Below are 57671 nucleotides of genomic sequence, written 5' to 3' on the forward strand. Positions count from 1 at the left end.
TTTGCGGGTAGGATTGGCAATGACCGGGAGACGACTCATGAGCTGGGTGATGCTTCGGGTAGGTCTAGCCTAAAACCGGATTTAGAGCTGCCAAGTCGGCTTTAGCTTCTCTTTATAAATTAGCTCTGAGTTAGCAATCATTTTTAATCTCTTTTCGCTCGATCTTTTCCTCATCAACGCTTTTTCAGGCAATTTCTGGCGATTCAATCCCGTTTCACCCTCTGCACAATCAACGTTCGATCGATGTGCAATTAACTGCTATTGATGTGCAATTAACTGCTATTAACGTTCACTCAGCGTTCAATCAGCGCTCAATCCGCACTCAATCAACGTTCAATCCACCTTCAAGACAACGCCCAATTAAGCCTTTTTCAGCATGAAGGAACTCCAACGCTTGGCGATCGACCCGGCCCAATGGCATGAGGGCCAAATTCAGTTCACCGCCGACCAAGATCGCTATCTGCGGCGGGTGTTGCGGTTGGAACCGGGCGATCGACTGGTGGCCCTGCTGCCGGAGCCGATCGGGGAAAGCCGTTGGTGGTTGGTTGGTCTCGAACCCACGGGAGCCACCGCCCTGAAACCCCTGCCGGAGCCGATCGAACCCATCCAAACCCTCACGCTGTTGGCGGCTTTGCCCAAGGGATCGGGGTTTGATGAGGTGGTGCGGCAGGCGACGGAGTTGGGCGTAACGGAGATTGTGCCGGTGCTGAGCGATCGCACCCTGATGCAACCCAATGGCAACCGGCTGGAGCGGTGGCGACGCATTGCCCGAGAGGCCGCCGAGCAATCCGAGCGAGCCGCAATCCCGACGGTGACCGAGCCGCTGGCTTGGCCCGCCGCGATCGCCCAGATGGTCGAACACGACGGGCGGTTTCTTTGCGTGGCCCGGCGATCGGCTCCCCACCTTTGGCAGGCTTTGCAATTGCTGGCTGATTCTGTGCCCAACCCAACTTCAGCCCCCACTTCAGCGCAATCCCAATCTCCACGGGCGATCGCCCTGGCAGTGGGGCCAGAGGGAGGCTGGACTCCAGCGGAGGTAGACCAGGCCTTAGCGGCCGGTTGGCAGGTGGTTTCTTTGGGTGGGCGGGTTTTGCGGGCCGTGACGGCTCCGTTGGCGGCTCTGGCGATTGTGAATGCTTGGGGCGAAACGATCGCCCATGAGCTGGCCCCCTCAGAAGTTGATTAACCCCTGATCATTCCCCGCTGGGCCGCTCACTTCATATGATTGCGGGATATCTAGAATTGGGTGGAAATTTGCCATGTGTGCTGCTGCGATCGACCGAGGCCATTTGCTGACGGAACAGGCTAACCCCAACAGCGAGGCACTGGATCAACTGTCTTCCTTGGAGCTGGTGGATTTGTTTAACCAGGAAGATGCCAAAACCCTGGCAGCGATCGCCCAAGCGCGGGAACCCCTGGCCCGGGCGATCGACCTCGCGGCAGCGGCCTTGGCCCAGGGCGGGCGACTGTTTTATATCGGCGCAGGCACCAGCGGCCGGCTGGGGGTGCTGGATGCGTCGGAATGTCCACCCACCTTTTGCACGGATCCCGAACTGGTGCAGGGCATCATTGCCGGGGGGCCGCCGGCCCTATTGCGCAGTTCCGAAGCCTTGGAAGATCGGGCAGAAGATGGGGCCGCAGCCATGGCCGAGCGATCGGTGGGCGATCGGGATCTGGTGGTGGGAATCACGGCCGGCGGCACAACCCCCTACGTCCAAGGCGCGTTGATCGAAGCGGCCCGCCGGGGAGCGAAAACGGTCTTTTTGGCCTGCGTCCCGATCGACCAAGTGCCGCCGCCCAGTGGCTCGGTGGATGTGGATTTGCGATTGCTGGTGGGGCCAGAAATCTTGGCCGGTTCCACCCGGCTGAAGTCAGGAACCGTGACCAAAATGGCCCTGAATATCCTGTCCACCGGGGCCATGGTCAAGCTGGGCAAGGTCTATGGCAATCGGATGGTGGATGTGTCAGTCACCAACAGTAAGCTCCGCGATCGGGCGGTGCGCATGGTGCGCGACTTGGCTAGCCTGAACCGTGCCGAGGCGGAAGATCTGCTGGATCGATCGGGCAACCGCGTCAAAACCGCCCTGTTGATGCATTGGGCCGGAGTCGATCGACCCCAAGCAGAACAGTTCCTTACCCAAGGGGGCGGCCAACTGCGGCAGGCCGTGACCTTAGCTCAAAGCGCCAGCAGCCCCGCGTAACGGTTCGGCAATCCCGATCCGCCCCGGCCAAGCAACTGCGATAGGATGGGGCGTACTGCATTCCTGAACTGAGACCGGAAACCGCCATGCCCCTTGCCTCCGAAAATTTGGCAACCAGCGCGATCGCCCTCGCCGCCCTTGTCATTCTCGGCTGGGGGTTTTACCGGGCCCGCCCCTTCGGCAAGCTGGGCATTCTGGCTTGGCTGCAATCGGTGGCGCTGATGTTGCCCTGGTTGGCCTTCTTTGCGCTGTTTGCGGCCGGCGTTTATCTCAACCTGGCGGGCATTTTGTTGGTGTTGGCCCTGTCCACGGGGTTGTATATCTTCCTGGGCAACCGACTGCGGGCCGCAGCGAAGGAGTTACCGCCCCCAAACCTCTCGGCCTTGGCCCATCCGGAAACCACCCCCGATGCGGAATCGGCCGCGATCGAAGGGGCCGCCGCCCCCAAACCGCCCACGCCACCCCTGCCCGGAATGCCGGAGGTGGTTCCCATCCCCGCTGAAGACCTAAAAACCATTCAAGGCATCTTTGGCATTGACACATTTTTCATCACCGAAACCGTGCCCTACCAGGAAGGTGCAATCCTGAAGGGCAACCTACGCGGGGAACCGGCGAAAGTTCATGCCCACTTAAGCCAAAAGCTGGCAGAACGCCTGGGCGATCGCTACCGGCTGTTTTTGGTGGAAGGGCCCGACGAGCGGCCAACCTTTGTGGTGTTGCCCAGCAGCACGGATCCCAAACCCGCTTCCTTGGGACAAAAGCTGTTTGCGGTGGCCCTGATGATCGCCACGATCGCCACCTGTCTGGAGTCGGCCGGGTTGCTGCAAGGGTTTGACCTGTTCTCCACGCCCGATCGGGTGATGGATAGCCTCCCGATCGCCCTGGGGCTGCTGTCAATTTTGGGCGTTCATGAACTGGGTCACCAAATCCTGGCTCGCAAACTGAACGTCAAACTCAGCTTGCCCTACTTCCTCCCCGTTTGGCAGATCGGCTCCTTTGGGGCCTTTAACCGGTTTGAATCTTTGCTGCCCAACCGCCAAAGCCTTTGTGATATTGCCTTGGCGGGGCCGGTGGCGGGTGGAACCCTGTCCCTGTTGCTGTTGTTGGTGGGGTTGGAGCTGTCGGGGCCGGGCAGCCCCTTCCAAATTTCCTCGGAATTTTTCCAAGGCTCCATTTTGGTGGGAACCCTGGCCAAGCTGGTGCTGGGGGCCAAGCTCCAGGACTCCTTGGTGGATATTCACCCCCTCGTGGCGATCGGGTGGTTAGGGTTGGTGATTACGGCCATTAACCTCATGCCCGCTGGTCAATTGGATGGGGGGCGCATTGTCCAAGCGATCTATGGCCGCAAAACCGCCCGCCGCACCACGATCGGGACAGTGGTGGTGTTGGCTTTAGCTTCGCTGGCCACGCCGTTGGCGCTCTATTGGGCCTTGGTGATTGCCTTTTTGGTGCGCGACTTGGAGCGGCCCGCCTTGGAAGAACTGTCGGAGCCGGACGATGCCCGCGCTGCGTTGGGACTGTTGATGTTGTTTTTGATGGTGGCGACCCTGTTGCCCCTCACCCCCAGCCTGGCCGGGCGGTTGGGCATTGGCGGCTAGAGTCAATCTCAAGACTTCCCAATCTCAAGACTTCATGGGTTCGAGCAATTCACAAGCACTTCATTGATTGATGATTGATTGATTGATGATTGCTGATGTGGGTTGCCGCTCTTGAAATGCTTCTCCAGAAGATCCATTCACAGGAGACCCCCCTATGACCCTGTTGCAACGACTGGAACGCTACACCCAAGGGCGATCGACCGAAGTTTGGATTGTCCATGCGATCGTGGATGGCGAGCCGGATCAGGTGATGGTGTTTAAGGGCTTTTCTAGCTCCCTAATGCGCCCCACGGCTTTTGATCCGGATGTGCCGGTTTTGCCGCCTGATGCCACGATTACAGCGGTCGATCGGGCCATGGCCCCTTTCAAGCCCACGGAACCGCGCTATCTTGACCAGGGCCTCTCGATCGATCATGTGGATGCGCTGCTGGCGGCGGCCGATTGCTAGTTGTTCGGCCAGCCAACGGTTAGCTGCCGGTTTTGGAAATTACTGGTTTTGGAAATTACTGGTTTTGGAAATTCAGAGTCTAATCGTGGCGCTTTGACAGTGAGACTGGTTTTCAGACTCCCCACCAGCCCAAGGTAACCAGCAGCGGCGGCACCAACAACACCACTCCCACCAACACCGCCACGATCGCCGCCATCAACACGGCCGCCGCTGCACAGTCCTTGGCGACCTTGGCCAAGTCGTGGTAGTTCTTGCCCACGGTCAGATCCACCACCGACTCGATCGCCGTATTTAACAACTCCAGCGCCAACACCAGCCCGATCGTTAAACCCACCAAGGCCAGCTCAACCGGGGGCCGCTGCAACCCCACTCCCAGCCCGATCGCCACCACCGCCACCACCGTATGGAGACGGAAATTGCGTTGGGTCAAAAACGTATGCACCAACCCCGCACCGGCATAGCGAAAGCTAATCAGCAGATTGGGGGCAATTTTCCAAGCTTGGTCGCGGCGGGTGGCGGATGGTGAAGGTTTTTGGGGTTTCTGTGAATCGTTCATCAAGGCTGACGACGGATGACGGGGAAACCGACGGGCACGCGACGGAACATCCAAGGCGGCGCGACGGAAAACAGACAGCAGGAGTCGGCGGAATCTCAACAAGATCAAAAATTAACAGGAGCAACCGGTCGGCGAGCCACCCATCAGCCAGTCCAGGGGCGGAATTTGCCCGGAACCTGGCCCATGGATTGTTATCCGGCCAATAGCTTGGCGCGATCAACCTGCGGGGTCAATCCAACCGCTTGGAGCAGGGCCGTTTGCCGATCGAGCATTTGGTTGAGTTCCGGCTCCGTGGGGTGATCCCAACCCAACAGGTGCAAGAATCCATGGGCCGCCAACCAGGCTAACTCCGTGGTTAGGTCATGGCCCGCTTCGGTGGCTTGGCGTTGGGCCGTTTCCACGGAAATCACCACATCGCCCAGCTCGATCGCCCAGTCCCCCAACTCTGCATCGTCCACCTCTTCGAGGTCGGCAAAATCCACCTCGGGCGCTTCCCACTCCAAGGCCGCAAAGGCCAGCACATCCGTGGGTCGATCGACCTGGCGAAACTCCGAATTCAGTTGATGGATTTCCCGATCGCCCGTTAATCGCAGGCTCAGTTCCAGCGACGGCAGTTGACCCGCCTCATCCGCCTGATCCGCCAAATAGGGCATGTCCTGGGGCGATCGGGCATCCAACTGAGCCAACCAGGTTTCAAACCAACTTTGCCAAGTGCTGTCCGCGATCGTCACGGTTAGGGGACTGTAGCCCGTTGGCTCATCCTGCACACAGACATAAATCGGTGCGTCGTCGTCCACTTCCGCCAGCTCCATTTCAAATTCACGCATGGTTTTGGGCCTCGGGAGAGCGAATCCTAGCGGGTGAGATAAGCCAAGCCCACCAACGCCCCCAACAGGACGATCGTGGTGAGGGCAAAGTGCTGGAGGGATTTGCCCCCCTTGCGCACCATGTTCCGCATGGCTAACTTCACGTAGCTAGGCGGTGGTTCCGAGGGGGAAAGGTTGGGGGGCGTTTCGGTTTCGGGAGCCATGGAAAAACTCTGGAAAAGCTTGCGGATTGGGAAGAGATTGAATCGAGTGGCGTTGCGGGTGGCCCTGGGGTCACCGCCCCGCTCGATCGTCAATGGTACAGGAGCAAGATTGGCCGCGACCGATCGACCTCCCCTAAATCCATCCCCGATCGCGCCCAAATTGCATCACCAATTGATCGCCCGCCTTCAGGGACTTCACGAGCCAATCCAGTTGCAATTGGGCCTGGGCTGCCGCATCCAGGGCCCAATCAGGGCGATCGGCCCGCAACCGGGTGGTCAGGTCATAGAGGCACAGGGCCACACTCACGGAAATGTTGAAGCTTTCGCTGAAGCCAAACATCGGAATCACCGCGTAGTGATCCGCCAGTTCCAAGGCTTCCGGCGTGAGGCCCGTCAGCTCTGTGCCAAACAAAATGGCCAAGGGACGATCGATGGGCACAGCCTGAATGGTGGTGCTGCGTTCGTGGGGCGTGGTGGCCACCAGCGTATAGCCCTTGGCTTTGAGATCTTGCAAACAGCGGGCCGTGTTCGAGGGGCCAGGGGCCGACGCGGCTTCTCGGTAGTGCCGCAGGGTTAACCAGCGATCGGCCCCAATGCTCACCCCCCGGTTCGGTGCAAACTGATTGCGCGTTTCAATCACATGCACATCTTGAATGCCGAAGCCATCGCAACTGCGCAGCACAGCACTGGCGTTGTGAGGTTGATAAAGATCCTCCAGCACCACGGTGATTTGGCGGGTGCGCTGGGCAATGACCGACTGAATTCGCCCCCAGCGATCGGGCGTGACAAAGGTGCAGAGATGATCGATCAAAGCCTGGCGATCGGTCGGGGTCAAACGGTCAAGGTCAATGGCAGCAGCGGGCATGGGCAAGCGATCGGCAGAACCTGCCCATCATAAGGCGATCGCCCCCGGCTTCGCCCCTCGCTAAAATGAAGTCAATCTGTGCCTATCTCCCAGAGGTTGCCATCAGCATGGTTATCAGCACTGAGGTTTCCCAGGCTTCCTCCGCTCATCGGCCGGGCGATCGTCCAGATCCAGCCTTCAACCCAAGCCCCGCCGAGCACCGAGCGATCGAACGGCAGTACCCTTCCTGTGATGGACAGCCCATGGCTGAGAACACTGAGCATTTTGACTGGATTGCCAAGTTCAAAGCCAACCTAGAGCTGCTGTTTGCGCAAGATCCACAGGTGTTTGTGGCCGGCGACTTGCTTTGGTATCCCGTGGAGGGCGACCCCAAACAGCGGCAAGCCCCCGACACCATGGTTGTGTTTGGGCGGCCCAAGGGCCCGCGCAGTTCCTATTTGCAATGGCGAGAAGCGGGAATTGCGCCGCAAGTGGTGGTGGAAATTCTGTCGCCGGGCAATCGGTTTGGCGAAATGCTCAAGAAATTTCAGTTTTATGATCGCTTTGGCGTTGAGGAATATTACCTCTACGACTATGGGCGCAATGAGTTAACCGTTTGGGTGCGATCGCCCGAAACCAGCCAACTGTCAGAAGTGGAGTTTGGGCAAACCTGGACAAGTCCCCGCACAGCGGTGCAATTCCACCTAAGCGCCGACCGGTTGGCTTTGATTCGACCCGATGGCCGGCCATTTTTAAGTTTTGTGGAACTCGACCAGGAGCGTCAGGCGGCGGTGGACTTGGCCAGCCAAGAACGCCAACGGGCAGAGCAGGAACGCCAACGGGCCGATCGCCTGGCGGCCCTGCTTCGAGCCCAAGGAATCAACCCCGACCAGCTTTAACGTACTCTCCGTAATCAACGGGCATTTTCAAAGGATGTATGGGCCGATGGTGATACCATCGGACAGCCTTCTTTGCCCCTTGTTTGCTATGCCCTTGAAGGATTTTGAGCAAGACTCAGCCGGCCGTCACTTCAACTCCTCGCCGGCCACCCTCACCACCGAGGCAGACTCCTCGATCGCCCGGGAATGGTGGGTGGAGCGTTGGCTAGATCTGCTCAATGGCTATCGCTTCAAGAAGCGGCTGGAACGGGCCCGGGACTATGCTCGCCAAGGCCATGTGCTCAGTATTGATTTTAAAAATGCCAAGGTGATTGCCCGCGTTCAGGGCACGGAACCGGAACCCTATCGTGTGTCCCTGTCGATCGACCCGTTCACCGATGAGGATTGGGCGGCGGTGGCGGAAACCCTGGCCCAACAGGCGGGTTTTGCGGCCAAGCTGTTGGCGGGTGAAATGCCCCAGTCGATCGAGCGGGCCTTTGCCACCAACGGTCTGTCCCTGTTTCCCTTTGCCTTGGGCGACATTCACAGCCAATGCACCTGTCCGGACAAGGCGAACCCCTGCAAACACATCGGCGCGGTGTATTACCTGCTGGGCGATCGGTTCAGTGATGATCCCTTTGTGTTGTTTCAACTGCGGGGCCGCACTCAGCAACAGTTGCTCAAAGCATTGCGGGAGGTGCGATCGCGCCTGGTGGCGGAACTGCCTGAGCCCGTTGTCGCCAGTGAGCCGATCGCCCTGGAGCCGATCGACCCACAAACCCCGATCGCCCCGGCCACCGTCCCCGTGAACCTCCAGCAGTTTTGGGACTATGACCAACCCTTAGAACCGTCCCTGGTGGTCATTACGCCGCCGGCCGATGGTGACACCCCCCTCAGCCTCTTGGGGCCCTTACCCTTACCGACGGACGGCACCACGGACAATCGATCGACCCAAAAAGTGGTGACCCAATACCTGGAAGATGTATATCGAACGGCAGGCCAGGCGGCCACCGTGGCGGCCCTGTCCTAACCCTCCGCCCTCACCGTCTGTCCTCGCGCTGGTTCTATCGTTCTGGAGGCAATGCCATGACCACCCCCCTGAATGGTTCGGTGCGCGGTGAACGCCCGATCGGGCCGCCCGCGCCCGTGCAGGTGGTGGGCATTGGCTTGGACGGGGCCGCCGGTCTGAGTGAGCAGGCCCGATCGCTCATTGCGGAAGCCACCTTACTAGTGGGCAGCGCCCGGCAATTGGCCCTGTTTCCGCAAGCCACCGCCGAAACCGTTGTGCTGGGAGATTTGGATGATGTGGTGGCCGTCATTCGGGCCCACATGATCACCCAAGCAACGGAATCGGAGCCTCGGTTAGTGGTGGTTTTGGCTTCCGGCGATCCGCTCTTTTTCGGGATTGGTCGATTTCTGTTGGAAAAACTGCCGGCCCACTGGCTGGACTTCACCCCCCACCCCAGTTCCGTGCAGCTCGCATTTGCCCGGGTCAAGCTCCCCTGGCAAGATGCGGTGGTGTTCAGTGCCCATGGCCGATCGCTCGATGGGGCCGTGCGCCTGTTGCGTCAGGGCGTGGAAAAACTGGCGGTTTTGACCGATGGGGTCAGTCATCCAGGGGCGATCGCCCGATTGGTGCTGAGTTTGCGGCTGCCCGTGCGCTATCGGCTTTGGGTTTGTGAAAATCTGGGAGCGCCCGAAGAACGCACCCAGTCATGGGTTCTGGACGAAGCGGCCCTCACGGAAATTAGCGGCGAGTTGTTTGCCAACCTCAACGTGGTGATTTTGGAGCGAATCCCCAACGCCGAGGGGATCGATCGCGCCGCCCTACCCCTCTTGGGCATTGCCGACGGCGACTTTTGCAGCTTTCCCGATCGCCCCGGACTGATGACCAAGCGAGAAGTGCGGGTGCAAATTTTGGCGGAATTGGCCCTGCAACCGAACCAAACCGTTTGGGACATCGGCGCGGGAACCGGTTCCGTGTCGATCGAAATGGCGCGGCTTTGCCCCCACTCCCGCATCTACGCGATCGAGCAAACCCCCGCTGGCATCAGCCTCATTGAGCGCAACATTGAACGGTTCCAAACCAGCAACCTCACCGCCATCAAAGGCAAAGCCCCGGAAGCCCTGCGGCCCCTGCCCGCCCCCGATCGGGTCTTCATCGGTGGCAGCGACGGCCGCCTTGGTTCAATTCTCGACTGGTGTGCTCCCCGCATGGCCGTTAACGGGCGCATGGTGGTGGCCCTGGCCACCCTCGACAACCAAGCCACCCTCCTCGACTGGGTGTCGCACCAAACCGGTTGGCAAGTGCGCTGGCTTCAGGTCAGCCTCGCCCAAGCCGTCCCGATCGGGCCGCTCTGTCGCTGGTCGCCCCTCAACCCAGTGATCTTGGCCACCATTACGCTGCGCTAGATCGAGTCGCGTAAAGCAAATAAACCTGAGACCCTTTCAGGATATCCATCTGGTCACAATCAACATGCGCAAACCCCTGGGATGTGAGGTGGTTGCGCAGTCGGTCTAGTCGCCCGTCCAAATCATGCACCTCCACCACAACCTGTTGAATCACACTCCAAAGTTGCTCCAACCCCTGAAAAATCATTTCCTCTGACTTTTCCGCATTAATTTTGAGGAGGTCAATCCTAGGAATGGACTGCATTGAAGGAATTTGATCTAGGCGATAGACAGGACAGCTTAAGCGCTCATGACGAAAATGCTTCTTCAGGGTTTGGTCTAGCAAAAAGCCCCGCAGAAACCGAGGAATTTTGCTGAGCGCCTGCAATCGCTCCGGCACATCGGGGCCACTGGAATTGCGAATCAAGGTTTCCCGAAAGTCAATATATTCCCGATCGGTTTCATCGGGAAAAGCACTGGACAGCATGGGCGTTTCGGGATGAAAAGCAAACTCCGCTGTTCCCGTCGTATTCCCCAAAGCGCAGTTATAAATCTGCACATCAGCCGGCTCCAACTGAGCCATATTTTGTGTCAGCAATGAGGCAAGCTGTGGGATGGGTTCAAACACATAGGCAGTCATTTTGCGCTGACAAAGTTCAGCAGCCATGCTCGTAAAAATGCCCACATGCGCACCAACATCCACCACTGTTGCGCCCGGCTCCAGCTTAATACCATGCTTGAAGTACCATTGGCAATCTTCATAAATTGCCAGGGCTTCTGCCGCATTTGGACATTGCAACTGCACCTGATTCGGAAGGGTAGCCGTCGCGATTTTCATCACTGCTGTCATGGCTGGTTGATCAACGGATTATCGACAATTTATGAAGACCTTAGGGATTTGGGCCAATGCTTCACATCTTCATAGATACTCCGCGTCTTGCTTGGACAGAACTAGATCGATTTGTCCCGTGAGTCGATGCCCCCGAATTGCGCCATGGATTCGCTGGGGACGGGCCACTCGATCGGGATTTAAAAACCGCCAAGGCCCATAGTTATTGTGGATGTGATACGGGTAAAAGCCCCGCTCCAAGAAAGGACTCAACACCTGTTCATGGGTCATTTTTGCAGCGCGATCGCCCTCTGGCCACAGCAACGGTGTTAACTCAATTAGAATCAAAACATCGTCACGAAGTTGATCCAAAATTGGCACCATCCCCCGCAGCGCTGCGGCCTCCGCACCTTCCACATCAATCTTGATCATTCGGGCAGTTCTGAGTTCTTCCGCAGTCAGCAATGTTGACAACGGCTCCCCAGAAATCACGCACTCTTCACTCAGCGAGCGATGGGGAATCGTGCTAGACCAACCTTCAATTCCCTCCGCGCCTAAATAGAGAGGAATCAGCCCTTGTGTTTCCGTCACAGCCACATTCAGCGCACGGATATTGCTGCTTTTGGGGTTGAGTTTTAGGTTTTCTTGAAGTTTGAGAAATGTTCTCGGTGATGCTTCAATGGCTACCACACGACCTTCAGCGCCAACCATTTCGCAAGCCAACAGGGCGTGATAGCCCACGTGACACCCCACATCAATAAATGTTTCTGTGGGTGCCATTTCAGACACAATAAATGCAGAAATATCTGGCTCCCAAATGCCATACAGGAAAATACAAGCCTGAATGGAATCGGGAAAATGGCACAGCATCTTACTGCCGTATCGGGTGACGACGGGTAGGGCAAGGTTGGTTTTCAGGGCAGCCGCTAAACGAATTCCACCATACAAAACAAGCTGAAGGGGAAACACCAGCAGACAATACAGGGGATGGAGCCATGGAAAGAGACCCTGAGCTGTCGTTTGCAGAAATTGGGCTATTTTCTGGATGTAACCGAGCAATCCAAGAGTCCAATCTTGATCTTGGGTCTGGTCATCTTGAGAAAAGGATTCTTGTTCCGACAGACTCATGACATTTTCCTGAAGGAAGAGAAGGAGTAATGAACTAGCCCCTTGATTATTTGAGCGATGATTTGAGCGCCAATGAGCACCCACTAACGCCAAGCATGGAGGTTATAGATGTTGGATCCAGCAAGGCCCGGCTCTTGTTCAATTTCAATGTTTTGAAACTGATTTTGGGTGAGCAATTCCTGAATGGTTTGTAGTCGATGATCAATATCGTGAACTTCAATCACCAAACGCTGCACTTTTGCTAGATCTTCGGGAGTGAAACCCAGTAACACATCCAATTCAGCCTTTTCCACGTCGATCTTGAGCAAGTCAATCTTCGAAATTTGTTGCGATTCGATGATTTCGCTAGCGGTTTTAATCTGGCATTCAATGAGTTGATATTCAAAGAAGCGATCGAGCACTGGCTTAAAAGCTTCTAGTTGATCGGGAGGCAGATTTTGTCCAATGGTGGTCTGAAGCTCCAGCCGCTCTTCGGGCGTGTAGGGATATCCCGTGGACATGGCGGTTGCATGGGGATGATAGGCGAAGGAAACGGTTTTTGCTTCACGCCCCAACCCAAAGGGAAAACATTGAATATTGGTTGAGTCAATATTAGGAAGGTTTTGTTGTAATGCTTGAAAAAGGATTGGAACCGGCTCGAAGGAATAAATTTGAACGCCGGGATAGGTTTGTTGCATCCAAAAGGCAAACAAGCCAACATTTGCACCCACATCCCAAACCACGGCTCCCGGTTCTAGGGCCAGATTGTAGCTGAAGTATTGTTGAACCTGACTGTAGACAATGGGAACTTCTTCGGGGTTAACACAATAGAAGGTTTTATTGTCTAGTTCAGCGGTTTGGAGGGTGAAACCTGGGCTAGACTCTGACAATTGATCGCTGGGCATAAATTGTAGAACTGACTGAGATCACCTAAAGGTCAAAACACAAGCAACTGATCAACACAGACCCTGTCCATTCTCTATGGTCACATTCCATGAGCGTGATTCATGGAAACATTGGATGAGTCCGTTACCAATCGAAGTCAGGATCGCTAGTGGGGGTAAAGTCCAAATCTAAACTCAATTCAAAATCTAAATTGAGCTAAATTTGAATCCAGCTCTGAATTTTAAATTCAAAATTCAGATTTAGACTCGATCTTTAGTACAAATTCAGATCAGAATTTAAGTCAAGATTTTAATTAAGATCCTGATTAATCAAATAGATTTGACAATGACAGTAAAAGTATACGCAATATTTGAAAAATTGTGGGCAGAAATTAGATTAATTTTGTTTGAGAGTATTCTGAAATGATTGATCTACAAATTTCATCAAATGTTATGTTTGATACTTTAAAAATTCAGATCCCAAAGTTGTTTCTGAGGTTCAAGCAATGATCGCAACCAGGAGTAATTTTCAGGCGATCGCCTATCCTTGGAATGGGATTTGAAATCGATAATTCCGTGTCCTGTTTTTGGATGCTTTGGTTGCCAGCGTTGCCAGATTCAATCAATCCCAGTCCCTACCTCCATCACCCCATGGCGATCGGGCGATCGGGAGGTAGGCAACTTGCGAGTTAAGTGTTAATTTCCGGCTCCATGGATGACGAGCATTTGGGTTTGTTTTTCAGGGTTGGCGTTGGAAGATTGATGGTAAGAGATTGATGCCGGAGGATGGGTGCTTCAGCCGGATTTTGGCAGCGCGGTTTCCGCAAAACCCGTGGCGATCGAGCGGTGGCCGAGCAGGGTCTTGAGCTGATTAGCCACCGATTGCCCAGCCGCACCCGCGAGCAACCCGAAATGATCGCTCGCAATGTCGTGGGTGGTGATGGAGGTTTGGAGCAGGGTTTGCCAGGTGGCGGGGGAGTCGGTCAGGTCTACCTGAATGGCCGGCAGGGCAAGGGGATTATCGGCCGCTGTGAAGCCCAAGGTGCTGCGAAACAGGGTGACCCGAGCACGACAAGCAAAGGGTTCAGGGTGATAGGCACTGAGGAGGCGATCGTGCCGAGCGGCCAACCGCAGATTTTTATCCAAGAGTCGCCGCAGTTGCTCTGGGCGCAGGGGAGAACAGGCCGCCAGGTGATCGGTCATGAGGTTGGTGTAGTCCGCTGGGGCGACGGTTTGGAAATCGTCGAGACTCAGGGGGCGAGAACCACGCCAGCGGTGAACCAGCAGGTTGGTGATCAACAGGGGAGCGAAGGCCGGATCGACGATCGCGGGGTGCTCCTTGATCGATCGCAAGTCTTCGGAACCGGGCGCATAGGTATCCAGCAGGATCAGATTGGTAACAGACTGGCCCCGCTGCTCCAGCAGGCGACACATTTCCACGGCCACCGTTCCACCGAATGAGTATCCCCCCAAGCGATAGTCGATCGCGGGGTGAAAGGTTTCAATCAGCGACAGGTAATGTGCGGCCATCGCCGTGATGCTCTCTTGGGGCACGGATTCATTGGCTTCAATGCCCATCAGGGGGAAATCTGGCCCCAGGGATTGGCTGAGGGACTGGAGCCAGTTGGTATCTCCCGGCGCACCGTGGATCCAGAAGGAAGCGGGCTGGGATCCTTGGTCGTGGAACACCATTAGGGGGCTGGCTCCGACGGGCGCGGCGGGCGCAGGCGGGGAGCCAAGGGCCGCTTGCAGTTGCGCCAGGGTGGAGTGCGCCAAGAACAAATTGGCGGGCAGCGATCGCCCCCATAGCCGTTCGAGGGATCGCCGCAAATCCGCTTGCACCAAGGAATCGACCCCCACAGTGCTCAGATCGGTATCTTCGGTGAGCAACGCCGGATCCAGGCCCAGGGTCTGGCTGAGAAGCGATCGAAGGGTGGCCATGGCAGTGGGAGCAGGCGTGGCCAAACCAGCGGGGGTCACCAGGCCAGCGGAAACGGCCGTGGAAACCGCTGCCGAGACCACCTCTGAAACTGCCTCCGCAACCGCCTCAGCCCCCGTTGCTGCAACCGCACTGGGCGATCGGGGAATCCAATGGCGGGTTTGGCTAAAGGGGTAGCCGGGTAGGGAGACTTTTTGGGGAGGAATGGGGCGATCGCTGGCCTGGGCGATCGCGCTGAGTTCCGCCTGAACGGCTTGCCAGGCTTGGGCCAATTGCGCGAGGGGCGATGTTTCAATCAGCTCCCCGATCGGCCATTGCCCCTGTGCCAGCCAGGTTTGCATCTGCTCAAACAGGGTCGGGTAATCGGAGGCCACAAAGGCAACCCGCTGGGCCAAGGCCTCCCGGCCGGTTTGCAGCGTATGGGCAACATCCGCCAACGCATAGCGCTCGCCTTCGGTTTGCAAGGCATCGCGCAGGGCCACCACCGCAGTGCGGAGGGCTTGGGGCGTTTTGGCAGACAGGGGAATCACTTCCGGCTGCGGCTTGGCCACGGCCGGTGCGGGGGTGGCCGCCGAATCCAAGACGCGCTCTAGCAACAGATGGCAATTTGCACCACCAAAGCCAAAGCTACTGACCCCAGCCCGCAACACGGCTTGCCCGGAGGGGTCGATCGCCGGTTCCCAGGGCTGCGGGGCGGTCGGGATTTGGAACCCGCCGCGCTCCAGATGCAGCAACGGATTCAGGGATTGTTGATGGAGCGTGGGCGGAATTTGGCGGTGTTGCATCGCCAGCACCACCTTCAGCAGCCCCGCAATGCCGGAAGCCGGTTCCAGGTGGCCGATATTGGTCTTGACCGATCCCAACCAACGGCGGGGAACTGGTCGATCGGCTCCCTCGGGCGTGGCCGGGCCCCTTAGCCGACCAAAGGCCTCCGTGAGGGCATCCACCTCGATCGGGTCTCCAAGGGCCGTACCCGTGCCGTGGGTTTCAATCAAGGTAATGGAAGCCGGATCCACCGCCGCTTGCTGATACACCTGGGCGATCAAGTCAGCCTGGGCCTGAGGGTTCGGAGCCGTCAGGGACATGCCATGGCCACCATGGTTCACCCCAGAAGCCCGAATTACGCCGTAGATATGATCGCGATCGGCCCGGGCTTGGGCTAATGATTTGAGGCAGACCACGCCCACGCCTTCGCCCTTCACATAGCCATTGGCCCGCGCATCAAAGGTGTAGCAGCGTCCCTCCGGCGACAAAACCCCCATCCGCGCCGCCATTATCACGGCCGTGGGAGACAGGAGCAAATGCACACCCCCCGCGATCGCCAAGGGGGCCTCGCCGGAGCGGATGGCCTGCACCGCCCGATGCACGGCCACCAGGGAGCTAGAGCAAGCGGTGTCAATAATTTCGCTGGGGCCGCGCAGATCCAGCAGGTAGGACAGTCGGTTGGCAATCATGGCGTGGGCGTTACCCGTGGCCACCTGGGGGCCCGCATCGGGGCCAAACCGCTCCACGTACTCATTCATCTGCACCCCCACAAACACGGCGGTGCGGCTGCCGGCCAAGGAGGAGGGCCGAATGCCCGCATCTTCCAAGGCGTGCCAGGCCTGCTGCAAAAACAGCCGATGTTGGGGATCCATCTGCTCCGCTTCCCGAGGAGAAATCCCGAAAAATAGCGGGTCAAAGGTGGCCACCTCCGTCAGGAACCCACCCCAGCGAGCAGCCTCTTCCCGGCCAGTCCCGGTCAGTTGGGCAGCGCAGTCCCGCCAATCCCAACGCTCCGGCGGGGTTTCCACAATCAGATCCTTGCCCGCTGCCAGGTTTTGCCAAAAGTCCTGCAAGCTGGGAGAACCGGGAAACAGGCCGCTGATGCCAATGATGGCCACGCCGGAGTCTTGATCGGGCAAGGCCGGCGCGCCGGGCCCGGCGGGCGCTGGGGGCCTGGCGACCACGGCATTTTCATTATTTCGCTCCGCCCCATTACCCTCGGGGGGAACCAAAACCGCCGCGATCGCGCTGGCATAGTCCGTTTGCAGATGTTCAGCCAGGGCGGCCAAGGTTCCCACCCGGAAGAAGAGGGAAGGACTCAGATCGATCGCGTAGCGCCGGTTAATGCGCGTGGCAAATTCCCGCAGCAACATCGAATCAAACCCGTATTGACTGAAGGGAGTCTGGGGCTGGAGTTTGTGGGGGGCGATCGCCAAAACAGCTCCCGCCATCTCAGCCAATTCTTGGGTTAATTGCTCGGTGATTAATGGGTTGGTGGTTAATGGGTCGGTGGTTAATGAATCGGTTAAATCACGGGTGACCCGAGCAGCCGTGGGTGGGGCGATCACCGGGGCCTTCTGCTCGGGGATCGTTGCCGCGATCGGGGGTGGTGTGATCACCGCAGAAGTCGCCCCGGGCAACCAAGGACGCAACAACCGCTCCAGGGCAGGCGGCTCCCCATCGCAAATCACCACTCGGGCATGTTCCGAGGCCAATAACCCCGCCAAGACTTGCAGGGCGTCGGATGTTTGCAGGAGCCGCAGCCCCGTGGCCGCGAGATAGAGATCTTGGGACTGGGGATCGAGGGTCATGCCGCCTTCGGCCCACAGGGGCCAGGCGATCGCCACGCCGCCGTTTGCTTCCGCGATTGCATCGAGATAGCGATTGGCGCAGGCATAGTTACAACTGCCCAAGTCCCCCGCCACCGCCGCCAGGGATGAAAACAGAATCCGCAACGAGAGCGACGACCAATCCAGAACGGTTTGGAGCACCTGAGCGCCCAGGATTTTGGGACGCAACACCGCCGCAAACTCCGGCCAACTGAGGGATCCCAAGGCCGCCTGCCCCTGAAGACCCGCACAGTGAACCAGGCCCTCGATCGCCCCCCATTCAGTGGTCACATGGGCCACCATCACTTCCATGCTGATCAGATCCGTGAGATCCACCGCGTAGTAGCGTGCTTCACCGCCGGCCCGACGAATGGCGGCCAACTGCGCCTCGATCGCCGGAGACAGGGGCGATCGCCCGGTCAACACCAGCCGCGCTTGATGGTGTCTGGCTAAATACAGCGCCACCTGAGATCCCAGGGCCCCGGCCCCGCCGGTCACCAGAATGACGCTACGAGGGCGCAAGGTCACCGCAGGCGCAGTGGCAGCCTCCCAGGCCACCCAGTCTTCGCCGTAGCGTTTCCCCAGACGATAGAGAATATCCGCATCCACCCAAGGAGTCCGCACCTCATCGGTCAGGATCCCGGGCCAAGTCTTGGCCTCCGCTTCCACGCGAATGGTGCGCAACCGCAGGCGAGCACAGGCGGCCGTGAGCGATCGCCGGAAGCCACCCACCGCCACACGGCCCGGCACATCGCCCCCCGCCCCGGAAAACACATAGTGAATATCCAGGGGTTTAGATTGGGTTTGCAGCAGGGCTTGACTGAGCAAAAACATGCGATGCAAAGGCGTTTGCTGTAAATCCCGGCTCGATCGGGAGTCCGCAGCCAACTCCGTGAGATCCCAGGCTTGGATCAGGCATTGCACGGGCGGACAGGCCGCCAACAGCCGGGTATAGTGCTCGGCCGCATGGGGATCGATCCGAAAATCCATGGGCAAGGGATCGGCAGCCAACGGCTCAAAGGGCCCTGACCCTGGCAACACCCCAATCACCACCCGGGGAGCCAGGCGATCGCGCACCGCCTGCAACACCTCTGCATTGGGGGCAAAGAACAGCACCGCCGACGACGAGGCGCAACGCTCCAGGGGAGCCGATCGCCAAATGGGATAGAACCGGTGGGGCGGTGAGGGCGAGGGCGCGGGGGTTGGCTCCGACGGGAGGGCCAGCCAGTGCCGCTCCGGCTCAAAGGAATAACCCGGCAGGGGCACAGGATTCCCCGATCCCTCCCAAGGGGGCAGCGGGCCACCCGCCAACCAAGCTTGGGCCGCGGCGGGAAGGGCATTGGCCAGCGCACCGATCGACCATCGTTTCAGGGCTTGGATTGCCGCTGGCACCGAATCGGCCATGACCGCCGCCCGGCACTCCATGGGCACACGGCCCCGGTGGAGTGTGGCCGCCACATCCGCCAAGGCCAGCGTTGCGCCATGGGTTTCCAGATACTGGGCCAGGTTCCGCACTTGCCGTTCCAAGGCGGCAGGATGACGGGCCGACAGGGGCAACAGCAAGGGAACCTGGGGCTGATCGCCCGAGGCAGGAGCCACGGTGGCGGGGGTTGGCTCATAGCTGGCCAAAATCACATGCACATTCGTGCCCCCCGCCCCAAAGGAACTGATGCCCGCCCGACGCTCACCCACCCAGGGAGATCGCGCCGTTTGCAACACAAAGGGGCTGTGGCTGAAGTCCAGGACTGGGTTAGGCGGTGTGCAATGGAGCGTGGGCACGAGGGTTTGGTGGCGCATCTGAAGCACCACCTTGATTACCCCCGCCACCCCCGCAGCGGCTTCCAAATGGCCAATGTTGGACTTCACCGATCCCAACGCACAGAAGTGCGATTGATCCGTGTAGCGGCGAAAGGCCTTGTCTAGCCCCCGCAATTCCAAAGGATCCCCCACGGTCGTTCCCGTGCCATGGGCTTCCAAATAGCTCAAGGTAGCCGGAGAAATGCCCGCATCCTGTAGGGCCAGCTCAATCAGTTCCGCTTGGGCCTCGGGATTGGGAACCGTGTAGCCCGTGGTCAGGCCATCTTGATTCATGGCGCTACCGAGGATCACCGCCTCAATTCGATCGCCGTCGGCCTCCGCCAACGACAGGGGCTTCAGCAACACCGCTCCCACCCCTTCACCGGGCACAAACCCATTGGCCCCCTGGCCAAAGCTATGGCAGCGACCATCGGCCGCCAAGAAGCCCAAACCGCTCAGGGCAATGTATTTAGAAGGATGCAACAGCAGGTTCACCCCTCCGGCGATCGCGACGGCACATTCACCCCGCCGCAAGGACTGGACAGCCAAGTGAATGGCCGCCAAGGACGAGGAGCAGGCCGTATCCACCGCCAAACTGGGGCCCTTGCAATCCAAAAACCAGGACACCCGGTTGGCCACGGACCAATAGGAGGAGGATCCGAGAATTTGGTTACTGCGCAACCATTCCTGGGCCGAGAGCAACTGATAACTGCCCCAGGTGATGCCCACAAAAACGCCCACCCGACGCGGGGAGCCATCGGCCGCCTGACGCAGGCGATCGGGGGTGTAGCCCGCATTTTCGAGAGTATGCCAGGCGGTTTGCAGAAACAGCCGCTCTTGGGGATCCATGGAAACCGCTTCTCGGGGAGAAATCCGGAAAAACAGGGGATCGAATTGATCAACCCCATCCAGAAATCCACCCCAACGGCAGACGCATTGGCTGGCGTATTGGTCAGGATTCCAGCGGCTGGCGGGCACTTCGGTAATGCAATCTGCGCCCGCCGCCAGGTTGGTCCAAAAGTCCTCCAGGGTGTTGGCTCCGGGGAAGCGTCCGGCCATGCCAATGATGGCGATCGGTTCCTGGGGATTGAAGTGGCGAGATCGGGGGGTTTGGGCTAAATCTCCCGGGCGATCGGGAATGGGTGGGGCGCAGGTTGGTTCCACCACCGAGACTTCAACCCCGGGGAATTGCCCCCCAGGAGCCTCCACCAACCCCAAGGGGGACACCGAAGAATCGGTTGGTTTCGGTATCGGTTCCGGTGTCGGTTTGGATGCGGGTTCTGTTGGTTCCGCCGATCGGCTCGATCGCAAATACGGGGTCAGGGCGGCCACGGTGGGATTTTCAAACAGCAGGGCTGAATTAAAAACCCGGTCTGAGGGCTGTCTTTGAATGGCTTCACTCAGGCGCGCCAATTGCAGCGAATCAAACCCCAATTCTCCCAGTCGGGCTTGGGGGTCAATTTCTTCGGGCCGCAAACCCAGCAGGTCAGAAATGATCGATCGCAAAACGGGCAGGGTATCCGGAGCCGCGGACTGAGTAGCCTGGGGAGCCGCAGGCATCGGATTGGCGGCCAGGGGCCGAGCCACCTGAACGGGTGTTGCGGAGGGGGCTGGGGAGCCGCTTTGGCAGCGGCCCTGAAGAAACGCTTGGAATTTTTCCGGCTCCCCCGGGGCGATCGCCACTTGGGGATGGGGTTGGCGGATGGCCCAATGGATCAGTTCCAGGCCCTGGGTGGGGGTTAGGGGTTGCAGTCCCGCCATGTCCGCCATCCAAGCCTGGGAAACCTCCGTCAAGGCCATACCACCCCCTTGCCAGAAGGGCAGATTGAGGGTGCGGCTCACGCCCGATCGCTGTTGCCGTTGCCGCTGGGTTTCCCGTTGCTGAATCCAAGCATCCAAGAAGGCGTTGGCGGCGGCATAATCGCCCTGGCCCGGGGCCCCCATCAGGGCACTGAGGGAAGACAGGCACAGGAAAAAGTCCAGCGGATCCTGGCGCGTGAGGGAATCGAGATAGACGGTTCCTTGCACCTTGGGTCGCAAGACTCGCCCGAAGGTGGGCCGATCTTTGTGGATCAGAAGCGCGTCTTCAATCAGGCCGGCGGCATGGATTACGCCGCGCAGGGGCCGGCCCGTTTGGCGGGCGGCATTGACCACGGCGATCGCCCCGTCCCAGTCGCCCACATCGGCCGCCACATAGGTGATTTGGGCCCCTTGGGCCCGCCAAGCTTCCAGGCGCGCGGTTTTGCGATCATCTAGGGGCGATCGGCCCACCAGCACCAACGACACCGGAGCAGAGCCGATCGCGTCTTCAACCAACTGTTGGCCAATGGCCCCCAAGCCGCCGGTGAGGATATAGCAGCCGCCCGTTTGCCAGAGACCGGACGGGGCCGGGTTCCCTGGCGCGATCGCGGGATCCAACAACTGCCAGGTGCGCACCCGAGACCCCGTTGATTGGAACTGAAGATGGTTCAGTTCTGGACGCTGCCACAGCAGGGCGATCGCTCGCAGCAGGTCTCGGGAAGGATGGTTCAGCTCCGTCACCCCCGACAGCACCGCCGGCCGCAATCGGGTGCTTTCCTGGCCCACGGCGGCACAAAAGGCCGCCGCCGCCGCCGTCCAGGGAGCAGCCGGATCATCTCCCAAATAAATCCAGGACACCGGACTAGGAATGGTTTCGGGCGATCGCAACAGGGCCCGAAATCCGTAGAACAGGGGGTAGAGCGTTTGGGTTAGGCCCTGGCGGATCGCCTGCGGGGGCGCATCGCCCGGGGCCGCCGTTGCCCCCCCCCGGAAAAGCACATGGGTGGGCGTGAGGCCCTGATGGGCCAAATGAGCTAGCAGTTCGCCAAAGTCCGACTCCCGCGAGCTGTTCAATCGGTAGCGATCGCCCGGTAGCGGTTCAAAGGCCAGGCCCGGAAGCACCTGAATCACCCGCTGGAACCGGCAGCAATCGGGATGGGCCCGCACCGCTGCGGCCATGGCCGCTCCCTCGGCCTCGGGGCCAATCCAGAGGAGCACTTCACCCACCACGGGATCGGCCACAGTTCCCGGAACGGCTTCCGGGGCGATCGCCCGCCAATCGGGAATCAAAACCCCTATCGCTCCTTGGGGCAAGGGCGACTTTTTTTCCGAGGGTAAATCAGGAGAACTGGCTGGGGAACTCGCCGGGAGCGGCTCCGCTCGGTCGGTGTTGAGCGCAGCAGTCACGGGTTGGGCCGGCCGGGGAAACCAACAGGGGCGCAACTCAAACGGATAGGGCGGCAGGGTGACGCGGCGGGGTTTGGGCCCCAGCCACAGGGCGGCCCAATCCACCTCGGCCCCTTGAACCCAGGCGGTGGCCAGGGCAAGGGGGGAATCGGGCCGAGTGCGAATCACTCGATCGTCTGGCCCACAACGCCCCACCAATCCTTGGGCGATCGGCCCGTCGGCCAAAAAGGCTTCCCATTGGCTCAACAGGTCTTTGAGATTTTTGGCCACCACGGCCAAGCGATAGGGCAGGGCAACACGCCCGGTTTGCAGCGTCCAAACCAGCGCCACCCAATCGATCGGGGCTTCCGTTGCCAAGAGTCCTGGGTTAGGGGTGGGGTCTGGCTGGGGGGAGTTTTGGGGGTGAATCAGCGCCGATCGTAGTTGGCGCACCCAAGCTTCGAGTCGTTCCCGATCGAGGGCCGAAACCGGCACCACATATTCCTCCTCCGACACCCTCAGGCCGCCCGCAGTGGACGGGGCCGTTGCCACCGGATCAAACACAGGGCGATCAAAGCCGTTACGTTCAGCCCCCAAGTGATTCCAGCCCCCTGAGACGGATCCATTACGATCCCACGGGGTTTGGGCCCTGGCCGGGTCGGGATTCGATCCCGATCGCCCCGACTCCGATCGATATTCCTCCACAATCAGGTGCGCATTCACCCCACCGGCCCCAAAGGAGCTGATACCCGCCCGCCGAGGCAGGCCGGGCCAAGCTTGCCAGGGCGTGGCCTGGGTTTGCACCCGCACCGGGGCTTGGTCAAAGGCAATATGGGGATTCGGATCGGTGGCATACAACGAGGGAGCCAACTGGCCATGGCGCATCTGGAGCAGCACTTTGGTGAGTCCCGCAATGCCCGCCGCCGCCTCTAGGTGGCCAATGTTGGCCTTCAACGACCCGATCGCGCAGTAGGGCTGGTCATGGGTCCCGAGGGCTTCGGTTAGCCCCGCCACCTCGATCGGGTCTCCCAACGTCGTGCCCGTGCCGTGGGCTTCGATGTAGGACAAGCTGTGCGGATCCACCATTGCATCCTGGAGTGCCGATCGAATCACCGCCGCCTGGGCCGTGGGGTTGGGCACAGTGTAGCCAGACACCTTGCCGCCACTGTTGACCGCCGAACCGCGAATGACCCCCCAAATCCGATCGCCATCCCGCTCTGCGTCGGCTAAGGGTTTGAGCACCACCACGCCCACCCCTTCACCGGGAACCATGCCCGATGCTCCGGCCCCAAAGGGACGGCAAACCCCATCGTTCGCCAACATCTTCATTCGATGCAGGGTCAGCAAATGCCGAGGATGCAAAATCAGATTCACCCCACCGGCCAAGGCCGCCCGGCATTCTCCCCGCCGCAGACTTTGCACCGCCAGATGAATGGCCACCAGAGAGGAGGAGCAGGCCGTATCCACGGCCAAGCTGGGGCCTTGAAAATTGCAAAAGTAGGAAAAGCGATTGGCGATCGAGGAAGGCGAAGCACTCGTCAGCACACAATCGCCCTGCAGCGAAGCCTCAGCAGCCAAGAGCTGATATTCACCGTACATCACCCCCGCAAACACCCCAACGGCTCGCTTGGCGGCCGGATCGGGCGATTGCACCAGGGTATCTGGGGTTAAACCCGCATCTTCCAGCGCGGCCCAGGCCACTTCCATAAACAGCCGCTCTTGGGGATCAATCCCCGCCGCTTCCACAGGCGAAATGCCAAAAAAGCGTGGGTCAAAGGTATCGATCACCCCTAGCCAGCCCGCCCGCCGCGCCGTGGGATGCTCGGCCAATTCAAATTCAGGCGACCCAAATTCACGACCGGGCGGCGGTTCACTAATCACATCGCGCCCGGTGATCAGGGTTTCCCAAAAGGCCGCCAAGTCCGCGCCGCCTGGGTAGCGACCCGCCATCCCCACAATGGCGATCGCCCCATCGGCCACCGCCAGGTTGGTCGAGGCCATCGATCGATCTTGGCTGGGGCCCTGGCTCGATCGGCCCATGGGCCCCGGGGCGATCGGCTCCGCAACCGGCTGACCACCGCCCGCCAATTCCGGTGCGAGCGTTGCGGGGGTAAGCGATGTTGTTGAGGCTGAGGTTATTGAGGAGGTTATTGAGGCTGAGGCTGAAGTGGTCGATCGGGGCGCAGATGTCAACGGTGATAAGGATAAGGATGCGGGTAGCGGTGCGGGAACCGGTGCGGGCGACAACCCTGGAGAGGGCAAAGGGGGAGACAGTTCCCCAGAAGACGCAGGAGCAGCCACAACCGACGGAGCCGCCGGCCGAGCCGCCGCCACCAAAGCAGCGATCGCCTCAGGCTTATTCGCCTCAAGCCATTGGGTCAACGCATCCAGCGAAGGGCATTGGAACAGCAGCGTTTGGGGCAGCAGGCCAAAGGTTTGCTCTAAGGCGCGAATCAATTCCAGGGTCACCAACGAGTCCACCCCATAGGTCTCGAAGTTGGCTTGGCGCGATAGGGTTGTGCCCTCCAGGCGCAACACTTGCCCAAACACCTGCCGTAAATGAGCCAAAACCACCGTTCGGGAATCCCCTTCGGCCAGGGTGGGAGCCGACGGCGATGAGGGTGCAGCGGACGGAGCCGATGGCGGAACCGGGCGATCGGGAACCATGGGGGCCCCTTGGGGAGCCGCCGCCACCGTGGGGCACTCAATCCAACCATCGCTCGCCCCCAGAAGAATCGTCTCGATCGGCAATCCCGCATCGGGCCGGGCAGGACTCGCCAGGTGAATGGATTGGAACCCGGCCGCCCGTAACAGGGCTTCCCACTGGGCGGGACTCAGGAGCGGCGCATGGGGCAAGCGCCAATCGCCATCCCCAAACAGCCACCATCCCTCCGTGAGTCCAAAGGTCAGGGTGGCAAAGTCTTGAACCCGGGTTCCTTCATTGAGCACCAGCAGGCCATGGCGCTTCAGCAGCCGTTTCGCCTCGCGCACGGAAGCGGTCACACTCTCCGTGGCATGGAGCACATTGGCCGCCAGCACCAGGTCATAGCTACCGGGAACCAAGGACTGGGCCGCCACATCTTGGGCAATATTTAACACCCGAAATTCACAGAAGGAGCGGCCTTGAGCCAAGGTCTGCTGTGCTTGATGTACTAGAGCGGGCGAAATATCGGTGAAGGTGTAATGAACACTGGTTGCATAGGGATCCAAGGCTTTCAGCACCGCAAAACTGGTTCCCCCAGTGCCGCCACCAATCTCTAAAATTCGGAAGGGCTGTTGGGGCGTGGGTTGAGCGGCCGCCACCGTGGCCGCGGCGGTGGCGGCGGTCAAGTCGTTGTAGTAATCCATCAGGGGATTGCCGCGATAGATCCCTTCCACCTGGGCAGCGGATCCCCGAGGGAAGAGAATCTCGAGGGGATCGCAGGCCCCACGCAAAATGTCGCCATAACGTTCTAAGCAGCGATCGAGCAGGGTCAGACAAGGATCAATGCCCACGTAGCGCGATCGCAGTCGATCGGCCTCGGCGGGGCTGTTGGCAATCCGGCGATCCATTTCCGGTGTGAGGCACAGGGGCGTTAACCCCAACCCATCGCCCTGTTCCGCCAAAAATCCAGCCCGGGTGAGCAAATCGCCCAAGGCCCAGAGCAGGCGTTCATAGCGGGGCTGCACTGCCAGTTGCGTCATCACCGATCGCACGGACCAGCGATCGGCCGCCGATCGCAGCAACCCCAGTTGGCGCAAGGTGGCCAGCAGTCGCCCGTGGGCATAGGCTTCAAGCTGTTGGAAGGCCTCGATCGGCTCAGGTGCGATCGGGCGTTCTTGCACAAACCGGGCCATGGCCTGGGCCGCCGCCGGGAGCACGGGCGGGGCAATCGCCCTTGCCGGTTCCGTAGTCCAGCCCGTCAGTTCCAACTGGGCCAAAATTTCCGGGGCGACCAGCATGGGCAAGCATTGACGCACTTCCCAACGCAACAGCCGCGCCAGGGTTTCCACCCCCTCAGCGGTGTTGATGCCCAAAATGCCCTGCTTTTCAATTCGTCGGCTATAGAACTCGGTGGCCACAATGCCCGTTTCGCGCCAGTAGCCCCAGTTAATGATCTGGATTCGAGGCCCCGTGGGAGGCAGCGCCAAGGCGAAGGCATCCTGGAAGGTGCAACCGGCCGCATAGTTACTTTGCCCCGCATTCCCCATCAAGGCATTGGCCGACGAGAAGAAGATCAGAAAATCCAGGGGTTGCTGGCGGGTCAGTTCCACCAGCAGCCAACTGCCCGCCACCTTGGGAGCCAGGGCCGCTTGCAGGGCCGCCAGGGTCATGGTGCGCAGGCTGGCATCTTGCAACACCAGGGCGGAATGAATCACCCCTCGCAGGGGCCCCCAGGTTTGCTGAATCTCTTGGATCAGACCGGCCATGGCGACGGGATCCGTCACATCGACCGATCGGTATTGAGCGATCGCCCCCAAAGCCGTGAGTTCCCGCAGTTGGCCGGCTCGCACTTCGGTGAGGGGACGGCGACCCGTCAAAATCAACTTGACCCCAGCGATCGCCGCCAGACATTTGGCCGCTTCGTAGCCAATGCCGGTCATGCCACCCACGATCAGGTAGCAGCCGCCGGGATGAATCGGCAAGGGACGCGAATCCGGCGGCAAGGCCATGGGCTGAATGGCCCGCAGCAACCGACGCGTTCCCCGATAGGCCAACTCCAGCCCCGGTTCCGCCGCTGGTTCCGTGGCAATTCGGCGGGCCAGGTGGGCGAATGGGTTCGTTCGATTCGTTTGATTCGTTAGATCAGTGCGATCGATTGGCTCAACCAGTTCCAGATCCACCCGGCTGAGATCCAAGCAGGTCACTGCCAAATCCGTGAATTCCCGGGACAGGGCCTTGGTGAAGCCAATCACCGTGGCTTGCCAGGGCTGAATCGGCCCGACTCCCACGGCTTGGGCATCTTGGGTGATGACCCGCAGCCGCGCTCCCGATCGCCACAGTCGATGCCGATCGAGGCCTTGGATCAGATGAAACAGGCTGACCACCCCTTGATCTTGCAGCGCCGTCAGTTCCGCAAGGCTGGCGGGCGCGATTCGGCTCCCCGCCGCCAGGAAATAGATGGTTTCCAAGGGGGGGAGTTGCGGCCAAATCGGCTCCCAATCGCTGGCCCCAGCGCCCACTTGCCAATGGTTCGGGCCCAGGGATTGGCGGGATCCCGCAAGCTGCACTTGATAGATCGGAGCCGAGGGGTGCTGTGCTTGCAAGGCCGCTGCCAAGGGCCGATCGCCCGGTGCATAAACCATTAATACCGCCCCGGATCCGGGGGCGATCGGCTCTGGCCAAGGGGTTTCTCGCCAAACGGGCCGGTAGCAGGGCACGGCTTCAACGGCAATGGCTGGGGCCGCCGCCGGGGAACCGGCCGGGGCGATCGGCCCCTCTGAACCCAAGGCCACAGGTGCGCCGTTGTGGGCAGGAACCGGCCCAGTCCCAGCGGGCAGCCCCGATCGGGACAGGCCCTGACCATAGCCCCCCGGAACCAAGGGCGGAATTCCAGAATGGCCATTGGGCGACCCGCCCAGCAAGCTGCCTGCCGTGCGCAAGGGACGGAGGGTAAAGGTGTTGATGCGAATCAAGTCCTCGCCCGCCAGGTTCGTGATCCGTAAATCAAAGGAATATTCCGAGATGGGCGCTTGCGAAGGCCGCACATAAACCCAGCAATCCTCCGTGAGGGGTTGCAGGATCTGCAAGGTGGCGATCGAGGCCGGCAGCAGCAGGGGCAAATCGGCCGCCCGAGGAGCCAACAGGCCCATCACGCATTGCAACGCCCCATCCAGCAACGAGGGGTGCAGCGCCATCCGAGGCAGCCAGGCCAATTCTGAGGCGGGCGCTTTCAGCTTGCCCAGGGCCTCAAAGGGGCCGGCCCACAATTGCTCAACGGTGCGATACAGCGGGCCATGAACCACGTCACGACCATCCACCAGGTCGTAGAACGCCTTTTGCGTCCAGGTGCTGCCACAACGTCGTTGCACGGCATCGGGATCGAGTCTGGGCGCTTCCGAGGGCGATGGGGTGCTAGGGGTAGAAACCCAAACGGCGGTGGCACAGGGACGATCGGGCGATGCCGTGACCCCGCTGGGATCCGGCTCCATGCTGGCTTGCAATTGCAGCACCAACCGCGAATCCTGGGTTTGCCATTGGGGAACCAACGCCATGCCCGTCTGCACCGGGTGCAACCAACCGATATCCCGCAGTTCCCCGATCGGGTGGCCCGCCGCCTGGCCAGCTTCCAGCATCTGTTGCAAAATCGCCGCGCCGGGTAAGACGGCGGTGCCCTGCACATGATGCTGACTCATCCAAAAGGTGAGGTCTCGGGCGGGGGTTGGGGTTGGGGATAGGGCTGAGGGGGTGGGCTGGGGCGATCGTTGCACCCAATAGCGGGTGCGATCAAACGGATAGCGCGGCAAATCCACCAACCGGCCCGGCTGCGGGTAAAGCGCCGTCAGATCCGACAGGGTTCCCGCCACAAAATCCGCCGCCAAAGACAACAGGAAGGGGCGATCGCTCCGGCCGCTTTGGAGCAGTTGAGCCACCTGATCCCGCTGGGTGTCGCTCAGTGCGCCATCGGGCGTGAGGATCGGATCGTCCGATCGGGTGATCAACCAGGACTGAGCAGGCGTGAATTCCGGGGCGATCGCCCGAGGCGTAACCGCCAACAGGGCCTGGTGGATCTGTCGCAGGTTGGCCAGTTGTTCATCCCAACTGCTGGCCACCCAAGCCGCCCGCACCGCTAAATGGCTGCGTTTGGTGGCCAGGGTCACGGCCAAATCAGCCAGGGGCAGCGGATCTTGGCTGGTCAGGTGCTGGAGCAAATCCGCCACCCGTTGTCGCAACTGGCCCCGATCGCGCGCCGACAGCACCAACAGATATTCCGGGCGGGCGGGCAGGGCAGGAGCAGCCACCTCGGGAGCCGCCGCCAGAACCATGTGGCAGTTCGCCCCATTCGCCCCAAAGGAACTGATGGCAGCCAGGCGCGGGGTCTGAGTCCAAGGACTGCCGTAGGGATCCAGACGCAGGGGGCTGGCATCCAGTTGGATATGGCCATTCAGACCGGTGGGCAGGGGGCAAGGGGGCAGCGATCGATGCTTCAGGGCCAACACCACCTTCAACAGGGACGCAATCCCGGCGGCGGTCAAGGAATGACCAATCACCCCTTTCACGGAGCCGATCGGGATGGAAGCGGGGGGCAGAGCAGCGGCGCGGAGGGCATCGCTCAGGGCATGAAGTTCGATCGGATCGCCCAAGGGCGTGCCCGTGCCATGGGTTTCCACATAGCCGATCGATCGGGGATCCAGGCCAAACCGCTGATAGACCTCCTGAATGAGGGTGGTTTGGGCCGGGCCGCTGGGGGCCGTGAGGCTGCTGGTTTTACCGTCCTGATTGGTGCCTGACCCTTGAATCACCGCATGGATCCGATCGCCATCGGCCAAAGCTCGATCCAGGGGTTTCAAAATCACAACCCCCACCCCTTCGCTGATCACAATGCCATCGGCGCTGTGGTCAAAGGGTTTGCAGGTTCCCGTGGGCGACAGCATTCCCACCTTGCCCAGCAGCAGGTGCAGCCGAGGCGTGGCCAAAACACTCACCCCACCCGCGATCGCCAAGTCGCAGTGGCCCTGCTCGATACTTTCGCAGGCGGTATGCACCGCAATCAGGGACGAAGAACAGGCCGAGTCGATCGCCAAGGTAGGCCCCTTCAGGTTCAACCAGTAGGCAATGCGCGCTGGCAACATCGCCCCCGCGTTACCCGTGAAGGTATAGCCATCTACCGGCAGCCCCGATTCCAGCAACAGTTCCCAATAATCGCCACTCGACGCGCCCACAAACACGCCCGTGCGGCTGCCATCCAAGCGCTGCTGCGGATAGCCCGCATCCTCCAGGGCGGCCCAGGTTTCCATCAGCAACAGGCGCTGCTGCGGATCCATAAACTCCGCTTCCCGAGGCGAAATTTGGAACAGGGCCGGATCAAACGCCCCCACGTCATCGAGGAAGCCCCCGTGGCGGCTGGGGGTTTTGTGGGGAGCCAGTCGATCGGGGTCATAGATGGCCCGCCAATCCCAGCGATCGGGCGGCACTTCACTCACCACCGGCTGGCCCCGCTGGATCACCTGCCAAAATTCCGCCAAATTCTGGGCCCCGGGAAACCGGCCAGCCATGCCAATGATCGCAATTTGACGACCGGGAGGCTTGGTCGCAGGCGAGGATACCGGGGGCGTGGCCGCTTGGGGCAAGGGTGCGGCCTCGGGAGCAGGAACCGTCCCGATCGGCGGTGCGGCGGGCCGTCGCCAATCGGGAAAGGCTTGCTCAATGTGGCGGGCCAATTGCCGCCCGGTGGGGTAGTTGAACAGATCCGTCGATCGCAACTCAATGGCCAACTCAGCATTGAGCAGCTTGATCAGCTCGATCGCCACGATCGAATCAACCCCCAAATCGGAAAAGGGGCGCTTGGGATCCAGGCGATCGGCCGGCACATTCAGATAATTCGCCAACAATTCCACAACCCGTTGCTCACAGCGATCGGGGCCACCCTGGGCCGAGGCAGGAACGGCAGAAGCGGGCTGGGCGATCGTTGGGGGCATCACCGCAGGTGCGGGCTGGAAGGATGGCTGAGGCCCTGGATTGGGGAATTGGCTAGATGCTGGGCTGGGTAATGGATCCGACACCTGATCGGTCACTCGATCGGGCGAAGGGGAAACCGCAGGGGCCGCAGACTGCGGACTGCGTTGAGCCACAATCAAACTTTGCAGGTAAGTTTCGGGCGATTGGGGATGGCGCAAACCCAAGGTGCGCACCCGGGGAAAGCCTTGGGCCGCCAGGCAACGCCGCCAATTCAACGGGGTCAACAACGGTGAGTGGGGAATGCGGTTGGGAGCATCCTCAAACAGCCACCAGCCCCGGGTTAAGCCAAAGGTGAGGGTCGCAAAAACCTCGAAGTGACAAACTTCGCTGAGAATCACCAACCCTCCAGGGGCCAGGAGCTGATGCACTTGGGCCAGGGTGTGATCAATGCGGCGTGTGGCATGGAGCACATTGGCCGCGCAAATAATGGCGAATTGACCGGGGACAAACCCTTGGCTGGCCAAATCCGCTTCAATGTCCAGCGGAGCATAGCGGGTGAAGGGAAACTGCTCGCCCCAGCGATTGCGCCCCCGTTGGACAAAGGCCGGCGACAAATCCGTAAAGTGATAAACCACCTGGGAGCCGAGGGGAACCAAGGCTTGCAACACCGAAGCGGTAGTCGCGCCGGTTCCCGCACCAATTTCCAGAATTTGGATGGGTGCTGATCCGGGCTGGGCCGCCCGATCGCGCACGGCGGTGACCACGGCGGTGGCCACCAACCCATTGAAGTAATCCGAAAGGGGATTGTCGCGGTTAATCGCTTCCACCCAGGGCAAAACCTCGGGGGTGTAGAGCAAATCCGTGACGGCCAAGCGCCCGGCCAACAAATCCGGGTAATGATTCAGGCACAGTTGCAGCAGGTCGAGATAAGGGCGGCAAGCTGGGCATTGGCTGCGCAGTTCTGCTTCCAAGCGCGATCGCGTGGCGGCTAACTGGGAAGCGCAACCTTCGGGGCGATCGGGATTCAGCGCCAGTTCCCCCGCCACCTCCACCAGCCATCCGGTGTTTTGGAGAATTGCCAACAGGCCCGCAAACAGCAATTGATGGTCTGGGGAAAGCTGAATCAAGGCCTGCAAGGCTGCGGGGGCGATCGGGCGGTGAGCTTCCCGCAGGGCCCCCGCCTGTTGGAAGGTGGCCAACAGTCCCAACGCACCCAGATTATCCAAACGCTCAAACACCATTTCCCAACCGACGAGCGGGTCTCCCTGCTGGCTGGCTTGGGCCTCCACCCGGTGCAAGGTGCGATCGAGCCAATCCTCAATCGGTGGCTCCGGCGCGAGGGGAGTTGGTTCCGTTAGTTCGATCGGGGCCGCTGGGATCACTGGGGTGGCCAGGGTCGGAGCCACCGGGGGCGTAAGGGTGCAAATGTCTCGCTCAAAGGCGTAGGCGGGCAAGGAAATCCGCCGACCGGGCGGCCCCTCCCAGACCTCAGACCAGGCGATCGCCGCTCCCGACAGAAACTCCCGGATTTGGGCCGCATGGGGCAAGGACGCGGGCACGGCGGCCGGATCCCGCAGGGGTGAGGCCGTCGCCAAATCCGCCGTCCACTGCACCACCAACGCCGCTCGACAGTCGAAATGCTGCCGGCCAAAGGTCAGCGTCCAGGCCACATCCGCCAAGGAAGCGGCCGAATTGCGATCGGCCCAGGCGGCCAACTGGGCCAAATTGCGCTCCAGGGCCGGGCGAGATTGGGCCGACACCGGAATCACCCGCCAAGGCAAACTAAACGAACTGGTAGGCAAAGGTTCCCGGGCGGGGCCCTCTTCAATCACCACATGGGCATTCGTGCCGCTGAAGCCAAAGGCACTCAAGGCCGCCCGCCGGGGACGATCCCCCTGGCGCGGCCAGGGCTGAGGCTGTGTGGGCACATAAAACGGGGATTGATGCCAATCAAAGGCGGCATTGGGCGTTTGCACATGTAATGAAGCGGGCAAGGCCTCATGCTTCAAGCTCAGGAGCACTTTGATGAAGCCCGCCATGCCCGCCGCTGCCATGGCATGGCCAATGTTGCCCTTCACCGAGCCGATCGCGCAGAACTGCTTAGCGTCGGTCCAATGCCGAAACGCTTTCGTGAGGGCTTGCAGCTCGATCGGGTCGCCCAGTTTTGTACCCGTGCCATGGGCTTCCACATAGCTCAGGGTGCTGGGGTCAATTTGCCCCTTGGTGTAGAGGGCCTGTTCCAGTTCGGCTTGGGCTTGGACATTGGGAGCCGTAATCCCATTGGAGCGCCCATCCTGGTTCATCCCCGAAGCCCGAATTACCCCATAGATTGCGTCGCCGTCCCGTTGGGCCTCGCTGAGGCGCTTCAACATCACCACCCCGCAACCTTCAGCCGGCACAAACCCATTGGCCGCCTGGTCAAAGGGTCGGCATTGATTCGTGGCCGACAGCATTCCGCTGTAGTCCAAAAATTGATGCACCCTGGGCGAGAGCAACAGCAGGGCCACCCCGCCCGCCAGGGCCAAATCACAATCCCCTTGCAGCAATCCCTGACAGGCCAAGTGCAAGGCCACCAGGGAGGAAGAACAGGCGGTATCAACGGGAATCGCCGGGCCCTTGAGGTTGAGGTGATAGGCAATCCGCGCAGGCAAGATGGCCATGGATGCCCCCAAGGAGGCCATGGCGTTGGGTTCACGGTTCGCGGAGCCGTTCTGGCCGCTGTTGTCTGGGCTATCAATGCCATAGAAGTTGTGGGCGGCTCCCACGTAAACACCACAGCGCGTGTCTGCAAGAGATTCGGGAGCATACCCAGCATCTTCGATCGCCTTCCAAGCCTCTTCTAAGAAAACCCGCTGTTGGGGATCCATTTGGGCCGCTTCTCGAGGAGACAGCCGGAAAAAGAGCGGATCAAAGGCCAGGGCATCGGGCAGCAACCCCCCTCGCAGGGGCCGATCGCTGGCAATGCCCCACCGTTCGGTCAGGTCGGAGAAGGGAGTTTGTCCCGATCGCAGCACGTCCCAGAATTCATCTGCATTGCGGGCCCCGGGGAACCGGCAGGAGAGACCAATCACAGCGATCGCCTCTGTCCCGGCGCGATCGGGAGCGGTTCCGACCGGGGTTTGCGGCGTGGCGACCTGGGAATTCCCGGCAGTCATACCCGCAGGAGCGGCTGCCGTCAGCTCCACCGCCATCCCTGAACCCAGCGATGGATTGATCCGGGCTGGACTGATCACGGAACCCACCACTGGCGGCGGGGCCGGTGCTGTCGGAGCCGGGGTTGCCGCCACCTGGGATTCCAAATAGGTGGCCATTTCCAGGGGCGTGGCATAGCGATAAAAGTCCGTGGGGGCGATCTCGCTGCCAAACCGGGCATTGATGCGCCGGGCAATTTGGGAAGACAGGATTGAGTCCACCCCCAAATCCGCAAACGTTTGCTCAGGATCCGGCTGGCGATCCATCTCCAGCACCGCCGCGATCATTTGCCCCAACTCTTGACTAATGGCCAAAATGCGTGCGGGAGAGGGGCGATCGTCAGGGGCGATCGGGACAGGGGCGATCGGGACAGGGGAATCGGCGGCGGGCCCAACCAAGACAGGAGCCGCCTTCGGGGAGCTGGCCGTCGCAGTCCGGGCCGCAATAAAGAGCTGTTGATAGGCATTGCCCAGGCCCGATTCTGCCGTTGAGCCGGAGGGGGAGCCGACCGTTAAGCCGGCCGCCGCTAGCAGTTGCACCCAGTTTTGGGGAGGCAGCAGGGGGGAATTTTCCAGACGCACCGCCGCATCCTCAAAGGCCCACCACCCATCCAGCAGGGCAACGGTGATGGTTTGGTAATCCGATTTGTGGGTTAGCTCATTCAACAGCAGCAGGCCGCCGGGTTTCAGCAGTTGGGCAAGGTGACTGAGTGATCGCTGAATTTGGCGCGTGGCATGAACCACATTGGTCGCGACGATCGCGTCGTAGGCCCCCAATTCAAAGCCTTGGGCTTCGGCGGGTCGATCGAGATCAAACAGCCGGAACTGCACAAAGGGATAGGTCTGGCCAAAAGCCGCCTTGCCCGCTTGCAAAAAGCTTTGGGACACATCGGTGAAGTCATACACCAGCCGATCGGCCAGGGCCGCCACGACCGGTAACGTAAATTGCGTGGTGGAGCCGGTTCCCGCACCCACTTCCAAAACCCGCAGGGGCTGCCCCGCTTGGGCCGCCAGCCCGCCGCCCAAGGCCGCCGCCAGCACCTGGTTAAAGTGATCCACCCAGGGATTATTGCGATACATCCCCGTCACCAAATCCGGGGATGAGGCTGGGAACAATAATTCCGTGGCCAATTTTTGTCCCTGGAGAACGGCCCCGTAGTCCACCACGGTCAAACAGGCCTCCAAGACCCGAGTGAAACCCACCATGTCCGGGTAGCGCTGCACAAAATCCCGGTGGCGCTCCGTCAGGGCCGCAGGGTTGAGGGCGGCCCGGATGGCCGGCAGGGCTGGGCCCGATCGAACCGCTTCTCCATCTCCCCGCAACTCCAGCACTTGATGGGCCGCCAGCAGGTTGCAGTGGGCCTTCAAAAGGCGATCGTATTTGGGTGATCGATAGAGCCGTTGTCGCAACTGCTCCAGAGTCCGCCACTCTCCCGGGGCCGGAAACAGATCAAACTCCACCCAAACGCGGATTAGATACCAGCGGCTGAGGTCGTCGAGTTCCTGGAGGGCTTGAATATAGCGAGGCACATCCAGGGTCGATCGCGCCACGTAGTCTTGGGCCGCTCCCCAGGCCGATCGGCCCGGATCGGCCACCGTCGGTATCGAGTTGGCCCCGTAGTCCGCCAAAACGGCCGGCGAGCGGAATCCCAGCAAATCCAGCACCTTGGCGGAAGCTCGCAAGGGAATGGCCTGGCGCAAGCCCCGTTGCAAAACCATGGCGAACGATCGCAGGCCCAGGGCGCGCCCCATGGCCTGCACCCCCCATTGGGCGAGGCGGGTTCGGCCGGCTTCCGTGGACAATTGGCCCACATCTCCCCAAAATCCCCAATTGATCACCGAGGCAGACAGACCTTGCACGTCCTGGAGATAGGTTGCAAAGGCATCTTCAAAGGCACAGGCGGCCACGTAGTTGGCGCTGCCCGGCGTGGGCGCAAAGGAAGCCAGGGAGGAGAAGAATAAAACGAAGTCTAGGGGATCTTCGCGCAGGGCTTCGATCAGGGCCACGCTGCCGGCCACCTTGGGGGCAAGCACGGTGCGATAGGCCTTGGCCGGCATGGCGGTGAGGGGATGATTAGCCAAGACCATGGCGGAATGGATCGCCCCGGTGATGGGGCCAAACTGTTGTCGGGCCTGGGTCAGGGCCGCCCGCAACGCCGCCCGATCGCTCACATCCGCCTGTAGATACAGGGCATCGCCGCCCCGTTGGCGAATCTGGGCGATCGCCTGGGTTTGGCGCTCTCCTTGGGGCGATCGCCCGAGCAACACCAACCGGGCCCGCACCTGATCCGCCAGCCATTGGGCCACCTCCAGCCCCACCCCGGATGCACCGCCCACAATCAGGTAGACACCCCGATCTCGCAGGGTCGGCATCGCGGAACCTTGGGATCGATCGGGATTCGCAGTCGCCGGGGTCGGTTCCGCCTCGGCCATGCCCCGTACCCAACGCTCACCCGATCGCCAGGCCACCTCCAGGGCCCCATCGCCCCGCAGTTCTCCGGCAATTTGGGCCGCCGCTTGGGCAGGATCCGTTGCCTCTAAATCAATGCAAACCACAGGCAGGCTTGGACATTCAACGCGGCAGGCCCGGGCCAAGCCGATCGCCGGCGCGGCCCAAGGCTGCATGAGTCGATCGCCCGGAACTACCGATTGGGCCCTTTGGGTCACAATTCGCAACAGGGGCAGCGGATCGTGACGGTGGGCCAAGACTTGAATGCCTTGCAACAAAGCCCAGGAATCATCCACTGCGTCCTGCCAGTCGCAGGCATCAATCATCCCCAAAAAGTCAATGCTGGCAATCGGGGTCGTCTGGGCCAGCCAGTCGCGCCACAGGGCTTCTCCCGCCAACGGAGTGAGGGTCAACACCTGGCTGGTTTCCCCCAAACTGCGATAGTGCTGGGCTAGGGCCTCTGCCCAAGGGGAGGGCGATCGCTGAACAATCAAATGCAGCCCTGATCGTTGGGGCGGGGCAACGGGCCGAGGGGCCGCAAACCAACGCGGCACCAACAGTCGAAAGTCTTCTTGATCAGTGGGCTGTTCAATGAACTGATCGATCGGCTGAGGGGCAGCGGACGATCCAGCAGACGATCCAGCAGACGATCCAGAGGGAGAAAACATCAACTCTTCATCCGCCTCCACAGGCCAGTAGCGCACTCGTTCAAAGGGATAGGTGGGCAGGGTCAACAGACGGCGGGGCTGCGATCGGGGCAAGGCTTCCCAATCGGGATCTCCCCCTTGAACCCACCACCGGGCAATTTTGGCGTAGCGCCGCGCGGCCCAAAGGTCGGGCAAGGTGGAAGCCTGGGCCTCAGCGGCCTCTTGGCTTTGGGGCGTAACGCGGCCCACCCACCCCTGAGACAGGGTTGCTTCGGTTAAAAAGGCACGCCACTGTTCACAGCAGTCCACCGCTGAGGCCGCCACCAGGGCCAAACGATGGGGCATGGCGGCCCGGCCCACCTGCAACGTCCAAGCAAAATCGCGCCAAGCATCGCCATCGGGGGATAAATCCCGCAGATATTGCAGCAATTGCTCCACTTGGGCCCGCAAGGCGGCGGCAGATTTGGCTGAAACAACGATGATTTCTTCGGTGATGTCTTGGGCTGCTGGGGTTTCACCCGTTCCGGCATCGGTTGCCCCGTCAACTGCCCCGTCAACGGCGCGATCGCCTGCGGGGAGGAAAGTTGCTGAACCGGGAACCGACAACAACTCTCGCCGGACGGACTCTGGCCCCTCTTGCACAATCAGATGCACATTGGCTCCCCCGGCTCCAAAGCTGCTGAGGGCCGCCCGCCTTGGGCGGTGAATCTCGGTTGGCCAAGGGGTGCGATCGGTTTGCAGATAGAACGGGGTTTCCGCAAACGGAATCAGTGGGTTCGGCGTTTCGCTGTGGCGAGAAGGCACCAGTTCGCGATGCTGGAACTGCAAGAGAATTTTGGTTAAACCGGCAATGCCCGCCGCCGATTCCAGGTGGCCAATGTTGGACTTGACGGAGCCGATCGCACAAATTTGGTTGGCTGTGGTGTGTTTGCGCCAAGCCTCCGTTAGGCCCCGAATCTCGATCGGATCCCCAAGGGCGGTTCCGGTGCCATGGGCTTCCACATATTGAATCGTGGCGGGATCAACCTCCGCCTGTTCCAAGGCATCCAAAATTAAATCCGCTTGGGCCAGGGGATTGGGCACGGTATAGCCTTGGGTGCGGCCGGCAGAGTTCATGGCCGATCCCAAAATTACGCCCCGGATTCGATCGCCCGCCGCCAGGGCATCGGCCAGGGGACGAATCAGGATGGCCCCTACTCCTTCACCATCCACAAACCCGTTGGCTCCCGCCCCAAAGGCCCGGCATTGGTCATCGGGCGCGAGCATCCGCAACTGGCTGAGGTTCACCAGGTGCAGGGGATGCAAAATCAAGTTCACCCCGCCAGCGATCGCGGCTCGACATTCACCCCGCCGAATGCTTTCACAGGCCAAGTGAATCGCCGCCAACGAGGAGGAGCAGGCCGTATCCACACTCACGCTGGGCCCTTGGAAGTCAAACAGCCAGGAGGTGCGATTGGCCACGGACCAAAAGGCCGCATGGGCCCCGGCCCGTTGCCCCCGTTGCCACTGCTCGATCGCGTAGAGCTGGTAGTTGCTGTAAGTAATTCCCGCAAAAACCCCCACATCATTGCGATTCCCCGGCAACCGCCGCCCCGCCGCCCGATCGCCCTCAGCCTTGGCCCGACGAACGGCCGCTTTCAGGCGCTGGGGCGGATAGCCCGCATCTTCCAAACAGGCCCAAACGGTTTCCAAAAACACCCGTTCTTGGGGATCCATATCCCGCGCTTCCCGGGGGGAAATGCCAAAGAAGGCCGCGTCAAATTTATCCGCATCCTGAATGAACCCACCCCAGCGGCTGTAGCTCTGGCGATCGCCCCCTTGGGGGTCAAAAATCTGCTGCCAATCAAAGCGATCGGCGGGCACTTCTTGAATGGCACTGCGACCTTCAGCCAGGGTTTGCCAAAAGGCTTCCAAGGTTTCGCCCTGGGGATAGCGACCCGCCAGCCCCACGATCGCTAAGGGTTGGTCACCGTTGGCGGGCAGGCAGTCCATGGCCGCAATGGCCGCTGTCTCGGGGGCCACCGGGGGGCGATCGGGTTCCTCGGCGGTGAGAGAGGCCGCACTGGGAACATCGGGAGCCGCCGAGGCGATCGCGGGCGTTTCGGACACCGGGGAGCTAGTCGCCGTAGAGTCGATCGCGATCGAAGGGGTTGACACCGAATGGGTTGACGGTGAGTGAGGAGGCGTTGGACTCGTTAACGCAGGACTGGGGGCCGGGGGCAAGGAACTGGCATGGTTTTGATCGAAATAAGCCCCTAAACGGCTGAGGGTGGGGTATTCATAGAGCAAGGTTTTGGACAAAGACCCGTAGTGACGCTCCAGGGCTTCGGTTAACTGCAACACCGTCAGCGAATCCACCCCCATCGCCTCAAAGGTGACCTCGGTGGCCAGTTCGGCGGGATCCATTTTCAAAACTTGGGCAAAAATTCCCTTCAGGGTTGCCCGATGGCTGGCGACCGATTGGGGCGATCGCCCGGATTCTGGGCCCGCAGGGACACTTGTGTTGGGATCGTTATTTGCGTTATTTGCACCATTGGCACTGGCGCTCTCTGCGTCGGCATTCTTGGCACTGGCCTGAGCGCGAGGGTGCGCACCGGCATGGGCGGACGGGGCGATCGGGAGCAAGGCCGTTTCGGGGATCCAACCGTCACTTTCCGCCACAATCACGTGATAGGGCGCACTGGCCGGGCCGATCGCGCTGGCTGTCGGGGCCCCAAGGGCGATCGCCCGAACCCCTTGAAACCCTGTGCTGACCAAATGGGCTTCCCAACCTTGGGGATCCAACAGGGGGCCCCCGGGCAGGCGTTGTTGGTCAGAGTCATGGGCCCACCAGCCCTTGGTGACCCCAAAGGTCATGGTCGAGAAAAGCTGGCTGGAGGTGGCCTCCGCCAAAATCAGCAGACCATGGCTGCCCAGCAGCAACTTCGCCCGGCTCAGGGTGGCATCCATATTCGCCGTGGCATGGAGCACATTGGCCGCCAAGACCACATCGAAACTCCCTGGGGTGAATCCCTGGGCGATCGGGTCTTGTTCAATGTTCAGGGTTTGGAACTGGCAGCCGCGATAGTGACCCAGGCGATCGGTGGCTCGGCGCACCAAGGCGGGAGAAATATCGGTGAAAACGTAGCTGAGTTGCGGGTGATCTTGCAGGGCCGCCAAAACGACGGCGGCCGTGGCTCCCGTGCCTGCTCCAATTTCCAGAATCCGCAGGGGGCGATCGGGGCCCCGTTCCGCTTGCCAGGCTGCCAACACCGCCACCACCGTGGCATTCATTCGCTGGGCCAAAGACCCACTGGCATAGACCGGAGCCACCAGCTCACTGGAACCCTGGGGAAACAGAATTTCATGGCCCGCCACTTCCCCCCGCCACAGCCGGGGATATTGCGCCACACAGGCGGATAGCAACTGGAGATGGGGAGTCAGTTCGGGGAACTGCTGGGCAACCCGATCGCGCACCGCTTCCCACTGGGCGGCCTGTTCGCGCCACCCGGGTCGGGCCGCCGCCGCTTCCCACTGGGGAAACAGGGCCAAGCTGAGGGATCGGGCCCCTTCATGGGTGGTGGCCAGATCAGAGCGCTGCGGAAAAGCCGCCAGCAGCGCCAACTGACTCACTTCCTCCAAGACCGCCAAGGATTCAGCCAGGGACTGATCCGCCACCGGATCCGTCCGATCGCCCATTCGGGCCAGGGCCGCCGATAGGTAGGCTCCGGCATCGGGCAGTTGACTCTGCACAGGGCGATCGCCCGTTAACCCCAACTCCCGGCGCATCGCCTCCCCACAGCGCAAGACCAGGGACTGACGCAGACCACTGCCCAGCATCCAAGCAAACCCCGCTAACCCAAGGGCGCAGTCGATGCCCGCCACCTCCAGTTGCGCCATGCGGGCCCGATAGTCGGGGGAAGCCACAATGCCCACCTCGCCCCAAAAACCCCAATTCAGGGACTGCACTTGAATCAAACCAGAGCCGGCCAACTGACCCGCCCAGGCATCCTTGAAGGTGCAGCCGGCCACATAGTTGGCTTGGCCCGGCGTGCCATAGAACACATTGGCCGAGGAGAAGAAAACCAACAGCTTGGCCCCGGAGGCGATCGCCGCCTGAGACAGATACAGGGATCCCGCCACCTTGGGAGCCAACACACGGGCCATGGCCGCCTCCGTCAGCCGATGGAGGGCGCTATCTTCCAGAATCAGGGCCGAGTGGATGACCGCATCGATTTGGCCAAAGCGATCGAGCGTGGTTTGAAAAGCTTGATGCAGTTGCTGCGGATCGGTCATATCCGCCTGTAGATAGGCCGCCTCGCCGCCCGCCTGTTGAATCTGGGTGAGCTGCTGTTGAATGGTCTCGTTCAGGGCCCGCCGCCCCAGCAACACCACCCGCGATTGGCACTGTTCCGCCAACCATTGGCCAATGGTGCGCCCAATACCGCCCGTACCACCCGCAATCACCACTACCCCCCGGGGAGTCAGCATGGGACTGGGCTGGGAGCCGCCCATAGTGGCGCTGGGGCCGGAGAGTTGGGCGAGGGTTTGCACAAACCGCCGGCCCCGTCGCCAGGCGATCGCACGGCCCCAGGGATCCCCCGGATCGGCCATCAATTGCTGGAAACCAGCGGCGGCCGTGGTGGCATCCTGCCAATGGGGATCGTGAAGATCGAGGTCAAAGCCGGTGACCCGCAGGCTGGGATATTCCCGCCGCAGGACTTTGACGATCCCCGCCAAGACGGCTCCCATGGGCAAGGTGGGGGGCGAGGTCTGTTCCGAATCCAGCACCCGGTGGGTATTGAAGGTGATCAGCTTCAGGGTGAGGTTGGCGGCTTTGCCTTGGTGATGGATGGCCCGAATCAGGCGCAGCAGGGCGGGAATGGTTTCCCCTTGCAGGGTGGCCAAGGCTGAAGCAGGTGACTGCCAGTCGGTGCTCGGCCCGCGATCGACCCAAACAATGGTGAGCGACTCGATCGCCCTTTCTAAATCCGCCATCAAGGCCGCTTCTGACGCTGAATCAGTGGCCCACGATCGCAACTGAACCGAGGGGCCCAGCGCCGTCGCGAGCTGCTGAATCCATTGGTGCTGTGGGTCGAGGGGATTGAGATCAAGGGAATTGAGGTCGGAGCAATGGACATCCGGTTTGGCCCCGTTGATTGGGGGTCGATCGCCCGGAATCCCCTGAGCCGCCTCAACCGCTGCCCCATAAATCCAGACCGGGGTAGCCGTTGCGGTGGCCGGCGGCACAGTCGGAGCCGGGAGCAAATGCCAAGCCGGACGATAGAGCACACCGGTTAGATCAGAATCCGTCAAGGGTAATTGCGGAGCACCCTGGGGTTGAACCTCAGCCTTCATTTCCCCAACAGCCAGGCGACGAGCTGCCTCCTGGGGGGACAGTTGTCCCATTTGGACTTGTCTTAAAATCTCGACCCGGTTCATGGTTACGGCTCTATCTTGACTGCACGACTCAAAAGGGTTGCCAGTTGGCGATCGGTTTCTTCTAGGGATTGCTCCCCTTGGGCCAGTTCCGCGAGCACTGTGAGCAATTCCCGCTCCAGGCTGGGGGGTGGCAGGGCCGACGGAACCACCGCTTGCACCGGCTGAACGGCGCTGTTGGCCTTCACGGCCTTGACACAGAAGTTGCGGATGATCGCCACTAACTGCCCTTGGGGATCCAGCAGGGCCAAGTGGAACCGCCGCAGGGCCCGTTCATCAGCCGCTATGGACGAAGCTGAACCGAGGGGACTCGATCGAACCAGCACCGTTCCGGCTGCGGGCCAAGGGCCAAACCACTGCACCGACTCGACCATGAACGGCAGCCAGAGCTGATGGTGATCGCTCTGGCGTTGCAATTCCGCCTGTACCGTTTGCCAAACCGCGTCCAGCCGTTGGGCCATAGGGCTGAAAATCGGCGCGGCGAGAAGCGGAATAGCCAGTTGGGCCCGCGTGCCGCCCGGGAGCCATTCAACTTGCTGAACGCCCCGGAAGTTGGGCCCATAGGCCACACCCGTTTGGTCAAAGATTTCGTAGAACTCCTGAATTGGTAGCGGTTGCCCCTTGGCTCCCAACAAATCAGCAAACTCGGCGGGGAGGGCAGGGGGCCGCTCGATCGCCCGGAGGGCCTGACCCGAGGCATAGGCGATTCCTTGGGCATTCTCCACGGTGAAGCGAATCCGATCGGTGCTGGCGGTCAAGGCAACTCGCAGCGTCAGGCCCTGGTCTGGCACTTCGGCCCGGCGCATCCAGGTAACCTCAGCAAACCCGCCGACGGTTCCCCAAGCGGTGGCCCCGTTCCCTTGGCGAATGGTCTCGGCCACCAGATCCAACAGGGCAGATCCCGGCAAGGTGGGGCGGCCGCTGACTTGGTGCTCTTGGGCGATCGGGTGATGGGAGTCAATGATTTGGCTCACGCCCCAGGCACGATCGGGTGCGGGGGCCTGTTCCCCATTCGTCATGTCCGGCAACACCGGGAGCGACTCGGGGGCCAATCTCTCAGGGGCCAATCCCTCGGGAGCTAATGACGGCGCAACCGTCGCGGGGAGAGGAATCCAGCAGCGTCGTCGATCGAACGGCGATCCAGGCAGGGCCAGGCGCACAGGCGGAACGGGCCGCGGCAGGGCAGTCCAATCCACGGAGCCGCCTTGGATCCAATGCTGGGCAAGGGCGGCTAGGTCAGACCGATCCGCGAGATCAGCGGCGGTTAGCGGGGGCGGAACGGGTTGACCGGGCTGCACTTCACCTAGCCACCGGTTGGTTGTGCCATCGTCCTGGGTTTGACCTTGGCCATAGGCAGTTAAAGCCCGCTGCAATTGGGCGATCGAATCAACCACAATTGCCAATCGATGGGCCGCGGGTCGCCGGCCCACTTGCAAGGTGAAGGCCACATCGGCCAGGTTGACCGTGGGATGGTTCTGGAGGAAGTTCGCGAGGTTCTGGGCCGTGATCCGCAACAGTTGCGGCGTGCGGGCCGACAGAATGATCAGTTCCGCCGGTGCCGATTGCGGCGACTCTGACCCCGATCGAACAGTGGCGGGGGCTTCCTCCACAATCAGATGGGCATTGCTCCCACCTGCGCCAAAGCTGCTGAGGCCCGCACGGCGCGGGCTGGGCCCCTCCCAGGGCGATCGGGTTCGTTGCAACCGGAAAGGACTGTGCGCAAGGTCGATCGCTGGATTGGGCCGATCGGAATGCAAACTGGGCACCAATTGGCGATGTTGCAGTTGCAGCAGGATTTTGCACAGCCCCGCAATGCCCGCCGCCGATTCCAGGTGACCAATGTTGGATTTGATCGACCCGATCGCACAATGACCGGGCTGCACTTGGGCATCCCGCGCAAAGGTTAGTTGCAGACCATCCATTTCAATCGGGTCGCCGAGAGCGGTTCCTGTGCCATGGGCTTCCAGGTAGGACAGGTGATGGGCATCGAGCTGGGCCCGTTCCAACGCCAGGCGCACCACTTGGGCTTGGGCTTGGGGATTGGGAACGGTGTAGCCATTGGTTTTGCCCCCGTGATTCATGGCACTGCCCCGAATGACGGCTTGGATCGGGTCTCGATCGCGCAGGGCCGCCGCCAAGGGCTTCAGAATCACCGTGCCCACCCCTTCGCCGGGCACATAGCCATCGCCACCGGCCCCAAAACTGCGGCATTTCCCATCGGTTGAGGCAAACCGCAGATGGGCCATTTGCACATACTTCACGGGGTGCAGATAGAGATTCACGCCCCCAGCGATCGCCAGTTGACATTCCCCCCGGCGCAGGCTTTCGCAGGCCAAATGAATCGCGCTGAGGGACGCAGAGCAGGCGGTATCCACGGGCATACTGGGCCCTTGCAGGTTCAGGGTATAGGACACCCGATTCGCCACCGACCAAAAGGACGAGTTTGGGAAACTGGGCAGCCCCGCACGCCAAGCATCCAAGGCCAGCAGGTGATAGCTGCCCCAGGTCACTCCGGCAAAAACTCCGGTGGCATGGGGGCGATCGGGATCGTCCGAATCGAGGGTATCCGGGCGATAACCCGCATTTTCCAGAGCTAACCAGGCGGATTCGAGGAACAGTCGCTCCTGGGGATCCATCAACTCAGCATCCTTAGGGGTAATGCCAAAAAAGAGCGGGTCAAACTGATCCACCTGATCCAAAAAGCCCCCCCAGCGGGCGTAGGTTTTGCCCAATTTCCCCGGTTGGGGGTCATAAAACAGGGAATGATCCCAACGATCGGGCGGCACATCCGTGATGGCCTCGCCCCCTTGGACCAACAACGTCCAAAGGTCATCAAGGGTTTCTGCGCCGGGAAAACGGCCATGGCAGCCAATGATGGCGATCGGCTCCGGGGTGGCTTCCCGATCGACGGGAGCGGCCGCCAAGGGCAGTGGGTCGGGGTTGGCATTGGTGGCCACTGGGGTGATCGCGGGTTGGGGCGATCGCGCTTGGAGGTGTTCCGCCAGCGATCGGAGGGTTCTGTGATGAAAGAGCAAGGTTTTGGGCAAGGGGCCAAACCGCGTTTCCAGCTGCGCCGTTAATCGCCGCACCGCCACGGAATCCAGCCCGTAGATATCCAACCCCGCTTCCGGATCCAGCCGTTCGGGGGCAATTTTCAGCTCCCGACCAAACAGGGTTCGTAGCTCCGTTTGCAATGACTCCTGAGCCGCCGCCGGGTGGGATCTCCAGCCATGATTTGGGGCATGGTTTGGGGTTTGGGTTGGCTGAGGGTTGGATGCCAGACCCGATCGAGCAGTGGATTGCAGTGCTGATGGCAATTTCGGTTGCAATTTCGGTTGCGATTCCAGGCCCAAAAACCGGCGCAACAACGCCCGATCGCCCCAGGCCGCCACCAACGCCGCTGGGCCCGCAGCCAGCCAGTCCGTCAACAGCGCCAACCCCGCCTCCGTCGGCATCGGAGCCAGCCCCGTGGTTTGTCGTAGGTGGTGCAAGTGCTCGGCAGGAATCCGCATTCCGCCGTCCTGCCACAGGGGCAGCCCAATCACCCAGCATCGAGGATCCTGAGCCGCAAACTCATTCAAGAATGCATTAGCCGCCGCATAGTCTCCCTGGCCGGGGTTACCCAAGACGCTGGCCAACGATGAAAACAGCAAGAAAAAGTCCAGGGGATCCGTGGCCGTGGCCGCCGCCAACCGGCGCGTTCCCGTCACCTTCGGAGCCAACACCTGCCGGAACGAGGTTTCATCCTTCAGGGCAATGGCCTGATCGGCCAAGACCCCGGCTCCATGAATGACCCCTTGGAGGGGGCCAAAGCGTTGGCGGGCCCGGCGCAGGGCTTCGCCCAGGGACTCGGAGCAGGTGAGGTCAGCACTCAGATAAATGGCCTCGCCTCCCAAGGATTGGATCTCTTGGATGAAGCGCACCCGTTCCCGATCGAGCCGATGGCGACCCAGCAGGATCACGCGGGCTTGGAACTCCCGGGCCAAATGCCGCGCCAGGAGTTGACCCAGGCCGCCAAAGCCCCCGGTGATCAGATAAACACCCCCTTTGCGCCAACCGGGCCCGGGCGATCGGCCGTCCGATGGGGCCGAAGGATCAAGGGCAATTTCCACCAGCCGGCATTCTTGCCAGCAACCATTGCGCAGAGCCAGCTCCCGTGCCTGGCCGGGATGGGGCCAGGGCAGGGGAACTTCTAGGGGCCAAGCCAAGGCCGGCTCGGTGGGCAGTTCCGCGATCGCCAGGGAGACCGCGGCCCAGTGGGGATATTCCGCCACCAGGGTGCGCAAGAAGGCGGCCTGCATGGCGGCGGTGGGGTTAGGGGCGATCGCCACCAGGGTCAAGGGGCGATCGTCAATGAGTCCTTGGCTGAAGGTCTGGCTGAATCGCAGGAGGCCCAACAGGCTCTCGGTTTCATCACCACTCCCCACATACCAGCCCTGGAGGGGGCCCGGGGGCAAGGGCTGGCTAGGCGCTGGATTTTGGATGACGGTGGCGGCGGGATACCGATGCCGTAAGGTTTGGGCCCAAGCCGCCGCCTGTCCCTCGGGGCAACTCAGCACCAAGGTAATCGGCTCGGAGGGGACGATCGCCCCTCGGCCAGCAATCCCTAGAGCATCAACATCGTGAACATCAACATCATTAACATCAACATCATTCCGCCAAACCCGTTGGGCCAGGACAACCCCTTCCACAGCGGGCAGTTCCGGGCGCTGGGGGCGGCGCATTGGCTCTCCGGCGGACAACCAGTGCCGCTCCGGAGCGAATGGGTAACCAGGCAGGGAAATGATTTCACCCACGGCCGGCCAGGACACCTCGTTTCCGTCCACCCACCGGGGCGCAACGGCCAGCCAATCCCCTTGTTCCAGTAACGTTTGCGTCACGGAACAGCGATCGTGCATCAAAGCGGGAGGAGCCTGAATCCGCTGACTGGGCAGTTGTCCGCTAAATGTCCATCGATCGGGTTGGCCGGCTAACCACGATCGCAGGGATTGCCGCAACTGTTCCACGGACTGGGTGACAACGGCCAGGCGCGTTCCCAAGGGTTCACGACCCCGTTGAAGGGTGGCCGCGATCGCCCTCAAGGGTCGATCGGGATGGGCCGCCAAGTCCGCTTCCAGATCCGCCACCAAAACTCGCAATCGATCGGGATTAGCCGCCGACAGGGGAATCAGCACTTGGGCAGTCTGAGCCGTGGGAACTGGGCCCGAGGGCTGGTCTTGGGCATCCGTCACCGATTCCAAGAGCAGGTGGGCATTAACTCCACCTGCGCCAAAGGAACTCACGCCCGCCCGCCGCACGCCGGCCACGGGAACCCAGGGCGCAAGCTGTCGCTGCACCCGAAAACCCATCTCCGCAAAGGCGATCGCGGGATTGGGAGGATCCGCATGGAGAGACGGAACCAACTGCCCATGCTGCATCTGCAACAGCACCTTGATCAGGCCCGCAATGCCCGCAGCGGATTCCAAATGGCCAATATTGGACTTCACGGAACCGATCGCGCAGGGGTTGGGTCGGTTGCCCCCCAACACACGGCTGAGGGCCGCCATCTCCACCGGATCGCCCAATTCCGTACCCGTGCCATGGGCCTCGATGTAGCTGACGGTTTCGGGAGCAAACCCCGATTGATCCAGCGCTTGGGCAATCGCCGCCGACTGGGCCACCGGGTTGGGCACGGTGTAGCCATGGGTGCGTCCCCCGTGGGTGACGCTGGAACCCTGAATAATGCCGTAGATTCGATCGCCATCCGCTCGCGCTTGGGCCAGCGGCTTCAAAACCACCGCCCCAACCCCTTCGCCGGCCCCATAACCATCACCTCCGGCTCCAAAGCTGTGGCAGCGGCCATCCCGGGAGGCAAACTGCTGTTGGCTCATGGCCACAAACTTGGAAGGGTGCAGATAAAGATTCACGCCCCCCGCCAAGGCCAAGTCGCATTCCCCACGCCGGATGGCTTCACAGGCCAAATGCACCGCCACCAGGGACGACGAGCAAGCCGTGTCCACGGTCAAGCTCGGGCCGTGCCAATTCAGCACATGGGAAACACGATTGGCCACGCCCCAGTGGGAAGGGCCAGCGGAAACCACCCGCCCTTGGGCCCAAGCTTCTGCGGCCAGTAATTGATAGCTACCCCAAGTCACGCCCGCAAAGACCCCGCCCTTGGGCCCTTGGCCTTGGCTGTCCATTAACCGAGATGGTGCGTAGGCCGCATCCTCCAAGGCATGCCAACAGACTTCCAGAAACAGCCGCTCTTGGGGATCCATGACCTCGGCTTCCTTGGGAGAAATGCCGAAGAACAGGGCATCGAAGCGATCGACCTGATCCAAAAAACTGCCCCAACGGGTGTAGCTGGTGGTGGGGTTGTGGGGATTCGGGTCGTAGATTAGGTCATGGTTCCAGCGATCGGGCGGCACTTCCTGGAGCGCTTCCTGGCCCGCTGCCAACTGCTGCCAAAACGTTTGGAGCGTTGGCGCACCGGGATAGCGTCCCGCCATACCAATCACGGCAATCTCTAACGATCGGGAAGCGGGTTCCGCCTGGGGGTTTGGTTCGGTGGACGCGATCGCCTTGGCGTGAGTCCCATTGGTTTCATGGATTCCGTTGGCTTGGGTTCCGTTGGTCTCGGGCAGTCCGTTCAGGGGAACCCCGTTAGCCTCATGCACCCCATTGGTATGCGTCCCCATGCCTGGGGTTGCTGGAGGCGGGTTTGGGGGGTCTTGGTTCTTCGGCAGTTCCGATGATCCGGTTAAATCGGGCAGTTCAGGCCAAGCCACGGATTCGGCAAAGGACGCAGGATAGGTCTGTTGCAAAAACAGGGTGAGTTCATGCAGATTTCGCCGCTCAAAGAACAGGCTCGGGGGCACTGGGCCAAAGGTTTGACTCAACCGGGCATTGAGTTTTTTGATCAGCAGCGAGTCCAGGCCAAAGCGATTCCAAGGCTCAAAGCGAGTGAGGCGATCGGGGGGAATCGCCAAGGTTGTGGCGAGCAGTTGCCGTACCTGGGCTAGGGCGGCAATGTAGGCGGCGTCTTGTTCTGGGGATGGGCGATCGACTGCCTGATGGGCGGCTGGATCAATTGGTGGATCAACGGGGCGATCGACTGCCTGATGGGCGGCTGGATCAATTGGTGGATCAACAGGGCGATCGGCTGACTGATGGGCGGCTGGATCAATTGGTGGATCAACGGGCGGATCAACGGGGCGATCGGCTGACTGATCCCTTGCGCCATCCTCAGCCCCAGAGGCCCCCGGCAAAGAACTGGCCTGGGCAAATTGCGGCGAACAGCGCACCGGCAACCAAGGATAGGCCGGCAAATCCAGGGGATAGGCCACTGCCTTGGAATAGAGCCGTTCCCAATCCAGGTCATGGCCCGCTCGATACAGTTCGCCCAAAGACTCCAACACTTGCCAGCGGCCGGCTCCCGTGGCGATCGCGGCTCCCGCCAACAGGCTCGCCGCCGCGATCGGGGCCGCCGACGGCTCCACTTCCGCGCAAGGGGCCGTCGTCTGAGCCAGAAGATAGGTCTGGAGCGTGGCCGGTTGATCGGCCACCCAAGCCACACGGTAACGGAAGTGGCTGCGGCGCGTGGCCAAATTAGCCGCCAAACGCCGGAGCGACAATTGCGGATTAGCCGTCAGGAAATTTGCCAAATCCTGACACCGCCGTTGCAGGGCGGCTTCTGATTTGGCCGAAACCACAAACAACTCCGCGATCGGGGCATGACCGGTCGGATTGAGGCGGGCCGAGTTCACGGCCGGCGGCTCATCCAACACCAGATGGCAATTCGTGCCACTGAAGCCAAAGGAACTGACCGTGGCCCGGCGTGGGATTCCGGCCGGCGGTTGCCAAGGAAGCAGTTCCCGATTCACATAAAACGGACTGTCCGCCAAGCAAATATCCAGGTTGGGGGTCTCGAAGTTTAAGGACGGGGGAATTTGCTGGTGCTTAAAGGCCAACAGCACTTTCAGCAAGCCTGCGAGGCCGGCGGTATAGACGGTGTGACCGATGTTGGTTTTGACGGAGCCAAGGGCACAAAACTCGTTGGCTTCCGTCTTTTCCCGAAAGACGCGCGTGATCGCTTCAAACTCAATGGGATCCCCGAGGGCTGTGCCCGTGCCATGGGCTTCCACATAGGTAATGGTGGCCGGGTCAATGTCGGCTTCCGCATAGACCCGACGTTGCAAGGCGCTTTGGCTTTGGCTGTTGGGGGCGGTAATGCCATTGCTTAAGCCATCTTGGTTGACACTAATGCTCCGAATGACCCCATGAATTCGATCGCCCTCGGCCAAGGCATCCCGCAACCGTTTCAGCACCACCACGGCAATTCCTTCACCGGGCACAAAGCCATCGGCTCCGGCCGCAAAGGCCCGCAACTGACCCGAGGGCGACAGCATTCCCGCCTTACCACACAGCAAATGGAATTGGGGGGTGTGCATGATGAAGGTTCCCCCGGCGATCGCGGTTTGACAGCGCCCCGATCGCAGGGACTGACAGGCTAGATCGATCGCGACCAAGGACGAGGAGCAGGCCGTGTTCACCGTTAAGCAGGGCCCCTGCAAGTTCAGGAAGTAGGCGAGTCGAGCGCCCAAAATAGCCACATTGTTGCCAATCAACACATGGCCATCGGGATTCACGCCCCCTTGTTCCAACCAGCGGCTGTAGTCCCCGGCTCCGGCGGCCACAAAAATGCCACAATCACTGCCGTTGAGCTGCCGATCGGGAATGCCCGCGTCCTCCAAGGCTTGCCAAGCTTCGGTCAAAAACAGCCGCTGCTCGGGACTCATGAGTTGCGCTTCTGCCCCAGTGATCCGGAAAAAGAGCGGATCCCAATCGTGGATCCGATCCAAGAAGGCTCCGAACCGGCAATAGTGGTGGTAGTCCGGATCGCCCGTTTGGGTGGCCAAGGCTTCGGGATCCCAGCGATCGGGGGGAACCGCGCCACAGGATCCAACCCCCCGTTGCAGGTTTTGCCAAAAGTCGTTGAGAGTTGGCGCATCGGGGAAACGGCCACTCATGCCCACGATCGCGATCGGCTCGGGCATGGCGCGATCGGCCGCGCGATCGCCCCCCTCCATCACCCCTTCTAGGGCAGCACTGCCGGAACCTCGGCGCAGGTTACGAGCGCTGGGGTCGGGGGGCGAAGGCATCGTAATCACCACCTTGCCGATGCTTTGCCGACTTTCCAGGTAAGCGAGGGCCGATCGCACCTCCGCCAGCGAAAAGGTGCGATCGACCATGCCTTCGCCGGCCCCTTGGGCCAAGGCCTGGGCCATTTCCTCCAGAGCCAGGGGCACTTCGGGCGATCGCCGCAGGAACCACCGCCGCAAATCCAGGCTCAAAACCGATTGGTTATCCACCAACGTGGACAGATCCAGGGCGGCCGACGTTTTCCAGGCCGTCATGGCCAGTTCCACGTAGCGCCCACCGGGAGCCAAACACCGCAAGCCCTTGGGAATCGCATCCCCCGCCAGGGTGTTAATCACCACATCCACCCCGCGCCCCTCGCTCAGGCGCATCACTTCCGTCTGAAAGTCCAGGTCTCGATAGGCAATGGCGTGATGCACCCCGACTTGGCGCAAATAATCCAGCTTATGGGCACTGCCAGCGGTGGCAAACACTTCCGCCCCGATCGCCAAGGCCATACGCACCGCATGAAGCCCCGTGGCCCCCGCCGCCGTTTGGATCAAAATGCGTTCCCCCGGTTGCAGCCGGGCCCGCTCAATGGCTTGGTGGGCCGTCAGCCAAGTGACGGGGAAGGCCGCAGCGGTTTCGTGGCTGACGGTGGCGGGTTTGCGCACCGCCAGCACCGCATCGGCGTTCACAATTTCCGCCAGCCCGCCCAAGGATTCCCCCAGCAGCGCTATCACCTCGTCGCCCACTTGGAAGTTTTGGACATTGGCCCCCAGGGCAATGATTTCCCCCGACACCTCAAACCCCGGAGTCATGGGATAGGGCGGCATGGTGGGATAGAGACCTTTGATGCAAAGCAGATCGCCAAAGTTGAGGGCGGCGGCTCGCACGGCAATTTGCACCTGATCCGCCGCCGGAGGGGTGATGGGCTGCGATCGCCACTGCACTTGGGCCACGGAGCCGGGTTGCGTTAACCAAACGGCTCTGGGGAAGGTCAGGGATGAGAAGTCAACTTCGGGAATGGCTGCTGCGGTCGATCGGGCGGCCCGGGACCGGGCGGGGGTCGGGCTGGGAACGTTGACCGGCGGGCTGTTATCAGGGCTGGGCGGGGCGATCGGGGAACCAGCGGCCGGGCGAGTTTCTGGATTGGGCTGCGTAAAATCGGACTGCGTGAAGTTGGACTGCGTGAAGTTGGACTGACTGGCAACCGGATCAGCCGTTGGTGCAACAACCATCGGCAGCAACGCCGGCAGCAACGTTTGCAAGTGCTGGGCCAAGCTGCGCACCGTGGGATAGTCAAACAGCACGGTGGTGCGCAACTCTAACCCAAAGGCTTGATTGACCGATCGAATCAGATCCACAGCGCTGATCGAGTCCAAGCCATAGTCCGCAAACCGCCCCTCCGCTTCAATTTCCTCGGGGGCAATTTCCAAACAGTCCGCCACCAACCCCCGCACCTGGGTTTCCAACCCATCCAGGCTGGGGAGAGCAGGGGCCGCAGGGGAAACCGAAGCAACGGGGGCAGCGAGGGGGTTGGGGATTGCCAAGCTTGGCGGCGCAACGGCGGCGGGAACCGACTCCAACGGAGCCTGCAAGTTGGGCAGGGTTTGCAAGTGCTGGGCCAAGCTGCGGGCCGTGGGATAGTCAAACAGCACAGTGGTGCGCAACTCTAACCCAAAGGTTTGATTGACCGATCGAATCAGATCCACAGCGCTGATCGAGTCCAAGCCATAGTCCGCAAACCGCCCCTCCGCTTCAATTTCCTCAGGGGCAACTTCCAAACAATCCGCCACCAAGCCGCGAATTTGGACTTCCAAATCACCGATGTTGACCGTGGGTTGGGTGATGGGATTGGCGGTAGATGGGGCGATCGGGGAACTCAAGGCGCTAACAATCTCCGGACGATCGGGGGCTGGGGGTGCTGCCATGGTGACGGGAGGTGAGGTTGGAAGAGCTGACGGGGACTTCTCAGCACTGAGCAAGGCTTGGCCATAAACCGGGTTGGCGGGGAGTTCACTGATTTCCACCGCCCCGAAACCGGTGGCCGTCAGGTACAGTTGCCACCGATCAGCCGTCAATAGCGGAGACCCGGCAATCCGTTCGGTTTCATCCGCAAACAACCACCAACCGGGCATCAGACCAAAGGTGGCAGTCAACACAGGCGAGCTTTGGGTCAGCTCATTCAGAAGCAACAAGCCCCCGGGCCGTAGTAATTGCCCCAACTGGGTGAGGGAATGGTGAATGTTGCGGGTGGCGTGAATCACGTTGGTAGCGGCCACCACATCGAAGGCGTTCAGCAAATCCGGGTCGATCGGCTGCTCAAGATCAAGGGTGTGAAACTGCAGCGGGGGATAGGTGGGCCCCAGGCGTTTGGCTGCACTCCGCACTAGGGTGGGGGAAATGTCGGTGAACCAGTAATCCAGGCGATCGGTTTGGCCCTGAAGCTGCCGCAAAATGGCTGTGGTTGAAGCGCCTGTTCCCGCGCCCACTTCCAAAACGCGTAGGGGGCCATCCTGCTGCTGCATTCGCTGCTGAATGCGGGTGGCCATCTGGTAACTGAAGTGATCAGCCGGCGGATTGCCTTGATAGACCGCTTCCACCAGGGCTGAGGATCCACCGGGAAAGAGCACCTCTGGCGCGATCGCCTCGCCTCGCAGCACCGATTCATAGTGCTGAAGACAGCGATCGAGCAGGGCCAACCAAGGGTCAACCCCCGGAGCCTGTTGGGCCTGCTGACGTAACCGATAGCTTTGAGCCGCTGGATCTTGCGCTTCCCAGGCCGTGGGCGGCAGGGTTCCCAGATGCTCATAAAGACGCTGGAGGGAAGGGATCACCGCCTGAGCAGGTAAGCGGGTTGCAATTTGCCTCAGCCCCGCAATCGCCAACTGATCCAGCGCCGCAAACCCTTGCAAAAAGGCCTCAATGGCAGCGGCGGTAGTGACCTCAGCCGGTGACGAGCGGCCCGGCGCGATCGGGTCTGACTCGCTGGCTTCAGGCGATCGGGCAACACAACCAAGCCGATCGCAAAGGGCATCAGTGCCTCGAAAGATGGCCACTTGGGTCGCATCGCTGGCCAGGAGTTGTTCAAAGGCGGCCAGGCCTTCTTCCGTGCCAATGGCCCCAATCCCCATCCGCTGAAGCCGCTTGCGATACATGGGCGCAGTGACTCGGCCGCTTTCGCCCCAGTAGCCCCAGTTACAGACCACCCAGTGAACCGCCGGGCGTTGCCGCTGCATCTGAGTCATGTAGGCATCTTGGTAGGCACAGCCGGCCACGTAATTCCCCTGGCCCGCATTGCCAAGGAAGGAATTCAAGGACGAAAAACAGGCGAAAAAGTCCAGCCGATCGAGAACCGTGGCCTGGGCCAAGGCCCGGATGCCTGCGGCCTTGACCCCAAAAGCCACCTGAAAGTCGGCCTCGCTCATTTGTGCCAACAGGCCATCCCGCAGCACTAGGGCAGAATGAATCACGCCGTGGATTGCGCCAAAGCGCGATCGCAGGGTGGCAAACAGGGACTCGATCGCGGCCACATCCGTAATATCCACCGCCTCATAGGTGGCCGTGGCTCCGGCGGTGGTCAGGGCTTGCAGGAGTTCTTGAATCGCTGCATCCAACGGCCGCCGTCCCAACAACACCAACCGCAGCCCCGGGATCTTGGCGGCCCACCGCTGGGCCAGGGCCGCTCCAATCCCCCCTGCACCACCCGCAATCACGTAAACCCCGCCGGGTCTGAGGGGCAAGGGCGATGGGGTTGCAGGCGTGGGGGGGGCTGGGATGGCAACCAGGTCGCGTCGATAGAGACCGCTCGATCGCAGCGCCAGCTCGCAACGTTGGGAAGTCGCCGACAGATTAACCATCAAAGCTGCCAGCAGGGAGGACGCTTGGCCATTAGCCAGCCACGTCTCATTCACATCCACATGGCCCACCTGCCAATGGGGAGACTCCGCCGCCAAACTGTTCAGCAAGCCCACGATCGCCGCCGCATCCGGTTGCGGGGTTTCGGTGGGTTCCACCGCCGCCGCCCCCGTTGTGATCACCCGTAGCGCTAAGGGCGTTGGGGAGGGGAATCGCTCCTGAAGTGTTTTTAGGAACCGCCATAGCAAGATCGGCCCTTCCTCCCCGATCGCGGGCCAATACCAAACCGTGGTGATGGTCGGAGCGGAATCGGGGCGATCGGGCCATTGCTCCAGCACCTGTCCCCGGTGGGCCAGGATTACCGCCTCGCGAATCACCGCCGGAACTGGCCCCTGAGCGGAGCAAAGTAGACCCCAGCCCGCCTCTTCCAGCACCGTTCCGCTGGCAAGGTTCGGGGCGGGGCAAGGTTGCCATTGGGGTTGGAACCATCGCAACGGTTCTTGGTCGATCGGCTCTGGGGGGGGTTCCCGATCGGGCTGGGCTGGCTCGGGCACAGCCGGTTGCTGCCCTTGTGAGGGTTGCCATTGGGCCGTTTGCAACCGCCCCCCTTGAATCAGAAACACTCGATGGCCGTGGCGATCCAAGCCCATCAGATCAAATTGCCCACCGCGCGATCGGCGATGGGTGCAACGCACCCCAATTCGCCGCACATCCACCAACGAGCCATCTAACCAACAGGCATCGATGCCGTAGGGCACAAACAACGGCTCCAAGGGCGGCTCTGGTTTCGGTTCCCGTTGAGGGGCATGGGAATCCAATGAATCGACCGGCTTGGGTAATGCCCCCACTGGACTAGCCCCATTCGCCAACAACGTGGCCGCCACCTGAAACGCCGCATCCACGATCGCCCAGTCTTCGCCCCCCGTTTCCCGAACCTCTCCCCAAGCCCAGTCCTGCAAAACCGTCACTTGGGTTAAGCATTGGCAACTGAAGCCATAGTCCAACCCTCGACCCAAGAAAAATTGCCGCAGGGCGATCGCGTCGTAAACCGTTGCCGCCGCCATGGTCTGGGCGGTCAACTCCGGTGCTTGCTCCAACAGTGCCGGAGCTTGGGCTGACTTGGCCGACCCATAGGTGGCCCGACAAAACACCTGGCCCGCCGAATCCACAATCTGGAAAATTTCCCCTTCGGCCCCTTGGCCACCGGTCTGCAACATCACGGTCAGCGGGTCGCGATCGACCACCGCCGGGGCCAAAAACCGCACATCGCGCCACTGCGATCGGGATGTGGCAGGCACTCCGGCGGCCCCAGCCGCCAACAGCATCGTTAAGAAATAGCCCCCCGGAACCACCCCAAGCGATCGCACCTGATGATCTCGCAGCATCGAATCCGCCGAGGTGAGGGTGACCGACCGAGATAAGCCAGCCCCCAGTGAGCCAGATAGGCGATCAAGGCCGGGCCCCGCCGCCAGCCCCGATCGACCCAGGAAATCAGCACCATCCTGCACCCAAGACAAAGCACACCCCCCCAGCGATGCCACCAATCGACCATCAGCCGCCAACAACAGCAGATCGAAACGGTCTTGCGACCAGGGCAACGGTATTGCTGCATAGTCGATCGCAACCCCCGGCAGCCAAACCCGACAGGAAGCCACCGCCGACACCAGCGGAATCCCCCGCCGCCCCATCGCCCCCTCGCCCACCGGCATCAGCATCGCCGCCGTGAGCCAAGCCGGATGCAGCAGAAAACTGTGACCATATCCCTCTGCCAGTGAGCTAAGTTGCCACCGGGTCACAAGCCATTCTTCAGTTCGCCACAAAGCGCCTTGACCTTGATAAAACTCGCCTAACTGCAAGCCCAATTCTTGCAATTCTGCGATCCGATGTGGCCAGGCATCGCTAGGCTCATAACTATCCAAATTACGCAGCAAAGATAGGGGCAAAGCCGATCGAGCAGGCCTCTCCGCTGTTAGCTTTTTTGTTTCAAGCTGGCAATGTAAATGAATTGGCCCGTTGTCTTGATCTTTCGCATCTTGATCTGCTCCAGCACTGGTCACCGTAATTCGAGTTTTGGTAATTCGAGCCTCCGATTCCATGGGCTGAAATA

16 protein-coding genes are annotated in these 57671 nt (G+C 61.1%); 7 read left to right on the top strand and 9 right to left on the bottom strand.

The features are described from left to right. Nucleotides 1–376: 376 nt before the first annotated feature. The 4 genes from VPK24_RS07025 (at nt 377) to VPK24_RS07040 (ending at nt 4247) form a co-directional block, all read left to right on the top strand. Nucleotides 377–1186 carry a 16S rRNA (uracil(1498)-N(3))-methyltransferase gene (locus VPK24_RS07025; RefSeq protein WP_393011651.1) on the top strand — a complete coding sequence of 270 codons (810 nt, stop codon included), beginning with the start codon at nt 377–379 and terminating at the stop codon, nt 1184–1186. A gap of 73 nt (nt 1187–1259) precedes the next feature. After that, on the top strand, nt 1260–2201 hold the full coding sequence (gene murQ, locus VPK24_RS07030; RefSeq protein ID WP_393011653.1) for an N-acetylmuramic acid 6-phosphate etherase: 942 nt from the start codon (nt 1260–1262) through the stop codon (nt 2199–2201). 86 nt (nt 2202–2287) lie between these two features. Further along, nucleotides 2288–3799, top strand: coding sequence for a site-2 protease family protein (locus VPK24_RS07035; RefSeq protein ID WP_393011655.1), 1512 nt, complete (start codon nt 2288–2290; stop codon nt 3797–3799). A 154-nt stretch (nt 3800–3953) separates the two neighbouring features. Further along, the gene (locus VPK24_RS07040; RefSeq protein ID WP_099534049.1) at nt 3954–4247 is read left to right on the top strand and encodes a DUF7734 family protein; all 294 of its coding nucleotides are present in this window, start codon (nt 3954–3956) and stop codon (nt 4245–4247) included. A gap of 112 nt (nt 4248–4359) precedes the next feature. Here the strand turns inward: VPK24_RS07040 and VPK24_RS07045 are convergent, their stop codons facing one another. The 4 genes from VPK24_RS07045 to VPK24_RS07060 form a co-directional block, all read right to left on the bottom strand. Further along, entirely contained in the window at nt 4360–4905 is a 546-nt protein-coding gene (locus tag VPK24_RS07045) for a diacylglycerol kinase family protein (protein ID WP_393011657.1), read from the bottom strand. 89 nt (nt 4906–4994) lie between these two features. Continuing rightward, on the bottom strand, nt 4995–5630 hold the full coding sequence (gene ybeY, locus VPK24_RS07050; protein ID WP_393011659.1) for an rRNA maturation RNase YbeY: 636 nt from the start codon (nt 5628–5630) through the stop codon (nt 4995–4997). A 26-nt stretch (nt 5631–5656) separates the two neighbouring features. Next, nucleotides 5657–5833 carry a DUF3285 domain-containing protein gene (locus VPK24_RS07055; protein WP_099534142.1) on the bottom strand — a complete coding sequence of 59 codons (177 nt, stop codon included), beginning with the start codon at nt 5831–5833 and terminating at the stop codon, nt 5657–5659. Between the two features lie 133 nt (nt 5834–5966). Then, nucleotides 5967–6698 (bottom strand): TrmH family RNA methyltransferase, encoded by a 732-nt coding sequence (locus tag VPK24_RS07060; protein ID WP_393011662.1) that lies wholly within the window; start codon nt 6696–6698, stop codon nt 5967–5969. A 107-nt stretch (nt 6699–6805) separates the two neighbouring features. On the opposite strand from VPK24_RS07060, the gene VPK24_RS07065 reads away from it, so the two are divergent. From VPK24_RS07065 to cbiE, 3 genes are all read left to right on the top strand, one after another. Next, nucleotides 6806–7576, top strand: coding sequence for a Uma2 family endonuclease (locus tag VPK24_RS07065; RefSeq protein WP_393011664.1), 771 nt, complete (start codon nt 6806–6808; stop codon nt 7574–7576). Between the two features lie 88 nt (nt 7577–7664). Next, the gene (locus tag VPK24_RS07070) at nt 7665–8585 is read left to right on the top strand and encodes an SWIM zinc finger family protein (protein WP_393011666.1); all 921 of its coding nucleotides are present in this window, start codon (nt 7665–7667) and stop codon (nt 8583–8585) included. 56 nt (nt 8586–8641) lie between these two features. Then, on the top strand, nt 8642–9967 hold the full coding sequence (gene cbiE, locus VPK24_RS07075; protein WP_393011668.1) for a precorrin-6y C5,15-methyltransferase (decarboxylating) subunit CbiE: 1326 nt from the start codon (nt 8642–8644) through the stop codon (nt 9965–9967). Here the strand turns inward: cbiE and VPK24_RS07080 are convergent. The 5 genes from VPK24_RS07080 to VPK24_RS07100 form a co-directional block, all read right to left on the bottom strand. Further along, nucleotides 9954–10796, bottom strand: a complete 843-nt coding sequence (locus tag VPK24_RS07080) for an FkbM family methyltransferase (protein WP_393011670.1) — start codon at nt 10794–10796, stop codon at nt 9954–9956. The two genes, cbiE and VPK24_RS07080, sit on opposite strands and share 14 nt — an antisense overlap. Before the next feature lie 69 nt (nt 10797–10865). Continuing rightward, entirely contained in the window at nt 10866–11903 is a 1038-nt protein-coding gene (locus VPK24_RS07085; RefSeq protein WP_393011672.1) for an FkbM family methyltransferase, read from the bottom strand. 83 nt (nt 11904–11986) lie between these two features. After that, a complete protein-coding gene (locus tag VPK24_RS07090) occupies nt 11987–12787 on the bottom strand; it encodes an FkbM family methyltransferase (protein ID WP_393011674.1) in 801 nt (266 codons plus the stop codon). A gap of 774 nt (nt 12788–13561) precedes the next feature. Continuing rightward, a complete protein-coding gene (locus VPK24_RS07095) occupies nt 13562–42556 on the bottom strand; it encodes an SAM-dependent methyltransferase (protein ID WP_393011676.1) in 28995 nt (9664 codons plus the stop codon). A 35-nt stretch (nt 42557–42591) separates the two neighbouring features. Next, on the bottom strand, nt 42592–57660 hold the full coding sequence (locus VPK24_RS07100) for an SDR family NAD(P)-dependent oxidoreductase (protein ID WP_393011678.1): 15069 nt from the start codon (nt 57658–57660) through the stop codon (nt 42592–42594). Nucleotides 57661–57671: the final 11 nt, after the last annotated feature.

This window comes from Limnothrix redekei LRLZ20PSL1, assembly GCF_043235035.1.
In the GTDB taxonomy this organism is placed as follows: domain Bacteria; phylum Cyanobacteriota; class Cyanobacteriia; order CACIAM-69d; family CACIAM-69d; genus CACIAM-69d.

Bases quoted from the DNA above. Each gene is read 5' to 3' on its own strand.
- VPK24_RS07035 (WP_393011655.1), top strand. From the start codon at position 2,288: ATGCCCCTTGCCTCCGAAAATTTGGCAACCAGCGCGATCGCCCTCGCC.
- ybeY (WP_393011659.1), bottom strand. From the start codon at position 5,630: ATGCGTGAATTTGAAATGGAGCTGGCGGAAGTGGACGACGACGCACCG.
- VPK24_RS07095 (WP_393011676.1), bottom strand. From the start codon at position 42,556: ATGGGACAACTGTCCCCCCAGGAGGCAGCTCGTCGCCTGGCTGTTGGG.
- VPK24_RS07085 (WP_393011672.1), bottom strand. From the start codon at position 11,903: ATGAGTCTGTCGGAACAAGAATCCTTTTCTCAAGATGACCAGACCCAA.
- VPK24_RS07070 (WP_393011666.1), top strand. From the start codon at position 7,665: ATGCCCTTGAAGGATTTTGAGCAAGACTCAGCCGGCCGTCACTTCAAC.
- VPK24_RS07090 (WP_393011674.1), bottom strand. From the start codon at position 12,787: ATGCCCAGCGATCAATTGTCAGAGTCTAGCCCAGGTTTCACCCTCCAA.
- VPK24_RS07025 (WP_393011651.1), top strand. From the start codon at position 377: ATGAAGGAACTCCAACGCTTGGCGATCGACCCGGCCCAATGGCATGAG.
- VPK24_RS07100 (WP_393011678.1), bottom strand. From the start codon at position 57,660: ATGGAATCGGAGGCTCGAATTACCAAAACTCGAATTACGGTGACCAGT.
- VPK24_RS07065 (WP_393011664.1), top strand. From the start codon at position 6,806: ATGGTTATCAGCACTGAGGTTTCCCAGGCTTCCTCCGCTCATCGGCCG.
- VPK24_RS07040 (WP_099534049.1), top strand. From the start codon at position 3,954: ATGACCCTGTTGCAACGACTGGAACGCTACACCCAAGGGCGATCGACC.
- cbiE (WP_393011668.1), top strand. From the start codon at position 8,642: ATGACCACCCCCCTGAATGGTTCGGTGCGCGGTGAACGCCCGATCGGG.
- VPK24_RS07055 (WP_099534142.1), bottom strand. From the start codon at position 5,833: ATGGCTCCCGAAACCGAAACGCCCCCCAACCTTTCCCCCTCGGAACCA.
- VPK24_RS07060 (WP_393011662.1), bottom strand. From the start codon at position 6,698: ATGCCCGCTGCTGCCATTGACCTTGACCGTTTGACCCCGACCGATCGC.
- VPK24_RS07080 (WP_393011670.1), bottom strand. From the start codon at position 10,796: ATGACAGCAGTGATGAAAATCGCGACGGCTACCCTTCCGAATCAGGTG.
- murQ (WP_393011653.1), top strand. From the start codon at position 1,260: ATGTGTGCTGCTGCGATCGACCGAGGCCATTTGCTGACGGAACAGGCT.